Raw genomic sequence first — 56,454 nt, 5'->3', positions numbered from 1 at the left:
TTCGTAGTGAATGCCAAGGGGAAGAAGTAAAGAAAGAAGCGGAGCAGAAGAAAAATATCGTACATTAAAGGATGCAACTTTGCATCCTTTTTTGTTGTTGACATGAAAAGCTTTTCATCATTTACCGTATATTTGTAGCAGATTTTAATAAAGGGAGGAATAATCAATGAAAGATGAAACGAAAGTATTTCAGTGGTTAAAAGAACAGAATGCTCCTTTTGAAATTCAACTGCAAATTTTACAAGCATTTCAACTGTATAAAGTCATTGTTGAAATGGATAAAAAGTTAATGTTGTATGAGGAGAGAGTATATAGGGAGAGAATGTAATCTCATCCCTGTAATATCGTTTTTAGCTGTTCTGTGCCTGTAATGAATTCGAGTTTATTCTCTGACTCAAAGTTATAAATAATATTATGTAGTAAAGGACTGTATTGATAGAAGATAGTAATGCGATGAATGAGAAATGGATCATGATGAGAAATAAGTGTACTGTACTGTTCATATACAGATGTAGTAAACTCATGTCCGAAATCATAATATAGTCCTGCAAAATCAAAAGCAGGATCGCCAATTTGCGCATCACCAAAATCGATAACACCTGAAATGCTTTTGTTATGCTTGTTAAATAAAATGTGATGATGAGTAAAATCAGCGTGAATGATTGTGTTTTGAAAAGTGGATGTAGCTAAACATGCAAAGAAACTTTCAAATAAGCGATTTAAGGCTAGTTTCTGTAATGAAGTAAGGCTAGTAGTGAGATATTGGTTTAATTTTGTTTGTAGCTCTTTCCAGTAGGTACATGTTTTTTCAATAGGGAAACATAGCGTTGTAACTTGGTGTAAAGGAATGCTATGTAGTACCGCAAGGAAAGTAGCTAATTGTGTAATAATTGCTTTCAGCTCTGGATCCTCCAGCGTGGCAACTGTGTCTGTTTTTAATGGTTCACCATGAATGAGAGTATAGTAACTACAAAGAGGAGGAACCTCATCAGATTCATTTTTATAAATTAGGTGATATTGTGGAACTTCGATTTCTTGTAGTGATTGATTGAGAATTGCGCATAGTTCTTTTTCTAACGGAATTCGCATCGCATATTCCTGTTTTCGCGGGAAACGAAACAGTAGCTCATCATTTACTATAACTGCTACATTATCCCATCCTTCTTCATTTTGTTTATATGAATGTATAGAAAGATTAGGCAAAGCTTCTTTTATATAATGTTTGTAAGAGTCCATAATTGTTCCTCATTTCTAAGTTAAGTTATTCCACTTTATGATATCAGAATTTTCTTTCTATATGTTAAAATATAGCTATCATTATGAAGAAGGGCGGGAGTATTACGAAGAAAAGACTATTAATCACTTCTCTATGTATCGCTTTTGGATTGTTTTGGTCATATAAAGAGGCGGTTTTCGCTAGCTATAAACCGATTGATCAGTACGGATTAAACAAGGGATTACAGAACAAAAGTATAGGAACTTTAACTCATAATGAAATGAAAAAGGTAGGAGAGCATTTTGTGACCGAGCAACTATCAGTGTTTGGGTCTACTAATAAAGAAGATATGAAACGAAAAGGTGAAGAACTATTTTTAAATAGAGGGTATGAACAATTAATGGGAAATTATTATCCAAATCGTTTTCGAGATTTAGAGTATAAATTTACAAACGAGGAGATACGTGAAGAGACCGATGAGAGTTTTCTTTATCAAGCTGTAGCGTACGTTGCGGGTACTGAAAATGGTAAGAGAAGCGAAATGAAATTGAATTATGAAGTGAAAATTGTAAAGGTTAATAATATATTTATGGTGCTAGAACAAAAGCAGCGCGTACAATAAAGGAAATTCATTGCTCAATAGAACATTTTGGGGTGTGTACTACTTAATGCGGAATAAAAAGGCCCTCAAGGAATAAAGGGCCTTTAAAGATTTTCATTTTGTTGACCAAGTTCTTTTTGAGCAATATATAAATTTCCTTGCTCGACTTGTTTAAGGGTATGAACAGAATCTCCTGCATATCCTTTTTGTGTTTTAACAGTTCTTTTTGAACGATTGGAATCTTGTTTCTTCATATAATAGGCCACCTTTCATCAAAAATAAACGAAAATGATAAGTATGAGTAATACAGCAGCGAAAATGGTAATGCCCATTAAAAACGAAGTGTTTTTATATTTAGGTGGCTTATGTACATCTTGCCGATATCCAGGTGAAATTTCAGGGGCAAATTCTTCATCGAATGATTGCTTTTTTTCTTTGTCGTCCATATGTACCCACCTTTCTTGTTCATTATATTATACGTTACAAGAAAAAATATGCATAAAGAAAACAGCCGCTTTATTATTAGCGGCTGTTTTGTGTTGTATATTTTCGTTGTACTTGAAAGAGACGGATAAGTAGGAAGGCAGCGCCAAATGCTAGACCGATAATAAGACCGATCCAATAGCCTTTTGCGGCCCATTCTGTATACGTTGCTAATATATAACCTAGTGGTAGACCTATTATCCAATAAGCAATTAAAGTCATAATTAGAGCGACATTTACATCTTTATAACCACGCAGAGCTCCTTGTACAGGGGTTGCAATTGCATCTGAAATTTGAAATAAAATCGCAAAGATAAGAAATTCTTTTGCTAAATGATGAACTTTTGCATCTGTCGTATAAATAGAAGCAATTTGATCATCAAAGAAGTAGAGAAGAATTGAATATAATAAAGCAAAGGCAAGGGCTAATCCAATTCCAATCAGTCCGTATTGTTTTGCATTATCGAAACGTTTTGCACCAACTTCGAATCCGACCGCAATAGTCATTGCCATTGCTAAACTTAGCGGAGTCATATATAACAAGGAAGCAAAGTTCATAGCTGCTTGGTGAGCTGCAATAGTTGTCGTACTAAAATTACTCATCATAAGCGTTACCGCAGCGAAAATACTCGTTTCAAAAAAGATAGCAAATCCGATAGGGACGCCAAGCTTTAAGAATGTTGTCCAACTCGAAAGAGAAGGGCGGTATAATTGTTTGAAAATGTTGAAAGAGGCAAAAGGCTCCTTCGTCTGAATAATAATGACTGTAATAATTAAAATGCACCAATATGTTGCAGTGGAAGCAATTGCCGCTCCGACACCACCAAGCTTTGGGAAACCGAAGTTACCAAAGATTAATAAGTAATTTAATATTACGTTAATTGGTAATGATAGTAATGTAATAATCATCGTTGTTCGAGTTTTTCCTAATGCATCAATAAATCCACGTAAAACCGTGTAAGTGAATAAAGGTATAATTCCTATTGCGATAATACTTAAAAATTGAGCTGCAATACGTTCCACAGGTTCTTCTAAGCGCATGCCGTTTAAAATAGGTGAAACGACGAAGAAACCGATGAGGATAACAACGAAGCTAGCACAAATTGCTAAATAAACTGCTTGTATGACAACGTGAGGAACGTCCTCTTTTTTCTTGGATCCAACGAGCTGGGCAACAATGGGAGTCGTGGCCATTAAAATCCCTGTTAACCCAGTACTAACTGGAATCCATATACTTGTTCCAATTGCGACACCTGCTAAATCAGTCGGGCTTGCATGTCCTGACATTGTTGTATCAAAAAAACTCATCGCAAATAATGACATTTGCGTTACGAAAATCGGAAAAAATAGTAATACAAATTGCTTTAACTTTTGTGAGAATGAAGTAGTTTCTTTCATAAAATCCCCTTTCCGTATAAAAAAACAAACTCTTACTATCATACAATTTAATCAAAGATTAGAAAAGAAATACGCGCCTACAACATATGAAACCAATAAAAAAAGGATGCACTTTGAAAAGGGATAAGGTATTATGATAAGGTGTGAAAAAATTACATATTATTTGTTATTAAGGAGGCACTACTTGTGGCTGATTGGTTAATTGGTTTAATCATGGGTGCTGTTGAAGGGTTAACAGAGTTTCTACCAGTATCATCAACAGGACATATGATTTTAACAGGACATTTAATTGGATTTGACGATGAGAGAGCGAAAGTTTTTGAAGTTGTTATCCAATTGGGATCGATTTTAGCAGTTGTTGTTATATTTTGGAAGCGTCTATGGTCGTTAGTTGGAATAGGTAAAGTAACAGACGGACCATCGTTAAATTTATTACATATTATTATCGGGATGATTCCTGCCGGGGTACTTGGCGTATTATTCCATAGCACTATTAAAGAGGTTTTATTTGGTCCAGGGCCAGTTGTTATTAGCTTAGTAGCCGGTGGTATTTTAATGATTGTTGCTGAGAAGTTTTCGAAACCAAGTACAGCAAGAACGTTAGATGAAATCACATATAAACAGGCATTTACAATTGGAATGTTCCAATGTTTAGCTCTTTGGCCAGGATTTTCTCGTTCTGGTTCTACAATAAGTGGTGGTTTATTAGCTCGCGTGTCGCATACAGCGGCAGCTGAATATACGTTCATTTTAGCGGTACCGATGATGGTAGCTGCAAGTGGCTTAGATTTAATTAAAAGCTGGGATGTATTAAGCTCAGCAGATATAACGCTATTTGTAACAGGATTTGTAACTGCATTCGTTGTTGCGATGCTTGCAATTGTTTCATTCTTGAAATTATTATCTCGTGTAAAACTAACACCGTTCGCTTATTATCGTTTCATTTTAGCTGCGGTATTCTATTTCTTCATTATGTAAAATAAAAACCTGCCGAGCTCGGCAGGTTTTTATTTTACTAATTTTTCTATCATGTTTTCCATTACATGTTCCCAAAGAGAAGTATCATCAGCTAATGTAGCACGGAAATTAGCATACATTTCTTTTTGTTTTTCTTCGAATGTTGGATCTTCTTTTTCAGGTAATGTAGCGCGCATTGAAGTTACTAATTCTTGTACTTTTGGAGCGCGTGGTCCAAAGACGGCTTGTTCATTTCCATCTTTATCAATGAAAATAAAGATTGGAATCGCACGTGCTGTGCCATTTGTTAAATATTGATCCATTAATTCTAAGTTTTCATCGCGAATTAATAAACGCATATCAATATTTGCAACTTCAGAAATTCGTTTCATAACAGGTACGCATAAAAGAGCATCGCCACACCAATCAGCAGTTAATACGATAACACGCCAGCCATCATTTTGACGTTCTTCTAATACAGGAAGTAATTCATTTGGAATTAAAAAATTATTGTAAATGTGTAGTAGCTCGTATTGGTTTACTTGCATTTCATTCACATATGTATCAAAGGACATACCTTTATCAGCCCATTGTTGTAAGTTCATAATTAACACCTCTTTAGTACGATTTGCTTTCATTGTACCAATTTTTATATAGAAAAGCTTGTATTCTTACTCTTTCTTGTCACTTAATAATTTATTTAATAGAAAAAAGAATAGTACGACACATAATTCAGTTAAGTTGGACATTTGTACGCTTTCTATCCAATCATCAGCAGTATGAATGACGAACCAATCTAGTGTAATTTCAATGAATGAGAAAAGAGTGAGAGAAATCCAATTTGGCATGTTTTGAGTCAATGGATATAGCAGTGCTTTGAAGAAACTGAAAATAAATAATGTAATACCATCTAAGAAAGTGATTAATAAAAAAAAGAGAAGTAAAGCAGTACGTGAACTATACGCTATACCTGTAATTTGAAAGATTCCTACATATACAAAAAATATAAATGTAAAAACTATAATGAGAAAAAGAGCAATAATACTAATGATAATTGTTTTATCTTTTAGGCTGAGATTTGAGAACCTATCCTCCTCATGCATTAAAATACCCCTTTTTCTGGAAGTTGACTTCATTTTATCATGAAATACATATTAAAAAACTACGAATTATGGGAAAATAAGGTGACAAAAAGTAAGATTTCATGTAAAATTATTAATAAGGTTTTTATTTAACTAAATGAAATAAAAGGAGCTGTCAATGTTGTCTCAAAATCGAGAGCAATTAATGGAAGAACTATCGACAAATGTGTTTGCTATGTTTCGCACGTTGCGTAATGATATCGGAAAAATATTCGGTGGTTACATACCGTGGAATGAATTCATCGTCCTAAGAATATTAAATCGTACGAATAAAGAAATGGTATCGCGTGTAGCAAATGAATTAAATGTGTCGAATAGTCATATTACAGCTGTTACAGAAAAATTAATTAATAAAGGTTTTGTAACTCGTTCACGTTCTACATCAGATCGCCGAGTTGTGTATTTAGAGATTACAGAACAAGGGAAAGATTTAGTTGCGAAAATGGAAGATGCGAAAAAACAATATTTACAAGAAAGATTCTCTGCACTTTCAGAAGATGAAATGAATGTAATGATTTCAATTTCTAAAAAACTTATTTAAGTGATTATAAACAAGAAAACGCTTACGTGATAAAATAGAAGGTCTTCCTTATATATGGGAGATCTTCTTTCGTGTGTAATAGATGTTAATAAATAAAATGTGTATGAAAAAAGATAGAGCGCCATACTACTAATACAAGGAAGGAGGGAGAAATATGACGAATCGTAACGGTAGTAAAGGGAGCGGTAATCAAGGATCACCAAAGTCCGGCCAGTTTAATCAGGAATTTAGCACTGAATTTGAAACTGGTAATGATAATAAAGGGAAAGAATATCGTTCTAAAAAAGGGAGTAAATCAAAAAAGGAGTGAATTAATTCACTCCTTTTTTGATTTACGATGCTGCCGATTGATCCGTATTATATTTTTCTTCTGATTTTGCGACAATCATTGCGCAAATTGCATCCCCAGAAATGTTTACAGCTGTTCTAGACATATCTAGAATACGGTCAATACCGATAATTAAAGCGATACCTTCTACTGGTAGATTTACTTGATTTAAAACCATTGTAAGCATTACAAGTCCAACACCAGGTACACCAGCAGTACCGATACTAGCTAGTACAGCAGTTAATACGACCATAGCTAATTGCGGTAATGTAAGTTCAACTCCGTATACTTGAGCGATAAATACAGTGGCTACTCCTTGCATAATGGCAGTACCATCCATATTAATAGTTGCCCCTAGTGGTTGTACAAATGAGCTTATCGCTTTTGGAACGCCAAGCTTATCTTGTGCTGTTTTCATTGCAAATGGAAGCGATGCATTAGAGCTAGATGTACTAAATCCAATTGCCATTACTGGTCCGAAATGTTTAAAGAAACGAACAATATTTTCTTTTGCTAATACCTTTAATAAGCCACCATATACAAAGACCCCGTGAATAATGAGTACTAACATAACGACAATCATATACTTGAACATCGCAGCGACGCCTGCAAGCCCCATTTTACCAACGGATGAAGCGAGCAAACCGAATGTTCCAATTGGGGCTAATTTCATAACGAGATTAACAAGATACATCATTAATTCGTTGCCCTGTTCAAGTAATGAATGGATACCTTGAACTCGTTTTCCTAAAATAGCTATACCGAGTCCAATCAATACGGCAAAGGCAATGATTTGTAACATGTTTCCGTCAGCCATCGCTTTTGCTGGGTTATCTGGTACGATATTTAGCAATGTGTCAACGAAAGATGTTTCAGTTTTTGCACCTTCATACTTAAGACCTTCTGTTTTAAAATTACCGCCAGCTCCTGGTTTTATAATAAGTGCAAATGTAACCGCTATAGAGATGGCAACCGCAGTTGTTACGAGAAAGAATGAAATTGATTTTAAACCGATTCTTCCAAGTTGTTTCGGATCTCCAAGGCCGGCAGCACCAAGTACGATAGAAATGAACACAACAGGAACAACTAGCATTTTAATAAGTCGAATAAACAATTGACCAATTGGGTTGAACACATATTGATTTAGTGGCTCAAAGATAGATGGAGCAGCTAAATTTAGAGTGAGTCCAACAACTAGACCTAGAAATAATGCGATTAAGATTGCTTTTGTTTGTTTCAATAAAATCCCCCCTTTTGTTTTTGTGAAATTTCTTTCTAAAGTAATTATACCGAAAAAATCCCTAATTTAACAATATTTTCTGAATTTTTGGTTTTTAGGTGTAGATAGACTGATTTTGTGTTTGGAAAATAAAATAGACCATCACATAGGATGGTCTAGGGAAGGGGACAATTTATGTCAATTTAATTAGGGATGGAAGTTGCTTTAAGACACTGGGGAATGTCTTATAAATTAGGGAGGAACAACTTCAATACATATACTATAAAAGGTAGGTGTGACTCTCATGTGAACATAGGGTGAAAGAGAGAGGGAGTTTTAAATAAAAGGTAGAAAGACAAAAAAATAAGACCATCATTTATAAGATGGTCAAGGAAGGGGACAATTTATGTCAATTTAATTAGGGATGGAAGCTGTTCAAAGACACTGGGGAATGTCTTATAAATTAGGGAGGAACAACTTCAATACATATACTATAAAAGGTAGGTGTGACTCTCATGTGAACATAGGGTGAAAGAGAGAGGGAGTTTTAAATAAAAGGTAGAAAGACAAAAAAATAAGACCATCATTTATAAGATGGTCAAGGAAGGGGACAATTTATGTCAATTTAATTAGGGATGGAAGCTGTTCAAAGACACTGGGGAATGTCTTATAAATTAGGGAGGAACAACTTCGATACATATACTATAAAAGGTAGATGTGACCTCTGTGTGAACATAGAGTGAAAGAGAGAGGGAGTTTTAAATAAAAGATAGAAAGACAAAAAAATAAGACCATCATTTATAAGATGGTCAATGGAAGGGGACAATTTATGTCAATTTAATTAGGGATGGAAGCTATTCAAAGACACTGGGGAATGTCTTATAAATTAGGGAGGAACAGCTTCGATACATATACTATAAAAGGTGGATGTGACCTCTATGTGAACATAGAGTGAAAGATATGGGGATTTGAAAGATAGTACATATGAAATTGTTATTGCTAGCAATATAGAATTAGGATATAGAGTTTTCCAGCATAAAACGAAAAGGAATCTGAATATAAATAAAAGTTGTAATCTATGAAAAAAAAGATTATGCTCAACTATATTATGAGAATATAAGGTTTGTCCCAATTATTTAAGGGCTTTTAAAAAGCTTTTTATTGTATGAGGGGAAGCTTCACTTTAATAAGGGAGTTAGTGATATGAACGTAACAAAAAAACAAGGGCTGTATAATCGTCTTATACGATTAAACCCACCACAAATATTAGCATTAGGCTTTTTCTGCTTAATTGTGGTTGGCGGTTTGTTATTAAAATTACCATTCGCAACGAAAGTACATATTAGTTGGGTAGATGCTTTCTTTACAGCAACGTCGGCAGCGACCGTAACTGGTTTGGGAGTAGTGGATACAGCAAGTACATTTACGATGTTTGGCGAAATTGTTATTATGTTTTTAATTCAAACAGGTGGTCTAGGCCTTATGACAATTGCCATTTTAATTGTTTGGGTACTAGGTAAAAAAATCGGATTACGCCATCGTTTATTAATTGGAGAAGCATTTAATCAAACAAATATAGGTGGTCTTGTAAAATTAGTAAAGCGTGTCTTTATATTTTCGATTTGTATTGAACTTATTGGGGTCATCTTTTTATCGTTTCGCTTTATTCCAGAGTTTGGTTTTGGAAAAGGTTTATACTATAGTATTTTTCATGTAATTGCATCTTATAATAATGCAGGGTTTGCTTTATGGCCAGATAATTTAACAAGATATGTAGGGGATCCCATTATTAATATTGGGATTTGCTCTTTAATTGTAATTGGTGGACTCGGTTTTACCGTATTAATTGATATATGGTATAGTCGCAGTTTTCGAAAATTATCACTTCACTCAAAAATAATGATTATTGGAACAGTAGTACTAAATGTTATAGCAATGATTGTGATTTTTGTATTGGAATATAATAATGTGAAGACGTTAGGGAGTTTATCTTTAAATGAAAAACTATGGGCTTCCTTCTTTCAAGGTATTACTCCGCGGACAGCTGGATTTAATACGGTTGACTATGGAGGTATGGAAGAATCATCTATATTATTTACGATGATTTTAATGTTTATTGGTGCAGGAAGTGTATCGACAGGTGGAGGAATTAAATTAACGACGTTTGTTATCTTAATTACATCTGTCCTTTCTTTCTTTAGAAAAAAGGAGGAAATTGTTTTATTTCAGCGTACAATTAAAATGTCGACAGTAACGAGGGCCTTAGCGATTGCTGTTGCCAGTCAAATACTTATTTTAGCAGCGGTATTCATATTAATGCTTACAGAAAACTTCAGCTTTATTCAATTATTATTTGAGACAATATCAGCGTTTGGCACAGTCGGATTAACGATGGGAATTACTGCAAAGCTATCGGCATTCGGAAAATGTATTATTATGTTTGTTATGTTCTGCGGATTAATTGGACCATTAACACTTGTGTTCTCTTTAGCGCGACCAGCAAAACAAAAAATAAAATATCCATCGGAAGATGTGTTTACAGGATAAGGTATCCCGCGTTAAGCGAGATACCTTTTTCTTTTTTAGAACAGGGAGAACAATAGACCAATAAGTGCTACTCGGAATAAAATTGCGATAAGTGCAGCAATTCCACCGACAACTGCAGCGATACCGCCAGTTACAGTAGCGCCGCGATTATAAGCGTAAATACCGAGTAAAACAGAAACAAGACCAAATAGTGTTGGAAATGTAAATAGCGATAAGATAGATAGCGCAAGAGCGATAAAACCAGCAGTTGATCCAGCAGCGGACGATTTTACAACATCTTTATCGTCTTTATCATCGTAATCATAATCAATGCGTTGTGGTGCAACCTCAGCGGCGTACTCTTCTTTATAGTCACTATAATCACTATCTATTCTATCTCTTTTTTTATAATCATCAAATTTCTCAGTCAAAGTCATGACTCCTTTCATAACAAGGTTCAATAGTAGTATGTATCTCTTTTTCTTTTTTATCCCGCTATTTGTGGGAGTCGAGCTACGTACACATCCCACTGATTAAAGTTTCACTATACCGGAGCATGTACAGGGAGTAGTATCTTTTAAAAGAAGGAAAATGTTTTTTTGAAATAGGAAAAGTTAGTATGACTTTCTCTATTTTGGAAAATATAAAAAGGAATAATGAGGAAAGGGTGCAATACATAATGGAACATCCAATTGAAAATTTAATGAAAACGGCAATGACAAATTTAAAAGAGATGGTAGATGTAAATACAATTGTTGGGAGCCCGGTTTCAACAGCTGACGGAAATGTAGTATTAACAGTATCTCAAGTGGCTTTTGGTTTTGGAGCTGGTGGAAGTGATTTTAAAGGGGATTTCATCACTGAAAAACATAACGGTGGGCAAAATCAGCATAAAGAGAACAAACAAGGGCATCCATTTGGAGGAGGAAGCGGGGCTGGGGTTTCCATTAGTCCAGTAGCTTTTTTAGTAGTTGGTTCTAATGGGGTGCAAGTATTACATCTCAACAGCAGTACACATTTAATTGAAAAGGCTTTAAATACTGTACCAAGCACTGTAGATAAATTTGTGAATGGTCGTCAAAAGTGAACTTGCATTTTTTAGGAATTATGATATATTAGAAAAAGTGCGCTTTAGGATGATCGGAATAATTGAAATGTAAATATATATGATGTGTGGAATAAGGGAGAGGAATTTATGATTAATATCAAAAACTTAGTAGTTGGCTTATTTATGTTAGTAAGCGGCTTTGTTGTATATGTAATAAAAGAAAAAGCTCCATTCTAAAACAGACAAACCGTTAATGTCTGTTTTTAATTTGCGGAAAAAAGTTGACAAGTTATTGTATTGGTGTTAGAATTTTAATTCGTGTCTCGGTTACAGCTAGTGTAAAGTAAATATCTCTTATGAATGCAATACGAAAAGTTTGCGAAAGATCGGGTAATTTTATCAACAACTTTTGTGAACAAACCCTATAAATTGTATTTGTAAGCTATATATGTATACTAGTGAATCAAGGAGCGGTCAGTGGAACCGTAATGATGAGAGAGAGGTAGGGCTTTCATCCAGTATATGTTACTTTCCCGTTAGGTGAATATAAAAAAGAGGACTCCTTTTAAAAGGGGTCCTCTTTCATTTTTTAAGTGCGACTTTCAACTTGTTGACAAATTTCATCCGTTGTTAAACCGTGAGCTGTAATGACTGATCCTTTAATTGATGTATCTGCAATGCCCATCACATTAGAATCTTGCCCAGTTACAACGCAACAATCACACCCTTGTGCATCCTGTTCTGAGTTAAGTGTAACAACTTCATGACCTTGTTGTTGAAGAGCTTGTTGAACGTCTGTTAATGAGTTTTCAACGCCAATTCTAGCCATAATTATCACCTCCTACCATCTAATTGCTAGTATGCTCAAGTTCACTGCATATATTTATGAAAAGACGGTAGGAAGTATAAATCTTTTTTTAGTCGTTATATACGCCAGTAAGCATTTGACTAACGAATTGATCGTTTAATGTATCTTGTGCTGAAGAAGTATTTGAATGGATGTCGATTGAAGCAATAAAATGATTATGGTCTTTCGTATTTGGTTCTACCTCTACGTAATTATCGAATTTACAAAAACCTTTCGTATCCATTAGATCAAATAATTGCAGCATTTCTACTACCTCTTGTCTCGTTCCTTTAATTTGTACACACGCCATATTTATTTCCTCCTTTATTTTGACAAATTGTTTTTTAAAAATAGGATTATGATTACGAAATGAAAAATATGAATGTTATTTTTAGACAGCGCTATTTTTGTTATTTTCCCCCTTTTTCAGCAAAAGTCGTTATATATTCCCAGATTTATAAAATAGGACGTCCGTTTATTGAATACAATAGATTCGTATCAATTGATGAAAATCCTTCTTTTAAACAAATATTTTTTTTAGTGGAAATTGGCGAAAAAATTTTTGACTTTTTTGTAAACGTTAACAATGTTGTTAAATCAGTATAAGCAAAGAAGTACGTACGAATAAAAATTATAAATTTTCTAAAAATTCACTTGATTTATTTAGAAAGGAGAGTAAACTAGGAAACAATAAAAAATTCATAGAACATAGGAGGCGCTTCTAGTGAATGAGCAATGGATTTTCTTAAATGGAGAATTTGTTCCAAAAGATGAGGCAAAAGTTTCAGTATATGATCATGGCTATTTATATGGCGATGGAGTGTTTGAAGGAATTAGAGTTTATAGCGGTAATGTTTTCCGTTTGAGAGAGCATCTTGTCCGGCTGTATGAATCAGCAAAATCAATCCTTTTAGAAATTCCATATTCATTAGATGAAGTAACAAATATTGTTGTTGAGACGATTCGACAAAATAAATTATCTAATGGATACATTCGCCTTGTTGTATCAAGAGGAGCAGGAAATCTTGGATTGGATCCCGATTCATGTAAGAAGCCGAATGTAGTAGTAATTGCAGAACAATTATCTTTATTCCCACAAGAATATTATGAGAAAGGGATTCCAGTTGTAACAGTTGCAACGCGCCGAAATCGTCCCGATGTTTTATCCCCTCAAGTAAAATCTTTAAATTACTTAAACAATATTTTAGTTCGTATTGAAGCGAAATTAGCTGGAGTACAAGAAGCACTTATGTTAAATGATCAAGGATATGTAGCTGAAGGATCAGGAGATAACGTGTTTATTGTTAAAGGAAATAAATTAATTACACCACCAAGTTCTGCTGGAGCGTTAGAAGGTATTACACGAAACGCCATTTTAGAAATCGGCGAAAAACTTGGGTATGACGTAAGAGAAGAGTTATTTACAAGACATGATGTATATGTAGCTGATGAAGTGTTTTTAACAGGAACAGCTGCTGAAGTGATTGCTGTTACGACAGTAGATGGTAGAACGATTGGCTTAGGGCAAACAGGTCCACATACGAACCGTTTATTAAAAGAGTTTCGTAAGTTAGTTGTAGAAGATGGAGAGAAAATTTACGAAGAAAATAAAGTTGGATAACAACTTTTTTAACATAAGAAAGCGTTGATAGGGAGGAGTAGTTGATTGTGAAGCCTCACAGAGAGTCGGTGGTTGCTGAAAACCGATGGTTCACGTCGACGAACATCGCCCTTGAGTGCTAAGCTAAAGCATTTGTCTAGGCTTAGACGGTAGCTCCGTTATTAGCTAGATCCATTTATGGATCACTGAGGCAAGAGTATTCTTGCGAAGAAGGGTGGTACCGCGAAATCTTTCGTCCCTTCAGCACATAGCTGGAGTGTGGACGTAGGATTTTTTTATTGTATAAAAGTTTGAAAAAGGGGGCTTATAAGAACAATGTCTTCAAAAACGGAAGAGAAACTGGCAACTGGTGCACAGCTATTGTTAGAAGCGCTAGAAAAGGAAGGCGTAGAAGTGATTTTCGGTTATCCGGGTGGTGCCGTTTTACCTCTCTATGATGCATTGTATGATTGTGAAATTCCGCATATTTTAACAAGGCATGAGCAAGGGGCAATTCACGCTGCTGAAGGGTATGCCAGAATTACAGGGCATCCAGGGGTTGTAATTGCAACGAGTGGGCCAGGTGCTACAAATGTAATTACGGGTCTAGCTGATGCGATGATTGATTCATTGCCACTTGTAGTATTTACAGGCCAAGTAGCAACAACGTTAATTGGGAGCGATGCTTTTCAAGAGGCAGATATTATGGGACTTACGATGCCAGTGACAAAACATAACTATCAAGTACGAAAGGCCTCAGATTTACCTCGAATTATTAAAGAAGCATTTCATATTGCTAAAACTGGAAGACCAGGACCAGTCGTTATTGACCTTCCGAAAGATATGGTAGTCGAGAAAGGTGAGCAATGTAGCAATGTACAAATGGATTTACCGGGATATAACCCTAATTATGAACCGAATCTACTTCAAATAAACAAATTACTCAAAGTAATTGAAACTGCAAAAAAACCGTTAATTTTAGCTGGAGCGGGTATATTGCATGCGAAAGCTTCGAAAGAATTGACAAATTTTGCTCGTAAATATGAAATCCCTGTTGTGCATACATTACTTGGTCTTGGTGGTTTTCCACCAGATGATGAACTATTTCTAGGGATGGGAGGAATGCATGGTTCTTATACAGCTAATATGGCGTTATATGAATGTGACTTACTCATTAATATAGGCGCGAGATTTGATGATCGGCTTACAGGGAATTTAGCTTATTTTGCTAAAGGGGCTACTGTTGCGCATATCGATATCGATCCAGCAGAAATCGGGAAAAATGTGCCAACTGAAATTCCTATTGTTGCAAGTGCTAAGCGGGCATTGGAAGTATTACTTGAACCAGAAGGGGGAAAAGAAAATCATCATGAATGGATCACTTTATTAAAGGGGAGAAAAGAACAATATCCATTCTCTTATAAAAGAAATTCTGAAAGTATTAAGCCCCAATACGCAATTGATATGTTATATGAAATTACGAAGGGAGAAGCGATTGTAACAACAGACGTTGGGCAACACCAAATGTGGGCAGCCCAATATTATCCGCTGAAAAATCCAGATAAATGGGTAACTTCTGGTGGATTAGGAACGATGGGGTTTGGGTTTCCAGCAGCAATCGGTGCGCAAATTGCAAAGCCTGAAGAATTAGTTATTGCAATTGTTGGTGATGCTGGGTTTCAAATGACTCTACAAGAATTAAGTGTATTAAAAGAACACGCTTTACCCGTTAAAGTATTTATTTTAAATAATGAAGCTTTAGGAATGGTAAGACAATGGCAAGATGAATTTTACAATCAAAGATATTCACATTCTTTATTACCATGCCAACCAGATTTCGTCGCTCTTGCGAATGCATATGGCATAAAAGGTGTTCGTATTGACGATCCACTTCTTGCAAAGAAGCAAATCCAGCATGCTATTGAATTACAAGAGCCAGTCGTAATTGATTGTCGTGTACTTCAATCAGAGAAGGTTATGCCGATGGTTGCGCCGGGAAAAGGTGTTCACCAAATGGAGGGAGTGGAAAAAGGGTGAAGAGAATTGTTACAGCGACAGTTCGAAATCAAAGTGGTGTTTTAAACAGAATTACAGGGGTTATGACACGAAGACATTTTAATATTGAAAGTATTTCAGTAGGTCATACAGAATCATCAGATATATCGCGAATGACGATTGTTGTACACGTTGAAAGTGAACAGCAAGTGGAGCAGTTAATTAAACAACTGCATAAGCAAATTGATGTACTGAAAGTATCAGATATTACAGAAGAAGCGATGATTGCTAGAGAGCTTGCTCTTATTAAAGTAGCAACTTCTGTAGCGAGGGCAGAATTATATAGTTTAATTGAACCGTTTCGAGCCGCTGTAATAGATGTTGGGAAGGATTCCATAGTTGTGCAAGTAACAGGTACGCAAGATAAAGTAGAAGCGTTAATTGAATTACTTCGTCCATACGGTTTGAAAGAAATTGCTAGAACAGGTGTAACAGCATTTACACGTAGTATGAAAAAACAAGATAAGCAAGTTATGTTAATTCAATAATCATTTAAATATAGGGGGAAATGAAAATGGCAAAAGTTTATTATGAGAAAGATGTAACAGTAAATGTATTAAAGGAAAAGAAAGTAGCAATCATCGGATATGGCTCGCAAGGTCATGCACATGCGCAAAATTTACGTGATAACGGATTTGATGTAGTAGTAGGTTTAAGAAAAGGTAAGTCTTGGAATAAAGCGAATGAAGATGGATTTTCTGTATATACAGTAGCAGAAGCAGCGAAAAAAGCTGATGTAGTAATGATTCTACTGCCTGATGAATTACAACCAGAAGTATATGAAGCTGAAATTGCACCAAATTTACAGGCTGGAAACTCTCTCGTGTTCGCACATGGATTTAATGTTCACTTTGATCAAGTAAAACCACCAGCTAATGTAGATGTATTTCTAGTAGCGCCAAAAGGACCGGGGCATCTCGTACGCCGTACGTTCGCCGAGGGCGGGGCTGTTCCTGCATTATTTGCAGTATATCAAGATGCAACAGGAGTTGCGACTGAAAAAGCACTTTCTTATGCTGACGGAATTGGAGCAACGAGAGCTGGTGTACTAGAAACGACGTTTAAAGAAGAAACAGAAACAGATTTATTTGGAGAGCAAGCTGTACTCTGCGGCGGAGTGACTGCACTTGTAAAAGCAGGGTTTGAAACGTTAGTTGATGCAGGATATCAGCCTGAACTTGCATATTTTGAATGTTTACATGAACTGAAGCTAATCGTTGACCTTATGTACGAAGGTGGACTTGAAAATATGAGATATTCAGTTTCAGATACAGCGCAGTGGGGAGACTTCGTATCAGGACCACGCGTTGTTACTGAAGATACGAAGAAAGCGATGGGGGCAGTATTAGCAGAAATTCAAGATGGTACATTTGCAAGAGGCTGGATTGCAGAGCATAAAGCAGGAAGACCAAATTTCCATGCGACAAATGAGAAAGAGAATAAACATGAAATCGAAGTAGTTGGACGTAAATTACGTGAAATGATGCCTTTCGTACAGCCGCGAGTAAAGGTAGGGGTTAAATAATATGAAGCAGGTTTTGTTCATGGATACAACGCTTCGTGATGGCGAACAATCACCAGGAGTAAATTTAAATGAACAAGAGAAATTACAAATTGCTAGGCAATTAGAGAGACTAGGGGTTAATGTCATGGAAGCTGGCTTTGCAGCAGCTTCCGAAGGTGACTTTCAATCGGTAAAACGTATTGCGAATACAATTCAAAATGCTACGGTTATGAGTTTAGCTAGAGCGAAAGAAAGTGACATTCGAAGAGCATATGAAGCTGTGAAAGGTGCTGTATCTCCTCGTCTACACGTATTTTTAGCTACGAGTGATATTCATATGAAATATAAACTTTGTATGTCAAAAGAAGATGTGTTAAATAGTATTCATCGCTCGGTTACGCTTGGAAAATCATTATTTCCGACAGTACAATTTTCTGCAGAAGATGCGACAAGAACATCGAGAACATTTTTAGCTGAAGCAGTAGAAATTGCAATTCGAGCAGGAGCGAATGTAATTAATATTCCGGATACAGTTGGATATACGAATCCAGAAGAGTATTATTCTCTTTTTAAATACTTACAAGAATCCGTTCCATCATATGAAAAAGCGATTTTTTCTTGTCATTGTCACGATGATCTTGGTATGGCAGTAGCAAATTCGTTAGCTGCGGTTGAAGGAGGAGCATTGCAAGTAGAAGGAACGATTAATGGCATTGGAGAAAGAGCAGGGAATGCAGCGTTAGAAGAAGTTGCGGTAGCTCTTCATATTAGAAAAGATTTTTATAAAGCAGAGCCTTCAATGACTTTAAAAGAAATTAAGGCGACGAGTATATTAGTAAGCAGGTTAACGGGTATGGTTGTACCGAAAAATAAAGCAATCGTTGGAGCGAATGCATTTGCTCATGAATCGGGCATTCACCAAGACGGGGTTTTAAAAGAAGTAACAACTTATGAAATTATCGAACCAGCGCTTATAGGAGAATCTCAAAATCTCTTTGTACTTGGGAAACATTCTGGCCGTCATGCGTTTACGGAAAAAATGAAAGAGCTTGGTTATGAATTTACAAATGAAGAGCGAGATGCGGCATTCGAAGCATTTAAAAAATTGGCTGATCGTAAAAAGGAAATTACTGAAGAAGATTTACGCGCACTTATGCTTGGTGAAGCAGCATTTGCAGCTCAGCAATATAACATTACGCAATTACAAGTGCATTTCGTATCAAATAGTACACAATGCGCAACAGTTGTGCTGAAGGATGAGGAAGGAAATGTATATGAAGATGCAGCCACTGGTTCTGGTAGTATTGAAGCGATATACAATGCGATTCAAAGAATTTTAGGATTAGAATGTGAATTGGCAGATTATCGCATACAATCTATTACACAAGGTCAAGATGCACTTGCTCACGTTCATGTTGAATTAAAAGAAGGTAGTCACCAAATATCAGGTTTCGGAGTTGCGCAAGACGTATTGGAAGCGTCGGCGAGAGCTTATGTCCATGCAGCAGGGAAATTAAAATCTCTTATAGCGCTTGTGAAATAAATATTTGATAGGTGAGAGAAGCTTTCCTCACCTATTAAATTAAAGTTCTGAAAATTCAGTTAAAAGGAGTGTTAAAAATGGAAAAACGTATCGTTTGTTTAGCTGGTGATGGTGTTGGTCCAGAAGTAATGGAAAGTGCGAAGGAAGTATTGCATATGGTAGAAAGGCTATATGGACATCATTTTCATTTGCAAGATGAGTACTTTGGTGGTGTTGCTATCGATTTAACTGGGCAACCATTACCACAGCGAACACTTGCCGCCTGTTTAGCGAGTGATGCGGTTTTACTTGGAGCAGTAGGTGGACCAAGGTGGGATAGTGCGAAAGAAAGGCCTGAGAAAGGATTATTAGCATTAAGAAAAGGACTTGGTGTATTTGCGAATGTTCGCCCTGTAACGGTAGAAAGTGCAACTGCACATTTATCACCATTAAAAAACGCTGATGAAATTGATTTCGTTGTCGTTCGTGAATTAACAGGCGGAATTTATTTTTCTTATCCGAAAGAGCGAACGGAAGAAGTGGCGACAGATACACTTACGTATCATCGCCATGAAATTGAACGTATCGTTTCGTATGCTTTTCAATTAGCGAATAAGCGGAAGAAAAAAGTAACATCTATTGATAAAGCGAATGTTTTAGAGTCTAGTAAATTATGGAGAACTGTGACAGAAGAAGTAGCACTTCGCTACCCAAATGTGGAAGTAGAACACATTTTAGTAGATGCAGCAGCTATGGAATTAATTCGGAATCCAGGAAGATTTGACGTTATTGTAACGGAAAATTTATTTGGTGATATTTTAAGTGATGAGGCTTCAGTATTAGCTGGATCATTAGGAATGCTTCCATCAGCAAGTCACGCTGAAAAGGGGCCTTCATTATACGAGCCTATTCACGGATCAGCACCGGATATTGCGGGGAAAAATAAGGCGAATCCAATTGCGATGATGCGTTCTGTTGCAATGATGCTTGGGCAATCGTTCGGATTAACGAGAGAAGGATATTCAATTGAAGAAGCAGTTTCTGCAGTCCTTAAATCAGGAAAATGTACAGCAGATATCGGGGGGACTGAAACGACAACTTCATTTACAAAGGCAGTTATTCAAGAAATGGAAGAGCAAGCGTTAGTAGGGAGAGGAAGATAATGGGGAAAAGGTTACTAGATAAGCTTTGGGAAAGACATGTAGTTGCGACTAATGAAAATGGATTGGATTTATTATATATCGATCTACATCTTGTTCATGAAGTAACGTCACCGCAAGCCTTTGAAGGCTTGCGGCTTACAAATCGAACAGTCCGCAGACCAGATTTAACATTTGCAACGATGGATCATAATATTCCAACGAAAGATGTTTGGAATATTACCGACCGCATTGCGAAGCAGCAACTAGATACACTTCGGGAAAACTGTAAACAATTTCAGGTGCCATTAGCGGATATCGGAGATGAAGAGCAAGGGATCGTTCATGTAATAGGACCAGAACTTGGACTCACACAGCCAGGAAAAACGATTGTTTGTGGTGATAGTCATACAGCAACACACGGTGCTTTTGGCGCACTAGCGTTTGGTATTGGTACGAGTGAAGTGGAACATGTATTGGCGACGCAAACGTTATGGCAACGAAAGCCGAAAGCAATGGGCATTGAGTTAAAAGGAAAGTTACCGCAAGGTGTTTATGCGAAAGATATTATTTTACACCTTCTTTCAAAGTACGGAGTAGCAGTTGGAACAGGTTACGTAATGGAATTTTACGGAGAGGCCATTCATGCTATGGATATGGAAGAGAGGATGACGCTTTGCAATATGGCAATTGAAGGGGGAGCAAAGGCTGGCATTATTGCACCAGATGAAAAAACGGTTGCTTACGTAAAAGGGCGTAAATATGCACCGAAAGACTATGAATCTATTAAGAAAAAATGGTCAGAACTTTATACAGATTTAGATGCAGTTTATGATTTACATATTCTAGTAGATGTTACGGATTTAGCGCCGTACGTTACGTGGGGAACAAATCCTAGTATGGGCGTTCGGATCGATGAGAAATTGCCAGAAAAGCATGATGCAAATGACGAAAGAGCGTTTTCTTATATGGGATTGAGTCCCGGACAAAGTACGTATGACATTCCAGTTCAACATGTTTTCATTGGATCTTGTACAAATTCCAGGCTTTCTGACTTAGAAATTGCTGCATCTGTCGTGAAAGGTAAAAAAGTAAAAGAAGGTGTGCGAGCACTTGTTGTACCTGGATCTCAAAGGGTAAGAGAAGCAGCGATGCATAAAGGATTACATCGCATATTTGAAGAAGCTGGATTTGAATGGAGAGAGCCCGGATGCTCAATGTGTCTAGGTATGAATCCAGATCAAGTGCCTGAAGGGGAACATTGTGCCTCTACGTCAAATCGCAATTTTGAAGGAAGACAAGGAAAGGGAGCACGAACGCATTTAGTTAGCCCGGCAATGGCGGCAGCGGCTGCGTTATATGGTCATTTTGTTGATATTAGAAAGGAGAGTTATGATGGAGCCATTTCGTATTCATAAAGGTACTGCCGCAGTACTGATGAATGATAACATTGATACAGATCAAATTATTCCGAAGCAATATTTAAAGAGAATTGAAAGAACTGGGTTTGGGAAGTTTTTATTTGATGAGTGGCGATATGATAATAATCGCCAAGAAAACCCTAATTTCCCGCTTAATGCACAAGAAAGAAAAGGAGCCAGTATATTAATCACAGGTGATAATTTTGGATGTGGCTCGTCAAGAGAACATGCTCCATGGGCGCTTGCTGATTATGGTTTCCGCGTTATTATCGCTGGAGGATTTGCCGATATCTTTTATATGAATTGTATGAAGAATGGCATGTTACCGATTGTAATGGATAAAGATATGCGTGAACAACTTGCTAAAACAGATGCGAGGGAACAAATTACAGTTGATTTAGAAAATGAAATAATGACAACGAATACGCATAGATTCCATTTTACAATCGAGAAAATGTGGAAAGAGAAGTTATTAAATGGTTTAGATGAAATTAGTATTACAATGCAATATGAACAAGAAATAAAAGAGTATGAAAGAAAAGTGGCTTTACATTAAAAAAGTGACGGAATATTAAAAATGTATTTACATTCAAAATTAACTGTTATATACTATGTGAAAATCAGAGGAGAAAGGGAGTAAGTATTATGAATATCGTGCAATCTATTACAATGCTTACACAACTACATCATCATACATGAAACCCTTGAACCTAGCGTGAAAACGTGTAGGTACAAGGGTTATTCCCGTTGTACCTACACTCTACTGAAGAGCCTTGTAGGTATTTTGTCTACAAGGCTCTTTTTATTTTCGGCTTAGGGGAATGAAATAGGCATACATTAGAAGGGGAAAGGTGTGAAAATTTAGATGACAAAATGGAAACGAGCAAACCCGAATGGAACGAGAGATTATTTATTCGAAGAATGTACGTTAATTGAAGAAGTAGAACAGAAATTAAGGCTTACTTTTTTAGAGAGAGGTTATGAGGAAATAAGAACACCTACAATTGAATTTTATGATGTTTTTGCATTTCAAAATAGACCGATAGATGAAGAGAAGATGTATAAATTTTTTGATGAAAAGGGAAGGATTATCGTTTTACGTCCAGATATGACAATTCCTTTAGCGAGAGTTATTGGAACACAGAGATGGGATACGCCACTTAAAGTGACGTATAGCGGGAATGTATTTCGAGCGAATGAATCCCATTCTGGAAAATATAATGAAATCGTACAAAGTGGTATTGAAGTTATCGGGATTGATAATGTAAGAGCTGAAATTGAATGTGTAATAAGTGTCATTCAAGCACTTCAAAAGTTGAAGGTGCAATCTTTTACAATTGAGATTGGGCAAGTACAGTTATATAAATGTATTGTAAAAAAACTCTCCATCCATGATGAAGAAGAAAGGGTACTTAGAACGTATATAGAAAGTAAAAATTATGCAGCCCTCTCAAATTTTATCGGAGAAAAGAAATTAAATCGATGCGATGAGACAGTAAGGTTACTTGAGAAATTGCCAAGGCTATTTGGAAATTTAGAAGTTATTGAGGAAGCAGAAAAGCTTGCTTCAAGTAATGAAATGAAAATGGCAATTGCAAGAATAAAAGAAATGTATGAAACAATTGAAACGTTAGGATATGGTTCTTACATATCAATTGATTTGGGCATGATTCAACACTTAGATTACTATACGGGTGTTATTTTCAAAGGATATATATATGAAATTGGAGAAGAAATCGTTAGTGGCGGAAGATACGATGAGCTAATTGGCAATTTTGGAGAAATGCTGCCAGCTGTTGGACTCGCGGTACAAGTAAATCAAATTGTGAAGGCGCTGCAAGAGCAGCAAGAACCATATGAACGAAATCAAATTGATATTGTGATTCATTATGAGTTAAATAGATTAGCGGAAGCAGAAAGGTTACGAAATTTACTTCGAAAGGATGGGAAGAATGCTTGGTTATCTCTATTCTCTAATTTAAGCGATACCTTTCAATTTGCAAGAAAAAATAAAATAGGAACGGTTGTTGAGGCAAAGAATGAATATTTAGTGGAATATGTATGGAATGAGAAATGGGTAGTCCAGAAAGAAGGAGAGGCTTCATGCGTAACATTCAAATTGCGTTAACGAAAGGAAGATTAGAAAAACATGTCATTCCACTTTTTGAGCAGATTGGAATTGATTGTTCCGAGCTCAAAAATAAAGGTCGGAAGCTTGTATTTCAAAGTAAAAATACAAATATTTCATTTATTTTAGTAAAAGCGGTTGATGTTGCTACTTATGTAGAACATGGGGTAGCTGATATTGGCATCGTTGGAAAAGATATTTTAATGGAAAACGAGAAAGATATTTATGAAATGCTGGATTTAGGAGTGGGGATTTGTAAGTTTTGTGTTGCTTCTATTCCTACGTATAATCCGAAGAGTTACCGGAAGAAAAGAATCGCTACGAAATACCCACATATTACTTCTACTTATTTTCATGATAAGGGAGAGGATGTAGAAATTATTAAAATAGAAGGTTCTGTAGAAATCGCTCCTCTTCTTGGATTGGCAGATGCGATTGTAGATATTGTTGAAACAGGAAAAACATTACAAGAGAATGGACTCATTGTATTTGAGGAAATGTACTTTATATCGGCTCGGATGATTGTAAATAAGGCAGCCTTAAAAACTAAAAAAGACGAAATATTCAGCATTATAAATATGATGGAGCAAGAAATCTTATCAGGGAAATAGGAGGATTTAAAATGGAAATCATTTATGAAGACTTTAAGGAGGCATTATCTAAAATAAAAGTGCTAAGAGAAAACGCTAATATAATAGAAGAAACTGTTCAAAGAAGTGTAAGAGAAATCATTAGACATGTAAGGGAAGGAAATGATGAGGCTTTATCTTTCTATACAAAAAAGTTTGATGGTGTAGAGATGAAAGATTTTCGTGTAAGTGAAGAAGAAATACAGCAAGCGAGTATGTTTGTAGAGAATTCATTTTTAGAAGCTTTAAAAGAGGCGAAGAAAAACATTGTTTCGTATCACGAAAAACAAAAGAAGTATTCAATCTTCGATTGTGAAAGTAAAGGCATAATTAGAGGGCAGCTTATTCGGCCATTAGAAAATGTAGGTGTATATGTACCAGGTGGGACAGCTTCATATCCTTCTTCAGTATTAATGAATGTATTGCCGGCGAAACTTGCAGGTGTGAAAAAAATTGTAATGGTAACACCGCCGAGGAAAGGGGGAATTGATCCTCATATAGTAGCTGCTGCAAATCTTGCGGGAGTAGATGAAATTTATACGATAGGTGGCGCACAAGCAATTGCTGCTTTAGCATACGGGACGGAATCGATTCCGAAAGTGGATAAAATAGTTGGACCGGGAAATTTGTACGTCGCTCTAGCGAAACGAGAAGTATACGGGATAGTAAATATCGATATGATTGCTGGTCCATCAGAAATTGTAGTTGTCGCGGATGAAACAGGTAATGCAAAATATATCGCAGCGGATTTATTATCGCAAGCAGAGCATGATGAGAGAGCAACGGCGATTTGTATTACAACGAATATGGAACTAGCTAAAGAAGTAGAAAAAGAGGTAGAAAGACAGTTAGAAACGTTACCAAGAAGTGAAATTGCACGTGAATCAATAAATAGAAATGGAGCCATCTTTATCGTTGCTTCTTTAGAGGAGGCACTAAAGTTATCAAATGAAATTGCTCCAGAACATTTAGAGTTACATATAAAAGAACCGATGAATGCTCTAGATTATGTGAAACATGCAGGCTCTATTTTCCTTGGGCCATATGCACCTGAACCGCTCGGGGATTATTTGGCGGGACCGAATCATGTATTACCAACGAGCGGAACGGCAAGATTTTTTTCTCCGTTATCAGTCGATGATTTCGTGAAAAAATCAAGTTTTATTTCTTATACAGAGGAAGCATTAAAAAATGTACAGCATCATATTGTAGAGCTTGCAAATAAAGAAGGGTTACATGCACATGCGAGAGCAATCCAAATAAGGTTTGAGGAGGAAAAATAATGCGTCAGTCCAGTCAAGCACGTGAGACGACAGAAACAAAAATTAAATTAAGTTTGCAGCTTGATGAAAGTACGAGTGTATCTATTCAAACGGGGGTTGGTTTTTTCGATCATATGCTGACTTTATTTGCTAGACATGGAAGATTTGGATTGCAAGTTGAGGCAGAAGGTGATGTATTTGTCGATGCACATCACACCGTTGAAGATGTTGGAATTGTACTCGGAAATTGCTTGAAAGAAGCATTGCAAAATAAAGAAGGAATTAATCGTTACGGTTCCGCGTATGTACCGATGGATGAATCTTTAGGATTTGTTGCAATTGATATAAGTGGACGCTCATATTGTGTATTTCAAGGGGAATTAACAAATCCGAAGCTCGGGGATTTTGATACAGAATTGACGGAAGAATTTTTTAGAGCAGTTGCACATGCTGCCAATATTACATTACATGCGCGCGTTCTATACGGAAGTAATACACATCACAAAATTGAAGCATTATTTAAAGCTTTTGGTAGAGCGCTTAGAGAAGCGGTCGAAAAAAATGCCAACATTACTGGTGTAAATTCAACGAAAGGGATGTTGTAATTGATTGCCATTATAGATTATGGAATGGGGAATATTCGCAGTGTAGAGCAAGCATTAAAATATACTGGCGCAGAGTACATTGTAACGAGTGATAAAGAAGAGATATTGAGAAGCGATGGCGTGATTCTACCGGGAGTAGGTGCATTTCCGAAAGCGATGGAAGTATTAAAAGAAAGAGATTTAGTGTGTGTACTAAAAGAAGTTTGTGACATAGGAAAACCACTCCTCGGTATATGTTTGGGCATGCAACTTTTATTTGAACGAAGTGAGGAACTAAAAGATTGTAGCGGGTTAGGTTTACTACCAGGTGAAATTCGGAAGTTAAAAGTTTCGTATAAAATTCCTCATATGGGATGGAATGAATTAAGGAAGGAAAGAGAATTTCCGCTTTGGAATGGATTAGTGGATGGTTCTTTCGTGTATTATGTTCACTCATATTACGCGGATTGTCCAGATGAAATTGTATGCGGAGTAAGTGATTATGGAATGCAAATACCAGGGTTTGTCGCGAAAGGAAATGTATTTGGTGCACAGTTTCATCCAGAAAAAAGTGGCGAAATTGGCATGCAAATATTAAAAAATTTTCAAGGAGTGGTAGAAGCATGGAAATCTTCCCAGCTATCGATTTAAAAGAAGGGCGATGCGTTAGACTTTATCAAGGAGAGTTTAGTAAAGAAACGGTGATGAATGAAGATCCGGTAGCGCAGGCGATCATATTTGAAAAGCTTGGAGCGGAAATACTACACATTGTTGATTTAGACGGTGCAATTGCTGGCGAGTCGTTAAATTTGCCCGTCATTGAAAAAATCTGCAAGGCGGTACGTATTCCTGTGCAAGTGGGAGGAGGAATTCGTTCACTTGTAACGGTGGAGAAGTTATTGTCAGCAGGTGTAGAAAAAGTGATTTTAGGAACAGCAGCTCTTTATGATAAGTCATTTTTAGAGGAAGCAGTTCGTCTATATAAAGAGAAAATCATTGTTGGAATTGATGCGAAAAATGGTTTCGTAGCAACGAGAGGTTGGCTTGATCTGTCTGAAATTTCTTACGTTAGTTTAGCGAAACAAATGGAAAGTTTAGGTGTTCAAACGATTGTGTTTACAGACATTTCGAAAGACGGGACGCTTGCAGGTCCAAATTTTGAACAATTAGCGATACTTCAAAAAAGTGTGGGCATTCGTCTCATCGCCTCTGGAGGAGTGGCATCTATTCAAGATGTGAAAAAGTTAAATGATATGAATATATATGGTGTCATAATTGGAAAGGCGCTTTACGAGAAAACGATTGATTTAGAAGAAGTGTTACAGGTAACGAAGTTATGTTAGCGAAACGAATCATTCCATGTCTAGATGTGAAAGAAGGGCGAGTCGTAAAGGGTGTAAATTTTATAGGATTACAAGATGTCGGTGATCCGGTTGAAATAGCTGAAGCATATAACGAGGCAGGGGCAGATGAAATCGTATTTTTAGATATTACAGCGACTCATGAAGGAAGAAAAACGATTATAGATGTTGTAGAAAAAACAGCAGCTAAAGTATTTATTCCTCTTACGGTTGGCGGGGGGATTTCAAGTGTGAAAGATATGTACAATTTACTAAGAGCTGGAGCAGACAAAGTTTCAATAAACTCAGCGGCAGTGCGAAACCCGAAGCTTATAGAAGAAGGGACAGAACACTTTGGATCACAATGTATTGTCGTGGCAATTGATGCTAGAAAAGTAGCAGAAGGTAAATGGAACGTATACGTCAACGGCGGAAGAGTTGACACAGGAATGGATGCCATAGAATGGGCGAAGCGTGTTGTTAAACTTGGGGCAGGTGAAATTTTGTTAACGAGTATGGATGCAGATGGAACGAAAAGCGGATATGACCTTCGTTTAACAGAAGAAATTTCAAAAAGTGTTTCCATTCCAGTCATCGCATCAGGGGGCTGTGGTCATACGGATCACATTATAGAAGTTTTTCAAAAGACAACAGTTGATGCAGCGTTAGCGGCATCCATCTTTCATTATGGTGAGGCGACAGTGCAGAGTGTAAAGCGAAAATTAAGAGATGCAAATGTTGAGGTGCGGTTATGAAACCTAATTTTTCAAAAGGATTAATACCAGCAATTGTCATCGAAGAAGGTACGAAAGAAGTTTTAATGCTAGCTTATATGAATGAAGAAGCATATGAAAAAACGTTAGAGACGAAAAGAACATGGTTTTATTCTCGTTCTAGGCAGTCGTTATGGAATAAGGGGGAAACATCAGGGAATCTTCAATATGTGCAATCTTTATATTTAGATTGTGATCAAGATTCAATTGTTGTGAATGTGAAACAAGTAGGACCTGCTTGTCATACGGGAGAGAAGACATGTTTTCACTATCAAATTATATAGGGGGATACATATGGAAAATGCCTTTAAGTTGCTGTATAAAACAATTGAAGAACGAAAGGAAAGCCCACTTCCTGAATCGTATACAAATTATTTATTTTCAAAAGGAGAAGATAAAATTTTAAAGAAAATTGGTGAAGAGTGTGCTGAAGTAATTATCGCATGTAAAAATAATGATAAAGAAGAAGTAGTGAAAGAAATGGTTGATGTATTTTATCACTGTTTCGTTTTATTAGCTGAAAAAAATATTACATTGGAAGATGTCATGCGGGAGGTGAAAGAACGAAATGGAAAGCTTTCGAGAGTTGGGGATAGAAGGGAAATAGATACATTATAAGGGGGAATGTATATGAAAGTAGATTATCATCTTCACTTAGAAGAAGGACCGTATTCAATAGGATGGCTTGCTAAAATAAATGAAGCGCTGGAACGTTATGAACCGCTTCAAGAAAGGCATTCTATTGATTGGCTTATGAAAACACAAGAGCGTTTGCAAAAGCGTGTGAAGGAAGGGCCATTTACAACAGAATGGATGGACCTCTATTTAGAAGAAGCTGTGCGAAAAGGTATAACAGAAGTTGGGATTGTTGATCATTTATATCGTTTTCATGAAGCGAAAGGATATTATGAAAAATATGTAGATATTAGTGATTCTAAGCTCGGTCGTATACAGAAGGAATGGTTAGATCAAGTAAGGGTAGTTTCACTGTATGATTTTACAAAGGTCATTGAAGAGGCGAAAGAACGATGGAGTAAAAGAGGTGTCACACTTAAACTTGGAATTGAAGCGGATTATTTTATTGGTTGTGAAGGAGAGTTAAAAGAATTATTAGCGCTAGGAGACTTTGATTATATAATTGGTTCCGTTCATTTTCTAAATGGCTGGGGATTTGATAATCCAGATACGAAAGAATATTTTGAGAAGCATGACCTACGCGCATTATATGATATGTTTTTTAAAACAGTTGAGAGTGCGATTCGTACCGAGTTATTTGATATTATCGCTCATCTTGATAATATAAAGGTATTTAATTATCGATTGGATGAGAATGAACAGCTTTCTTATTATGAGGAAATTGCCTGTGCGTTAGTAGAAACGAATACGGCAACAGAAATAAATGCAGGATTATACTATCGTTATCCTGTTCGTGAAATGTGCCCAAGTCCACTATATTTACAAGTATTAGCTAAGTATGGTGTTCCAATTACGATTTCTTCGGATGCCCATTATCCAAATGATTTAGGGAATTATGTACAAGAAAATGTACAAACATTACTAGCTCACGGTGTTACTCAGGTTGCAACATTTACGAAGCGAGCAAGAGTAATGAGGTCGCTTGAAGAAGAAGTAACAAATTCAAAATGAAACGCAATTTTTTGATGAAAATCGTCCTTTTTGTTCAAAATAAGAAAGAATGAAAAGGAGGGTAAGAAATGGCGAAACAACAAAATAAACAAAATGTACAAGGTGCACAGCAACAAGCTTATACTTCTGAAACGAATGCTGAATCTCAATCGGTTATTGAGGAGCAAATTAGCGATACGGTTGCAGAAGGAACGATTGATGTGAAGCTTGGAAAAGAATCGCAGGAAAAAGCGTAAGAAAAGGGGAGAGTTGCATCTCCTCTTTTTTCATGGAAAAGTGTCGATTTTTAAAACTATAATCAAATTCCTTGGTTTTTATATGTGGATTTCTTACAATGAAATATAAGAGATATCTTATTTTCTATAGAAGAGGTGTTAGTAGTGGCAAAAATATTAGTAGCGGGAAAAATTCCGGAAATTGGATTAGAACTATTAAAAGATCATGATGTAGAAATGTACGATAAAGAGGAGTTAATTTCTATAGATGAATTAACAGAGCGTGTAAAAGATAAAGATGCATTGTTAAGTTTACTTTCGACAAAGGTGCCAAAAGAAGTTATTGATGCAGCGCCTCATTTAAAGATTGTTGCAAACTATGGTGCTGGTTACGACAATATTGATTACAAGTATGCGGGCGAAAAAGGAATTGCAGTTACGAATACACCGAAAGTATCAACGGAAGCGACTGCAGAATTAACATTTGCACTTCTTTTAGCAGCGGCGCGTAGAATTCCTGAAGGGGATACGTTATGTCGTACGACTGGATTTAACGGATGGGCACCGTTATTTTTCTTAGGACGAGAAGTTCATGGTAAGGCAATCGGAATTATAGGTCTTGGAGAAATCGGGAAGGCTGTTGCAAAACGTGCGAAAGCATTTGGAATGGATGTTTTATATACAGGGCCAAATCGTAAGCTTGAAGCTGAAAGTGAGCTGGGGGCAACGTATGTGATGTTGGAAGAATTATTACAAACAGCAGACTTTATTACAATTAACTGTGCTTATAATCCAAATTTACATCATATGATTGATGAAGAGCAGTTTAAAATGATGAAGAAAACAGCGTATATTGTAAATGCTTCACGTGGACCAATTATGAATGAAGCAGCACTTGCTCATGCATTAAAAACGAATGAAATTGAAGGAGCAGCTCTTGACGTGTTTGAATTTGAACCGAAAATTACAGAAGAGTTAAAAGAATTAAAGAATGTAGTACTTGCTCCACACGTAGGGAATGCAACATTTGAAACTCGTGATGCGATGGCTGAAATGGCTGTCAGAAATATTTTAGCTGTATTAAACGGCGAAGAGCCAGTAACACCTGTAAATCAAAAGGTATTAGTTACAAAATAAAAAGAAACCTTCCGGACTCGGAAGGTTTTCTTATTTTTCTTTATTTGCTTTTTTAGACGGTCTTTGTCTAATGAATTGAGATAACATGTACAAAATATATAGTGGAATGGCAATAAATAAGAAAACAGAAAAATTTCCAAATCCTGTTTGATACATTGTAATAATGATTCCAACTAAAAATAGTGTAATAATGATGCTATATCGTGGAATTGGTACATCTTTTAAACTTGGGATACGAATGCGGCTCACCATTAAAAATGCGAACGTTACAAATACGGTAATAAGAACGATTTTTGGAATGGTATGTGAAAATAATGTTAAGAAAGCAACAAGCCCTCCCGCTGCTGTAATCGGTACTCCAGTGAAATATTTCATTGAAGTAGAAGATGGTGTTACATTAAATCGTGCTAAACGATATGCTCCGAAAAGAGGGAATAATCCCGCTATGTATAATCCGATGATTCCGTAGTTTGAGAAAGATGTGTAATACATTAAAACAGCTGGTGCTGCACCAAATGTTACGACATCTGCAAGCGAGTCGAGCTCTTTTCCCATTTGTGAATCAACACGTAATAAACGAGCAACACGACCATCAAGACTATCTAACATCATCCCGATAAGTACTAAAATAGCAGCTGATTTATAATATCCTAAAGATGCATAGCCGATTGATAAAAATCCGCTATATAAATTTCCGAGCGTAAATAAGTTTGGAATAGCTGCTCTATACAAAATCTGATCCCTTGCTTTCTGTAATAAATTCTTAATTAGTGTATGAAAGTTTACTTATTTTATCATACCATAAATTTATTCCTCATACGAAAGAAATTACCAATTTGTGAAAGATTTCATAGAAGGATGGTTTGAAAATTAAGTGAAAATAAAAAGAGGAAGCAACTTGTATAAAGTTGCTTCCTTTACTATTCAAATTTCGTTGTCATCGTTCCAGTTTTATATCGATTATTAGGATCGAAGCGTAATAAATCTCCATAAATTAATTTATCGGAGAGTTTTAATTCTGTTTTTGCTTTTTCAATATACGGCTGACATAGCGTCATGTCAGCTTCTTCACCCGTACTTCTTTTGTAGCACATATTTTTTGTATAAACATACTCTTCAGAAACAAAGCTACCATCACGCATTACCATAAGCGGGTCTTTTTCTTTAATAAATAAGTCAGTTCCAAATTCAACGGATTTATTTGTTTTAATACCAAGTAAATGAAGGAGCGTTGGCTTAATATCAATTTGACCGGATACTTTAGAAACAACTTTTCCTTCTTGGCCAGGCACATGAATAATAAGAGGGACTCGTTGTAATTGCATAGAATCGAATGGTGTAATAGTATCTTTTCCTAGGAACTGTGCCATAGCTGCGTTATGGTTTTCGGAAATACCGTAATGATCACCATAGATGACAATAACGGAATTATCATACAATCCTTCTTCTTTTAATTGTTTAATAAATAATTTAAGAGCTTCATCTGTGTAACGAACAGTTGGGAAGTAGCGGTTTACAACACCACTTTCCGAGTTGAATTCATCAACATATTGATCTTCCGGATTTAGAAGAAATGGAAAATGATTTGTTAATGTAATAAATTTTGTATAGAACGGTTGCGGTAAAGATTTTAACTTTGGAATAGATTGTTCAAAGAACTCTTTATCTTTTAATCCCCAACCGACAGACATTTGCTCCGTTCCTGCGTAATCATTTAAATTAAAGTAACGATCATATCCAAGCGCAGGATACATTACATCCCGATTCCAAAACGCTTTATCATTTGAATGGAAGACGGCAGAAGAATATCCGTATTTCTTTAATTGTTCTGGTGTCGCTGTGTATTCATTTGTCGCATGAGTAAAGAATACAGAACCACGATCTAGCGGATAAAGTGAGTTTTCAACGATAAATTCAGCATCAGAAGTTTTACCTTGTCCAGTTTGATGATAGAAGTTATCGAAATAGAAACTATCCTTAATAAATTCATTTAAAAATGGTGTAATTTCTTTTCCATTTATTTTTTTATTAATAACAAAGCTTTGTGTAGATTCCATTGAAATTAAAATTACATTTTTACCTTTTGCAGCTCCAAATAAGTTTTTATCAACTTGTTTGTCTTTTGAGTCTGTATAGTTTTTAATTTCAGAAAACCCATCCCCACTTGCAAATACACGCTCAGCTGAAGACTTGGATTGAAGCGTAATATCAAATAGATGATATGTGTATAAACCTAAATTCTTCACGACAGTTTGACGGTCAAATGAGCGTGAGAACATTTGTGGTTTATAAATAACTGATACAACAATTTGTAGTGCTAATAAAGCTGTTACACCGCTAAAGAAAGTTCGCTTCTCTGAGCGGGAAAGTGGTGTTTTATCGCCAAATGATGGGAATTTACGCGAAATAAACATTAAAATAATTGCATCTGCAAATAAAAGTAATGTTTTGTACGTAAAGAGTTCTTTTATACTTGTCCCTAAATCAGCCATATTGTTTGTTTGGAATAAAACCGGGAAAGTAACGAAATCGTTATAGAACCCATAAAACATTGCGTTTCCAAATAAAATAAATGACAGTATAAAACTGATTCCAATTATAATTCGGTTTCGGTGCTTAGATGCAAGTAAAGCTAAGCCGAAAAATAAAAGTAACGCAGCTAGTGGATTGATAAAAAGCATGAATTCTTCAAAGAAATTATCAATTTTAATATCAAATGCTAGCTTGTACACAATATATGTTTTAATCCATAGTAAAACGACTGCAACGAGTGCAAATCGCAGTTTTGGAAACAGATGTTGTAGCATAATATACTCCTCTCCTAAAAAGCATGACAGTTCTTGAGAGTCAGTTTGCTTAACGACTCATTTTATATATACGAACAGTCCTTTGTTATTATGATTATTATACTATGAGTATCATTATACGAAAATAAAAGAAGGTTGTGGGCTTTTTTATAATAATCGAGTAGAAAAAGAGTGATGGGAGACAATAAAACAGAATTTCTATGTATGATAATTATCGTACGCAGAAAGAATCGCGTGATAATACGGAGGTTATAATGCGAAAATTATTATATTTTATAGCATGCAGTAGTGTTATACTTTTTACTTCACCGAGTGTGTCAGTAGCCCAATATGATGCACCTCTTATGGAAGATGCACTTTATTCTGTTTTATTTCCAAAAATAAATAAAGCAATTGAAAAACAATATGGAAGTTTGAAACCTTATCAATGTCCTAAAATTATTAGTTTAAAAAAAGTGTATAGCGGTACATATTTATTTCAAGCAAGTATTGAAGTGACAAAGTATGAACGTGTTGCTGGGAAAATTGCTCCACCATTTGAGAAGGTAACGATTACATTTAATAACGAAGAAGGCGAATGGGAAGTGACAAAGATTTCAGTAAAGCGCTTACCAAACGATACAAAACTAAACTGTAAAAAAACAATATAAAAAATTGTTTGACAAATAAAATGGTCCTTTGGTATTGTTAATAGCAACAATTAGATGTTTGAAAATTAAATAGACTTACCTCATCTACTCTCAAAGGTAGAGGCCGCGATAGGAAAGAGTAAGCTATGGGAGATTTAATGGAATCTGTGATCATAGGTTGAAAGGGACTATTGCCGAAATATAAGAATAACCATCTTATTCATATATTGGGACTGCATTGAATAAATGTAGTACTGTCATAAGATTTATTTTATGGAGAGCTATTTGGAGATGTTGATGCGGTTTCTTATTTTGAGGAGATAACAACTCGTTTATTTTTTCAATATATATTTTTCCTAATAAGAAACGCGTGTGAACATTGTTCCGCGCGTTTTTTGTCTATCTAAAAGCGTGCTGCAATGAATAGAAGATTGGGGTTATGAGTTTTAGAGGAAATAAGGGAGGAATTTAAATGTATTTACACGGCACAAGCCGAATTAATGGGCAAGGACACTTAGAAATTGGAGGGTGCGATACGACGCAGCTAGCAAAGCAATACGGAACACCACTTTATGTATACGATGAAGAGTCTATTCGAGGAAAATGCCGAGCATTTCATCGTGCTTTTAAAGAAAGTGGTTTCTCTTATCAAGTAGCATATGCAAGCAAGGCGTTCTTGTGCATGGAGATGTGCCGAGTAGCTCGTGAAGAGAATATGTCATTAGACGTTGTCTCTGGGGGAGAATTATATACTGCGCTCCAAGCAGGATTTCCGGCATCACGTATTCATTTTCATGGAAATAATAAAACAGAAGAAGAAATAGTGATGGCTCTTCAGGCGAATATCGGTTGTTTTGTCGTAGATAACTTCTTTGAATTAGAAGTTTTACACGATTTAGCGATGCAACATGGGAAATTTGTGAACATATTAATTCGTGTAACGCCTGGAGTAGAGGCGCACACACATGAATATATTACGACAGGTCAAGATGATTCGAAATTTGGATTTGGCGTTTCAAACGGTCAAGCAATGCAGGCAATTGGATTTGCTTTACAAAAATCAAATTATAATGTGCTAGGGATCCATTCACATATTGGATCGCAAATATTTGAAACAGCTGGTTTTGTTCGAGCGATTGAAGTTCTTCGCCAATTTTTAGTAGAAGTGAGAGAGCAAACAAACTATGTAGTAAAAGTGTTAAATGTAGGCGGAGGATTTGGAATACGTTACACAGAGTCAGATACACCATTAACTCTTGAGACATATGTGCGAGCTGTAACAAGTGCAGTGAGAGAACAATTTACTGTATGTGAATATCCATTTCCAGAAATATGGGTTGAACCAGGCCGTAGCATTGTAGGTGATGCTGGGACAACACTTTATACAGTTGGATCTGTGAAAGATATTCCTGGTATTCGGAAATATGTATCAGTCGATGGTGGAATGACAGATAATTTAAGACCAGCTTTATATAGCGCGCGTTATGAAGCGATGTTAGCGAATCGAGGGAATGATGAGAATGAGGAACTCGTTTCGATTGCCGGGAAATGCTGTGAGAGTGGAGACATGTTGATTTGGGATATTCATTTACCGAAAGTCGTTGCTTCTGATTTACTAGCAGTTTCCTGTACAGGAGCATACGGGTACTCGATGGCGAATAATTACAATCGGATTCGAAGACCAGCCGTTGTCTTTGCAAAAGGCGGAACATCGCAAGTAGTTGTGGAACGCGAAACATATGAAAATATTATTGGGAACGATCGCATACGTATTAAAGAACTTGTCTAAATAGGAAAAGGAGTTGTTCGTATGGGCAATTCCTTTTTTATAAAATAAAATAATTAAAATATATCGGAAAACTAGGATTGAAAAAAATCAGAATTGTGATAAAATACAAATACAAAGCTTATCAAGAGAAGCGGAGGGAACTGGCCCGAAGAAGCTCGGCAACCTGCTTATAGAAAGCAAGGTGCTAAATCCAGCAAAATGGGATCCATTTTGAAAGATAAGGTAAAATATATTACCGAACAGTCTTTTCGAAATGGGAAAGATTTTTTTTATGAATAAAAAGGGGGGGCTGTTCGCGTGAGTGTACGGGAACATTTTGATGAAGTATCCGAGAAGATTGAAGCGATGCTTGCTGATATGAAATATGGTTCAATTACAATTGTTGTGCAAGATGGAAAAGTAATTCAGTTAGAGAAAAGTGAAAAAGTACGTTTAAAGTGAAAAGCGCTGACTAGAAAAACTAGAGGCGGTTTTAACCTATTTTCATTAGGTTAAAACCGTCTTTTTGCTTTTACAGGGGGAAAAAACATGTTGACGTATGAAACGTGGGAAGAAAATGTTGTTTCATTCTCGGAAGAAGACGAAACAAAAGGCGCGCTATCAGTATTAAAGTGGGCTTATGGAGAGTATAAAGATGAAATTGTCTACGCATGTAGCTTTGGGGTGGAAGGTATGGTATTGCTGCACCTTATAAACCAAGTAAATCCATATGCTAAAGTCGTATTTTTGGATACAAATGTTCATTTTCAAGAAACGTATGAATTAATTCGGAAAGTGCGGGAAAGATTTCCTTCATTGAATATTATAGAAAAACAGCCAGAACTTACACTTGATGAACAGGCGAAGTTGCATGGTGAAAAACTGTGGGAGAGCAATCCGAATCTTTGTTGTAAGATTAGAAAAATTTTACCTTTAGAAAAATCATTAGTCGTGGAAAAAGCATGGATATCAGGCTTAAGAAGGGAACAATCAGAAACACGTAAGCATACAAAGTTTATAAATCAAGATCATCGTTTTCAATCTATTAAAGTTTGTCCACTCATTCATTGGACGTGGAAAGAAGTTTGGCGATATGTATACAAACATAGCTTGCCGTATAACCCGTTGCATGATATTGGTTATCCAAGTATTGGGTGTGAGAAATGTACGTTACCTGTTGGGAATGGTGGCGATTCAAGAGATGGTAGATGGGCTGGAAAAGTGAAAACTGAATGTGGTCTTCATTACCAATAAGATGAATCTTGAAATAAAGCTAAGAGAGGATATAGAAAAATGAGCATAGTAAACGAATTAGTAAACCGTATAGATGAGGCATATGACGTATCACAAATTGAAAAAGAAATTAAGTTAGACAATATTGCGTTAAGTGATTTAGAACTATTGGCGACAGGTGGATATAGCCCCCTTACTGGTTTTTTAGGGAAGGAAGATTATGATTCAGTTGTAGAAACGCTTCGTTTAGCAAATGGTAGTGTGTGGAGTATACCAATTACATTACCTGTAACAGAAAAAGTCGCAGAAAGCCTGAAAGTTGGAGAGGAAGTAAAGCTTGTCAACAATGGAAATATATATGGTGTCATTCAAATAGAAGATATTTTTGTACCAGATAAAGAAAAAGAAGCGTTACTTGTATATAAAACAACGGATGAGGCTCATCCAGGAGTGGAAAAATTATATGAACGACCAAACGTTTACGTTGGAGGAACTATTATTCTAACAAAACGCTTTGAAAATAATCAATTTCCTTCTTATCATTTAGACCCAATTGAAACGAGGGAAGAATTTAAAAAACGTGGGTGGAAAACAGTGGTCGGGTTTCAAACGAGAAACCCGGTACATCGTGCCCATGAGTATATCCAAAAGTCTGCTCTTGAAATTGTAGATGGTCTCTTTTTAAATCCGCTCGTTGGAGAAACGAAATCGGATGATATTCCTGCTGATGTAAGAATGGAAAGCTATGAAGTACTCCTTCAAAACTATTATCCGAAAAATCGTGTCTTTTTAAGTGTATTTCCTGCTGCCATGCGTTACGCAGGACCAAGGGAAGCGATATTTCATGCGTTAGTAAGAAAGAATTTTGGATGTACCCACTTTATAGTAGGGCGTGATCATGCTGGAGTAGGAGATTATTACGGAACATACGAAGCGCAAGAAATTTTTACGAACTTTACAGTGGAAGAGTTAGGAATTACACCACTATTCTTTGAACATAGTTTTTACTGCACGAAATGTGAAGCGATGGCTTCAACGAAAACATGTCCGCACGGAAAAGAAGATCATGTTATTTTATCGGGTACGAAAGTAAGAGAATTATTAAGAAACGGTGAGATTCCGCCAAGTACATTTAGTCGTAAAGAAGTAGTGGAAGTGCTAATTAAAGGCTTGAAAAAAGAAGTAGTAACAGAATAGGGAGAGAACGAGATGGATACGAATATTACTTGGCATACAGCTTCGGTTTCAAAAGATGAGAGAAGAGTGAAGAATGGACATCATAGTTTTGTAATTTGGTTTACTGGTTTATCAGCTTCGGGTAAATCTACAGTAGCGAATGCGGTCGCTCGTAAACTGTTTGAAAAGAATATTGGAAATTATGTGCTGGATGGGGATAACATTCGCCACGGTTTAAATAAAGACTTAGGATTTTCTGAAAGTGATCGCATGGAAAATATAAGACGTATTGGCGAAGTGGCAAAGTTATTTGTAGATCAAGGAGCAGTTGTCCTTACAGCATTTATTTCACCATTTCGAGTAGACCGCAAACAAGTACGAGATTTATTAGCGGCAGATGAATTTATTGAAATTTTTGTGAAGTGTCCGATTGAAGAGTGTGAGAAACGTGATCCGAAAGGACTTTATAAAAAGGCAAGGAAAGGTGACATTAAGGATTTCACAGGTATTGATTCGCCTTATGAAGAGCCAGAGCAAGCGGAATTAATTGTAGAAACGCACAAATATTCTATTGAAGAATGTGCAGAACAAATCGTGAAGTACTTACAAGAGCGTAGTTTTATATAGGGGGATAAACAATGAGTTATGAAAAAGTATGGGCTAACAATGAAAAATTAAATCAGACCGAGAAAAATAAATTAGAAAAAGATGGCTTAGAAATTTTTAATGATATTCCTTACTATGCGGAAAATGGTTTCGAATCTATTCCTAAAGAAGAGTGGGATGCCTTTAAATGGGCAGGATTGTATTTACAACGTCCAAAAGAAGCTGGTTATTTTATGATGCGGGTAAATATTCCGTCAGGGATTATTACAAATGCACAGGCAGAAGTACTTGCTTCTATCGCTGAAGATTATGGACGTGATGTAATAGATATTACGACGAGACAGGCGATTCAGTTTCACTGGTTAGAAATTCAGCAAATTCCAGATATTTTTAAAAGATTAGCAAGAGTTGGATTGTCTTCAGCTGGAGCGTGTGGTGATATAACGCGGAATATTACAGGTAATCCGCTTGCTGGCATTGATGCAAATGAATTATTTGATACAACGCATATTGTAAAAGAAGTATACGATTACTTCCAGCATAATGAAGAGTTTTCTAATTTACCACGTAAATTTAAAATGTCTATTAGTTCTAATATTTATAACTCAGCAAACGCAGAGATTAACTGTGTTGCATTTACACCTGCTACGAAAGAAATAGATGGTGAGAAAAAAGTTGGTTTTCATATAAAAGTAGGTGGAGGATTATCAGCCCGTCCGTATTTAGCTGATGAATTAGATGTATTCGTTTTACCAGAAGAAGTGAAGGCGGTGGCGATTGCGATTGCTACTATATTCCGTGATTTTGGATATCGTGAAAAACGTCATTTAGCTCGGTTGAAATTTCTTGTTGCGGACTGGGGAGCAGAGAAATTTAAAGAGAAACTAATAGAGTATACAGGGCCTTTACAAAGTAAAGGGGAAAGTGCACTCAAAGGATGGAATGCAGGCTATTTTTATGGTGTTCAAGACCAAAAACAAGAGGGATTAAAATATGTAGGTTTTAATGTACCGGTAGGTCGTTTACATGCAGAAGAAATGTTTGAGATTGCAAGAATCGCAAAGCAATATGGAAATGGACAAATTCGTACATGTAACTCGCAAAACTTCATTATTCCGAACGTTCCTCCGGAAAATGTAAAAGGATTACTTAGTGAACCGCTGTTTGAAGCGATATCTGCTAGCCCGAAATCATTTATTGGTCATGCGGTTTCATGTACCGGTATTGAATATTGTAATCTTGCACTAGTAGAAACGAAAGAAAGATTACGGAAAATTGCAGAATACTTAGATACACAAATTGCACTCGATGTTCCAGTTCGAATTCATATGGTAGGCTGCCCGAATTCATGTGGTCAACGTCAAATTGCTGACATTGGGTTACAAGGTGTGAAAATGAAAACGAAGGAAAAAGGCATTGTTGAAGCGTTTGAAATATACGTAGGTGGAACATTATTAGATGGCGGTGCCTACAATCAAAAGTTAAAAGGAAAAATAGATGGCGAGGATCTACCTGATGTACTTGCATCATTTATAAGTTATTTCAAAGAGAATAAATTACCAGCCGAGACATTTTATGATTTTGTAGGTCGTGTTGGTGTAGATACATTACAAATAGCGTTAAATAACGTGTTAGAAGAAGTCATAGCGTCTTAGGAGGGACGATATGGATTTATATCGATTTGAAGCTGTTTTAGTAAATAGTATTGTTCCGATTGTTGTTGTTGCTCAAAGTGAAGAACAGGCATTTAAGCTTGCGGAGATTGAGCTTGAAAAGCATTTTTTACCGTTGCCAGAGGTAAAAGAGATTTCTTTGTTTGAAAAAAAGAAGATTCGAAAAGGTGCGGCATTTGTTATCCATGAGTAGAGATCAGTAATACGAAAAAATAAAAACTTCCATTCTTATATACGAATGGAAGTTTCATTTTAATAGAAGAAATGAGGAGAGATGATGGGAAAGGTTTATATTGTTGGAGCGGGTCCTGGCGATCCAGATTTAATTACTGTTAAAGGGTTGAAATGTATTGAGAAGGCAGATGTTATTTTATACGACCGACTTGTGAATAAAGAGCTGCTTTCACACGCAAAGCCTGACGCGGATTTAATTTATTGCGGAAAACTCCCGAATTATCACACGATGAAGCAAGAGACAATTAACACGTTTCTTATTAAGTATGCGAAAAAAGGAAAAGTTGTAACGAGGCTTAAGGGCGGCGATCCATTTGTGTTTGGTAGAGGGGGAGAAGAAGCTGAAGCATTAGCAAAGCAAGGTGTACCATTTGAAATCATTCCTGGTATTTCAGCTGGAATAGCTGCTCCTGCTTATGCGGGCATTCCAGTGACGCACCGTGATGCAAGTGCAAGTTTTGCTATTGTGACTGGGCATAGGAAAGAAGGTGCTGAAGAAGAAGTGAAATGGGAGAGTTTAGCGAAAGGTGTAGAGACTTTAGCGGTATATATGGGGGTTAGTAATTTGCCCTACATATGTGAGCAACTTATGAAGCATGGAAAAGATAAAAGTACGCCAGCTGCTATTATTGAGCAGGGGACGACGTCTATGCAACGCACAGTTGTTGGAACGTTAGGGACAATTGTAGATGTTGCGAAAAAAGAGCAAATTCAAAATCCGAGTATGATTGTAATTGGAGAGGTTGTCCGTTTTAGAGAAAAAATTCATTGGTTTGAGAAGCAGACAGAAAATGCTTATCAAGTAAGTGGAGTGTTGTAAAATGAAAGCCGTCTTATATATATGTCATGGAAGTCGTTTGAAGACAGCGAAAGAAGAGGCGATTCAATTTATTACATCGTGTATGAGCCGTATAGAAGCGACTATTCAAGAAGTTTGTTTTTTAGAGTTAGCGAATCCTTCTATTGAAGATGGTTTTCGTACATGTGTGAAGCGTGGGGCCACTGAGATTATTGCTATCCCTGTTTTTTTATTAGCGGCAGGGCATGTAAAAAAAGATATCCCTTTTGAATTAGAAAAATTAACCAATCAATTTTCGGATGTTAAAGTGACCTATGGTAATCCGTTTGGTGTATCAGAAACACTTGTTAAATCGGTGTATAGCGGAAGTGGCATCGAACAGGAAGATAAAAATGAAGTGACGTTACTTCTTGTTGCAAGAGGGAGCAGTGATCCTGAAGTATTAAGAGATATAAACTGGATTGCTTCTTTATTTCAAACAAAAGAGAAGGTTAAAAAAGTAGAAGTTTGTTATTTAGCGGCTGCAGAGCCAAAATTTGAGGAGAAATTAAAGGAAGTTGTAGAACAAAAAGAAAAGAACATCGTTGTACTGCCTTACTTGTTATTTACAGGTTTACTTATGAAACATATTGAGAAAGAAGTGCGCCAATATGAATTGGGAGAGATAAAAATCAGTCCATATTTAGGGAAGAATGAAGCGTTTCAAGATATGTTAATTCAGAAAACGACGGAGTTATTGAAAGGAGATCAGTATGTATCCACTTACAGTGCGAGTTAATGAGAAACGCGTTGTTGTTATTGGTGGGGGAAAAGTTGCAGGATTTAAAATTATTCCTTTACTCAAACAGGGTGCGGATATAGTTGTGATAAGTCCAGAATTAGATGCGAATTTAGTAAAACTTGTGGAAGAAAAGAAAATTCGTTGGTATCAAAGAGAATATGAGAAAAGTGATATTAAAAGTGCTTTTTTAGTTGTTGCAGCGAGTAGTGATTCAATATTAAATGAACAAGTTGCTGAAGATGCCGCCGAGAATCAATTAGTAAATGTTATTACAAATCCGGAAAGTGGTAATGTTCATTTTCCGGCAGCGATTCATCGTGGTTTACTTAATATAGCAGTTTCTACTGGGGGAGCGAGCCCTAAGCTCGCAAAAAAAATTCGAGATGAGATTGCAAATAAATATGATGAGACATATGAATCGTATTTAGATTTTTTATATGAAGTAAGGGTGAAGTTAAAAGATTTACAGTTAGAAAAGAGAGAGCGAAATATATTGCTCCAAGAAGTGTTGAAATCAGTATATGTGCAAAACGAGGGGAAAAGAGAAAGTTTTTTACGAGAATTAGAGGAAAAGGTTTTAAAATAATAAAAGATAAAGTGAGCTTTACAAATATAAAAATATAATTTATAATCACAAGTAACTTCAATAGATAAAATCGATGAGCAAGAAGAGTACGTATATTTGATGCGTTCAGAGAGCTGGGGTTAGGTGGGAGCCCGGTACGATAAAATATACAGAATGGGCTTGCGAGAGGTATGTTGAACATTGTAGTAGGCAACCCGGGTTCCGCCGTTAAAAGGATAGAGTATCGGAATTATTCCTGTACTTGAACAAGTGGGATTTATCAATCCAATTGAGGTGGTACCACGGTATTTATATTACATATATCGTCCTCTACATGCATATTTGCGTGTAGGGGACTTTTTTATTTTCTAAAGGAGGTGTGCGAGTATGAAATGAAAGTGTATAATTAACAAAAGTTTAAATATTCAGAAAAGGAGAATTTATGATGAAAGAAACACAGCAATGGACGTCGAAAATAGGCTTTGTACTCGCAGCAGCCGGAGCCGCAGTAGGTCTTGGTGCGATATGGAAATTTCCATATGTTGCAGGTAATGGCGGGGGAGGCGCATTCTTCCTTGTATTTTTACTATTAACTTTATTTATAGGTATGCCTCTTCTAATAGCGGAGTTTGTTATTGGACGTAGCACGCAAAAAGAGGCGGTTACAGCTTATAAAGTACTAGTGCCAAATAGCAAATTATATCCTTGGATTGGTCGTATGGGAGTTGTTACTTGTTTTAGTGTACTATCTTTTTATAGTGTTGTAGGTGGATGGATTTTACTTTATTTATATTATAGTGTGACAGGAAGTTTCTGGAATGGAGCAGCTGATTATGGACAATTGTTCGGTGAAACGATTTCAAATCCATTAAGCGCGATTGGAGCACAATTTATCTTTATGCTTTGTACGATTTTTGTTGTAAGTAAAGGTGTAGAGAAAGGTATAGAAAAGGCAAGTAAGTACATGATGCCGCTATTATTTATTTTATTTATTGCGATTATTGTTCGTGCGCTAACACTCGATGGTGCTTTTGCTGGAGTAGAGTTCTTCTTAAAGCCAGATTTTTCAAAGCTTACAGCAGATACGATTTTATATGCGATGGGACAATCTTTCTTCTCGCTAACTGTAGGTGCCTCGGTAATGGTAACGTATAGTTCGTATTTAAAGAAAGAGGAACATTTAGCGAAATCAGCAACATCTATTGTAAGTTTAACGGTTTTTGTTACAGTACTTGCAGGATTAGCAATTTTCCCAGCGATTTTTGCGTTGGGAGTTAAACCGACTGAAGGACCAGGACTACTGTTTATCGTCCTTCCAGCAGTATTTGCAAAAATACCATTTGGTCAATTTTTCTTTATTATGTTTTTAATTTTATTCTTCTTTGCGACTTTAACATCAGCAATTTCAATGCTTGAAATTGTAGTAGCATCTGTTGCGAAAGGTAATGAGAAGAAGCGTCCATCAGCATCATTATTAATCGGTATTCTTATTTTTGCAGTCGGTATTCCATCGGCGTTATCATTTGGGATTATGAGTGACGTGAAAATATTTGGGAAAACATTCTTTGATTTAGTCGACTTTTCGGTCAGTAACGTATTGCTGCCGTTAGGAGTACTAGCTATTTCATTATTTGTACCAAATAAAATGAGTAAAGAGTTATTGATGAAAGAATTAGAAGTGACGGAAACGAAGGGGAAAACGTTATTTAACATTTGGTTCTTCTTACTTCGTTATGTTATTCCGGTAACTGTAATAATTGTATTTTTAAATGCGATAGGTGTATTTAAAATGTTTGCATAAAAAAAGGCGGGGATCTCCCGTCTTTTTTTATGTGGATGTTGATGAGTGTAATAAACGATTATATGCTTTATAGGCTGTAGTGACTGCAAGGAATGAACCGATTAAAAATAATACTGAGCCGCCAAATGTAAATATCCGGCCAATATACGTCTCTCTAGCTTCTTCTATTTTTTGTTGTAATTGCGTATTCATATTGATCACCCCGTAAACTATAGGCATTTAGTTATAGTCTATGTAGAATGCCTATATTGTGTGAAGTGTAAATAAAAAACCTCGGTAGGCACCGAGGTTTTTTATAATCCGATATAAGGAGATGGGTCAACTGCGTTTGTCTTGCCGACATTCCATTCTCCAAGATGAAGTTCGAAGTGTAAATGTTGTCCGTATGATTGGCCCGTGTTCCCCATAAATCCAAGCTGATCGCCTTGTTTTACAGTTTGTCCATTCGATACAGAACGGCTATTCATATGAGCATATACTGTCGTATATGTTTTTCCGTTTATACGGTGAGATAAATACACTACGTTTCCGTAACTAGATGATAATTCTGAACGAATAACAACGCCATCTGCAGCGGCGATAATTGGAACCGTTCCTGAAGCAGCGATGTCAATTCCTTTATGGTTATCTAAAGAACGTACACCAAATCCGGAAGTTTTTGATCCAGCTGCTGGTTTGATAAAGCCACCGATATTTGTATCATGTGGTGTTGGGGCCGCTTGAGTTGCTTGAGCAGATTTAGTAGCTTGTTGTTTGCGAGCCTCTTCTGCCTGGCGAGCTTCTTCCGCTTTACGAGCTTCTTCGGCACGTTTTTCTTCTTCAATTGCTTTTTGAACAGCTTGACGTTGATTTTCTAAAATGCCTTTGGATTCTTCTAATCCTTCAATCTCTGAATCTACTTTTGCTACTTTCGTATGTAGATCGTTAATAAGAGTTTGTTGCTGTTGTTGGTTATTTTGTAATTCTTGCTGTTTTTGTTCTAGTTTTTGCTCAGATTCTTTCAGTTGTTGTTCTTTTTTCTCAACAGCCTCTTTTTCTGACGTTACAGCATTTTGATCAGATGTTTGTTTTTTTACAATATCTGTATCGTTGTTTAATATTAAACTTACGGAGTACATATTATCAACAAGATCAGCAATGTTTGTAGAGTTTGTTAATACTTCTGTAATGATATTGGTACGCGGTTTTTCTTGCATAGATTGTAACCGTTGTTTAATAACTTCCTGACGTGTATCTATGTTTGTTTGTAATTGTTCTATATGTTTCTTTTTGTCAGTAATTACTTGTTGTGTTTTGCTAATTTCTTTTTTTGTATCATTTAATTCAGTCTCGTTTTTATTAATAGAAGTAGTTAATTCATCGATTTTCTTCTGTAATTCTTGAATTTCTTTTTCTATTTGTTCTTTCTCGACTGATTTATTTTGTAAGTCACTTTGTTTGCCTTCTAATTCAGATTGAATGTTAGATAATTTATCTTGATTCGTTTCAGCGTATGCAGGTGAAAGTAACGGGGAAGCAAAAATCGTTCCTGCTGCTAAAACACTAAACGCTGCAAATTTCTTTTTCATTGTTGTCTGACTCCTTTCCCTATGAATGTTATATATCATAAGAAGAGGGGTGTCTATCGTTGTAATCATAATGTAAAGAAAATTTTATAAAATTGCTAAGTTTTGTCGGAATTTATCATTTTTCAACTGTAATTGTCATAGTGCTTACATTTTATTCATATGTGTAACAAAGGTATATTTTGGGATTTTTCTGTAAAATAAAGAAGGAAAGTAATCGTTTTTATGAGGTGAAATATTACTTGGAAAGCTAATAAAACACTAGTGAGGAATCGTTCTCATGTGAGGTTTTCTGACATGTGTCTGCTTTTTGTCAAGAAAATTATTTGTGTTCAGGCAAAGTTATTTTGTTGTCAGATTTAAATTTTTGATTTATGATTTTTAACAGGGACAAAATGTAGTGAATTGTCGAATAATATGTAATACTCTTAATTTCTTAGTTTTATAGAGATAGAATGAGAGATAGAGTGACACATCGAAGAGGGGGTTACAACAAATATGAAAAGAATAGGACTTGCATGGCAAATATTAATAGGACTTGCGCTTGGTATTGCGGTTGGGGCGATTTTCTTTGATAATCCAGCTGTTGTGAAGTACTTACAACCAATTGGTGATATTTTCATCCGATTAATTAAAATGATCGTTGTACCGATTGTTGTAGCAAGTATTGTTGTTGGGGTTGCTGGTGTTGGCGATGTTAAAAAACTAGGTCGACTAGGCGGAAAAACAATTCTTTACTTTGAAATTATTACAACAATTGCAATTATTGTTGGTCTATTAATAGCGAATATTTTCCAACCAGGAAAAGGCGTAAATATGGAGCAGTTAACAAAGACAGATATTTCGAAATATACACATACGACAGAGCAAGTACAAAGTCATTCATTTGCAGATACATTTGTAAATATTGTTCCAACGAACATTATGAAGTCGTTAGCTGACGGAGATATGCTTGCTATTATCTTCTTCTCTGTACTATTTGGTTTAGGTGTAGCAGCAATTGGTGAAAGAGGAAGACCAGTTCTTCAATTTTTCCAAGGTGTAGCTGACGCAATGTTTTACGTAACAAACCAAGTTATGAAATTTGCACCATTTGGTGTGTTTGCACTAATTGGTGTTACAGTTTCTACATTTGGTCTTGCTTCATTAATTCCATTAGGGAAATTACTAATTGTCGTATATGGGGCAATGATCTTCTTCGTCGTAGTTGTCTTAGGACTTACAGCGAAAATATTTGGAATCAACATTTTCCAATTCTTTAAGATTTTAAAAGACGAGCTGATCTTAGCGTATTCTACAGCAAGCTCAGAAACAGTTTTACCAAAAATCATGGAGAAAATGGAGAAATTCGGTTGTCCGAAAGCAATTACATCTTTCGTTATTCCGACAGGTTATTCATTTAACTTAGATGGATCAACTTTATATCAAGCAATTGCGGCTATTTTCTTAGCGCAAATGTACGGTATTGATTTATCTATTACACAACAAATTACATTATTGCTTGTATTAATGGTTACATCAAAAGGTATCGCAGGTGTACCGGGCGTATCATTCGTTGTATTATTAGCGACACTTGGTACAGTAGGTATTCCACCTGAAGGCTTAGCGTTCATTGCTGGTATTGACCGTATTTTAGATATGGCTCGTACAGCAGTTAACGTTGTAGGAAACTCTTTAGCAGCTGTAGTTATGTCTAAGTGGGAAGGTCAATATGACGCTGAAAAAGGACAAGCTTATTTAAAAGAGATTTCTGAAAAGGGTCAAGCGGCTTAATTATAATATGAACAAGCTCTCACATAATATGTGGGAGCTTTTCTGTATATAGAAGAGGAGCAGACATAATGAAACGTAAATATGGTGACGGTTCTTCGTGGAAGAGACTAATAGAAAAGAGTTATACGGTTAAGCAAGTGGAAGAGGGAATGCTCGGAATACTGGATATAAAAAAGGTGAGAGAGCCTAGTTGTAAAGAATATGATGGTGAAGAACTTTGTATTGCAGCGGATCAGTATACGTGGATTCAATATTTCATAGACGGGAAAAACTTTGCGATTACCGCTATGTTAGATGATCAGAAAAAATTAGTGCAATATTATATCGATGTGGCGAAAGAATATAAAATAGACGATCGTGGTTTACCTTATTTTGATGATTTATATTTAGATGTAGTATTATTACCTAGCGGTAAGGTGTATGTATTAGATGAAGAGGAGCTAGAGGATGCTTATAAAAGTGGCGATGTCACGAAGGAAGAGTATGAGTTAGCTTGGTACACTACGAAATGGATATTAGCAACAATAAAAAATAGTGAATTTTATTGGATTTCAATATTAAAAGAAGAAATAGAAAAGTTAAAATGATTGTTGTATTCAAATTTTTGTATAATTACCAAAAAAATCTATACAAAAAATAATTGACTTTTGTTTTGTAAGCGAGTAAAGTTAGGGAAGAAATTATTATTAAAAAATAAATATGAAACCTTCTTATAAAGAGAGGCGGAGGGACTGGCCCTACGATGCCTCGGCAGCGGACTCGATTTCAGAGTGCTGTGCCAAATCCAGCAAGCGTGTGCTTGAAAGATGAGAAGAGCGTTTCTTATAGATGTATAAGACCTCTTCTCATCGGAAGAGGTCTTTTGTTATTCATTAGAAAAAGGTTGAAACTAGGGAGAGATGGTACTTTGAAAGAAACGAGAGGAAATGGTTTAGCTTTATTACCACTTGGGATATTTTTGGCGCTATTTATTGGTTCTGGGATTATTACAGGTGATTTCTATAAATTGCCGATACTTGTAGCGATTTCAATTGCTGTAGGAGTCGCTTTAGTGATGAATCGTAAAGAAAGTTTTAATGTGAAAGTAGAGCGGTTCGCTAAAGGTGCAGGAAATCCGGATATTATGATTATGGTATTAATTTTTGTGCTTGCAGGTGCATTTTCTGAAACTGCTAAAGGAATGGGTGGAGTAGACTCAACTGTTAATTTAGCGTTAACTATTTTACCGCCAGGATTTATCGTAGCTGGAATCTTTGTTATTGGTGCATTTATTTCATTAGCGATGGGAACTTCAATGGGAACAATTGCAGCATTAGCGCCGATTGCTGTAGGTATTAGTGGTCAAACTGATATCTCAATTGCGCTTGCAATAGCTACTGTTGTTGGCGGAGCGATGTTTGGTGATAATTTATCATTTATTTCAGATACAACAATCGCAGCTGTTCGTTCACAAGGAACAGAAATGAAAGATAAGTTTAAAACGAACTTTTTAATTGTGTTACCAGCAGCTATTATTACAATTGTACTATTAGTAATAGTTACTTCAGGGAGTGACACGCAGATTAAAGCACATAGCTTTGATTGGATAAAGATTTTACCGTACGCAGGAGTACTGATTACAGCGCTACTTGGCTGGAATGTACTTATTGTATTAACTGGTGGAACTGTACTATCTGGTGTTATCGGTCTTATAGATGGAAGTTACACGTTAGAAAGTTTCTTTAAAAGTGTAACGACTGGAATGGGCGGTATGATGGAGTTAGTATTACTTGCTATATTAATTGGCGGTATGGTTGAATTAATCCAATATAATGGTGGTATTCAATATTTAATGAATATATTAACACGTAATATTCGTTCGAAAAAAGGAGCGGAATTTGGTATTGCTGGTTTAGTGAGTATGACGAATATGTGTACAGCGAATAATACGATTTCAATTATCTTTACAGGCCCGCTTGCAAAAAATATTGCAGATCAATATGAAATAGACCCTCGTAAATCAGCGAGTGTATTAGATCTTTTCTCATGTTGTGTGCAAGGATTAATTCCGTACGGTGCCCAAATGTTAACGGCAGCAGGATTTGCAGCGTTATCTCCGGTTGAATTGTTGCCATATGCATTTTATCCAATCTTAGTTGGAGTATGTGGGATTGCTTCTATTTTAATTGGGTTTCCAAGGTTTTCGAAAGTAGCTGAGAAAAAAGAGTATCATAAAACAGCTTAATTTAATATGAATGTTAGTAATTAAAAAACGTGCAGAGGATAGACTCTGCACGTTTTTTTGCGTAAAGGGCTGAATATGACTCGGTCTTAAGTCTGAGTTAAAAACGGTTCTTAAGCTCGTTATGGAAAGATGAAAAAATAGTTAAGATAAGAGTATCAAATCGAAGGGAGGCAAGCACAAGATGAAACAATTTCTAGCGTTTATCGCAGCCGGTATTTTGGCTTTAATTGCTCTTGGTAGTCTTGCTGGTATTGTAGGATTTGCAATCGGAGCAGGAGTTGTATATTGGAGCTATAAATCATTTGTGCGAGCTAAATCATTTTTTGGAAAGTTAGCTTGGGGGATTGTTGGTTTAATCGGTTTATCCATTGCACTTTCTCATTCGCCAGCATTAATCGGTATCGCTGCTTTAGTGGTTTTATACTACGGATACCGTGAGTGGAAAAAAGAAAAAGATGTAGTTGTTGAATCTGCTCCAGAAAGTTCTAAACCATATAGCAACTTTGAAGATGAGTGGAACAAATTAATGAAAAACTAAAACAATAAATCAAATTATAAAAAAAGTAGAAGAGAGGAAGATTTATAATGAAACAATCTTTATTCGGACGTGTACGCGATGCAATTTTAGCTGATTTTCATAACGTGTTAGATGAGAAGGAAAGAAAAAATCCAATTGCGATGTTAAACCAATATTTACGTGATAGTGAGCGTGAAATAACAAAAATTGAGAAGTTAATTGAGCGTCATAAAACATTAAAATCTAACTTTGCTCGTGAGCTTGAGCAAGCACGTTATTTCGTTAATAAAAGATCAAAGCAAGCTATCATTGCTCAAGAAGCAGGCGAATTGCAATTGCACGAACGTGCGTTAGAAGAGGTAGCTTATTATGAAGGTCAAGTAACTCGATTAGAAGAAATGTATGCAGGTGTTGTAGAGCAAATTGATGAGTTAGAGCGTCGTCTTTCTGAAATGAAAAATAAATTAAAAGAAATGCACGCAAAGCGTATGGAACTAATGGCACGTGAAAATATGGCACATGCAAATCGTCGTATGAATACTGCGATGCATAAAATGGATGAAAATAATCCGTTCTTACGATTTGAAGAAATTGAAGATCACATTCGTGACTTAGAAACTCGTATGAATGAAGAGCATGAGCGTGATACATTTGATATGAAAATTGCAAAACTTGAGCGTGAAATGAAAGAAAAGAATGATGTATCGTTAACGAAAGAGTTAACAAGATAATAGTAGTATATTATAAAACAGGCTTATGATATAGTGATAGGAGAAAAGGTGTTGGAAAGCAATGCCTTTTCTTCTATGTATATGTGACAAGAAGGGGGGAGCTGAAATGAAGAAACATTTTTCAAAGACACAATTAATGGGGATGCTCCTCATCATATTTGGATTCGGTCTTTTTCTTGATATGATACTTGGACATTTTGAACCAGGTGGTCTCATTTTTGCATTTATTATGCTTATGTTTGGAAGGCATTATCGTAAAAAGAATCGTTATGTACGGGGAAATGTATTTTTATTTGTTGGTGGTATCGTATTTTTATTTTTCTTATTTTCATCAGCAGCATTTGTTCTTGTCGTATTTGCTTGTTTAGCTTTAATTGGTTATCAATTGATTCAACAAGGGCATCAGCAAAAAGCAATGAAGGTTGAAATTAAAGAAAAAGGGATTATAGACGAAGAGAAGCAAATATATCGTACAGAAACATATTTGAAAAATATGTTTGTAGGCAATGTGCGAATGATGGATCATATTTATGAACTTGAGGATATTAATGTTCAATATGGTGCTTGTGATGTGGAAATAGATTTAACAACTGCTATGATTCCAGAAGGGGAAACGGTAATTGTTATTCGGGGTGTCGTTGGTAATATTCGTTTATATGTGCCGTATGATATTGAACTTTCTTTAAATCATTCTGTTATTGTCGGACGTGTGCTCTTGCCAGGTCATGAAGAGACAGGGTTTAACCGCAATGTTACATTTAGAACAGAGCAGTATAAAGAGGCTCCTCGACGTATTAAAATTATTTCTTCGCTTGTCGTAGGCGATACGGAAGTGAGGAAAGTATAATGAAGAAACAAAAAAATATTTCGTGGATGTATATTCGTTATTCTATGTTGTCCTCTGTTAGTATCGCACTCATTTGTACAATTGTATATGTATGGAAAAGCGAGCAACAAGTGTATGATTTATTATGGAAGGAATCCATCGCTTCTGTTCCAATTGGCTTGTTTATTATGACTACAAGTTTACTTATCGGGGGAATTGTAGGATATGCAATCGGTTATTATATAGAGCAGCGTATACAAGGATTAAATACTTTTCTATTTGAAGTAGAGCGAGGGAATTTTCCGAGCGATGTTTCGTTTACTGCAGATGATGAATTTCATGAAGTGGAACGAAAAGTAATCGTTCTGGCTCGTCGATTAGAGGAGCAAGCTGGACTCTTTCAAAAAGTAACGAATGAACGAGCTCATTGGAATGAAGAGATGAGACAAGAAGCGATTTCTCAAGAAAGGCATCGTTTAGCAAGGGAGTTGCATGATTCAGTAAGTCAGCAGCTTTTCGCAATGTCGATGATGATGTCAGCGATTAATGAACAAATAACTGAATTTCCAGATGTGACAAAAAAACAATTGCAACTTGTTGAAAATATGGTTGTAAATGCTCAATCAGAAATGAGAGCATTGCTCCTTCATTTACGTCCTGTACAATTGGAAGGTAAGAAACTGACAGAAGGTATAGAGGAATTATTAACGGAATTATCGCGAAAACAACATATGAAAATTGAATGGCTTATTGAGCCAATAGAATTAAAAAAAGGTGTAGAAGATCATTTATTCCGTATTGTGCAAGAAGCGCTATCAAACACGTTGCGACACGCGAAGGCAAAGAAAACAGAAGTGCGCCTTCGAAAAATTGATCAATATGCGATTTTAAAAATCATTGATGACGGCGTTGGGTTTGAAGTAGGGGTTAATAAGGCTGGTTCATATGGCCTAAGATCGATGCAAGAGCGTGTTCATGAAATTGGTGGGACACTTAAGGTACTTAGTTTCCCGGCCAAAGGTACACAAATAGAAGTAAAAGTACCGATTATGATTGAGAGAGGGGGAGAAGTATGATAAAAGTATTGCTTGTCGATGATCATGAAATGGTTCGTATGGGTGTATCGGCATATTTATCGACACAGCCAGATATTGAAGTAGTAGGGGAAGCTGAGAATGGAAGAAAAGGATCAGAATTAGCATTGCAATTAAGGCCGGATATTATTTTAATGGACCTTGTTATGGATGAGATGGATGGTGTCGAAGCAACACGTGCTATTATTCAAGAATGGCCAGAAGCAAAAATTGTAGTTGTAACAAGCTTTTTAGATGACGAAAAATTGTATCCTGTTATTGAGGCTGGGGCGACCAGTTACTTATTAAAAACATCAAGAGCAAGTGATATTGCTGATGCTGTACGAGCTACTTATGATGGAGAAACAGTATTAGAGCCGAAAGTTACCGGGAAAATGATGTCCCGTATGCGTCAAAAGAAAGAGCAACCTTTGCATGATGATTTAACGGAAAGAGAGTTTGAGATTTTGTTATTAATCGCAGAAGGAAAAAGTAATCAAGAGATTGCGGACGAGTTATTTATTGCACTGAAAACGGTAAAGACACATGTGAGTAATATATTAAATAAATTGAATGTAAGTGACCGTACTCAGGCGGTTATTTATGCATTTAGGCATCAATTAACGAAGTGATAAAGTGAAACTTTAATTGGCGGGGAATTCCTCGCTGATTATTGGCTCGATACAATATAGATTTGGCGTTAAAACTATTGAATGTTTTTATTGACGATAAATAATGTAAGCGTTATCATTGAGGTGTTAACAGTACATATAAAGGGGAGAATGTATATGTTAGTTCAAACTATATTCGGAATGGATAAGTCTAAAAAATTAGGGGATTATGTGAACGCATTACAAGCGCTTTGTGAACAATATAATGTTGAAACAGATAAAATTGCGATTATTGAGGCTACAGAGGAATACTATTTATTTTTAGTAAAGCAAGAAGAGCACTATGATGTTGTCAAGGTAGAAACAGTTGATACGAATATTGAATATTATACGAAGGCTTATAAAATAAGCAGTTTTAATCATACTGCGTATCAAATGTAAAAAAACTCCCTTTTGGGAGTTTTTTTTAGGAGGCTTTTACTTCGTGAGATTCGGTTACTAATGGAACTTTTTTCGTACCGCTTAACTTAGCCATTGCAAGACCAATAAGAGCTCCTACTAATGCTGGTATTAGCCAGCCGATTCCTTCATTATATAAAGGGATAAATTCAAAATATGGTGTGATAAATGAAACTGAAATACCACCTTGTTTTAATCCATCAAATACGCTCACTACAGCTGCTCCAATTAAAGCACCTACATAAACAGAGCGATATCCACCGAAGTATTTATGAAGTAATGATAGTAGTACGAGTACAATCGCAATTGGATACACAACAAGTAGAATTGGAACAGAGATTGCGATAATTTTCGTTAAACCTAAGTTGGCAACTAGTAATCCTAATGCGCAAATGATACTCGCGAACGTTTTGTATGAAAATGTAGTCAATAATGTTGAAAAATATTGGCTGCACGCAGATACGAGTCCAACGCATGTCGTTAAACAAGCGAGTGTAACGATAAGAGATAATAGGAGCAAACCGTATGGACCGAATAATTGTTGTACGATAACAGTAAGTAGCTGTCCGCCATTTTTTGCATATCCGAGCGAGACGCTAGTTGCCCCAAGCCAGCCGAGTGCACCGTATACAAGTACGAGCCCTGTAGCGGCAATAAGCCCTGCTTTTGCTGTGGCGATGGCAATGGACTTACGATCATTCACACCTTTAGAGCGAATTGCATTTACAACGATAATTCCGAATGCAAGTGCTGAAATAGTGTCCATTGTTAAGTAGCCTTCCATAAAGCCTTTGAAGATTGGAGAAGTTTGATACTCTTGCATTGCTGGTCCTGATTGCCCAAGTGGTGTAAATACACTTTTAACAAACAATAAGAAAATAGAGAGTAATAAAATAGGTGTTAATACATTTCCAATACGATCAACAAGTTTAGATGGATTCAAACTCAGCCAAAATACGATAGTAAAGAAGATGATTGTATATACAAATAGCACTAGGCTGCTAGAGCGAATTGTTTCTGGTAAGAAAGAACTAACCCCCATTTCATAAGCGACATTTGCAACACGTGGGATGCCCATAGATGGACCGATAGCAATGTATACAATTACTGTAAAGAAAATTCCGAATAATGGATGAACATGACTTGCAAGTTGCTGCATTCCATTTCCAGATAGAGAAATTGCGATAACAGTTAGTAGTGGTAAGCCAACTCCTGTTAGTAAAAATCCAATCATTGCTGGCCAAAAGTTTTCACCTGCATTTTGGCCAAGCATGGGAGGGAAAATTAAATTACCTGCCCCAAAAAATAAAGAAAATAGCATAAGACCCGTGAAAAAAATAT

General features: G+C 36.2%; 66 protein-coding genes, 3 riboswitches and 2 other annotated features (2 of these 71 only partly in view). Of the genes, 51 read left to right on the top strand and 15 right to left on the bottom strand.

Annotated features, from left to right (window positions below):
- Positions 1 to 68, top strand: partial view of a hypothetical protein gene (locus AU379_RS16795; RefSeq protein WP_000544577.1) — the 3' portion only. Its footprint begins 706 nt before the window's first position; only the last 68 of its 774 coding nucleotides appear in the window; its start codon lies beyond the left edge, outside the window; it ends in the stop codon at positions 66 to 68.
- A gap of 98 nt (positions 69 to 166) precedes the next feature.
- The gene (locus AU379_RS30620; RefSeq protein WP_000651084.1) at positions 167 to 328 is read left to right on the top strand and encodes a hypothetical protein; all 162 of its coding nucleotides are present in this window, start codon (positions 167 to 169) and stop codon (positions 326 to 328) included.
- Positions 329 to 330: 2 nt separating this feature from the next.
- Here AU379_RS30620 and AU379_RS16785 read toward each other — a convergent pair whose 3' ends face one another.
- Positions 331 to 1,236: an aminoglycoside phosphotransferase family protein gene (locus AU379_RS16785; RefSeq protein ID WP_030024450.1), complete on the bottom strand. Its 906-nt coding sequence runs from the start codon at positions 1,234 to 1,236 to the stop codon at positions 331 to 333.
- A gap of 83 nt (positions 1,237 to 1,319) precedes the next feature.
- On the opposite strand from AU379_RS16785, the gene AU379_RS16780 reads away from it, so the two are divergent.
- Complete coding sequence (locus AU379_RS16780) at positions 1,320 to 1,838, top strand: hypothetical protein (protein WP_000715263.1); 519 nt, start codon at positions 1,320 to 1,322, stop codon at positions 1,836 to 1,838.
- A gap of 83 nt (positions 1,839 to 1,921) precedes the next feature.
- Here the strand turns inward: AU379_RS16780 and AU379_RS30615 are convergent, their stop codons facing one another.
- From AU379_RS30615 to AU379_RS16765, 3 genes are all read right to left on the bottom strand, one after another.
- The gene (locus AU379_RS30615; RefSeq protein ID WP_000743742.1) at positions 1,922 to 2,071 is read right to left on the bottom strand and encodes a hypothetical protein; all 150 of its coding nucleotides are present in this window, start codon (positions 2,069 to 2,071) and stop codon (positions 1,922 to 1,924) included.
- A gap of 18 nt (positions 2,072 to 2,089) precedes the next feature.
- A complete protein-coding gene (locus AU379_RS16770) occupies positions 2,090 to 2,263 on the bottom strand; it encodes a hypothetical protein (protein ID WP_000341062.1) in 174 nt (57 codons plus the stop codon).
- A 76-nt stretch (positions 2,264 to 2,339) separates the two neighbouring features.
- On the bottom strand, positions 2,340 to 3,698 hold the full coding sequence (locus AU379_RS16765; protein ID WP_000665553.1) for an MATE family efflux transporter: 1,359 nt from the start codon (positions 3,696 to 3,698) through the stop codon (positions 2,340 to 2,342).
- A gap of 186 nt (positions 3,699 to 3,884) precedes the next feature.
- Here AU379_RS16765 and uppP point away from each other — a divergent pair, with 186 nt between their 5' ends.
- Positions 3,885 to 4,676, top strand: a complete 792-nt coding sequence (gene uppP, locus AU379_RS16760; protein ID WP_000796256.1) for a bacitracin resistance undecaprenyl-diphosphatase — start codon at positions 3,885 to 3,887, stop codon at positions 4,674 to 4,676.
- Between the two features lie 29 nt (positions 4,677 to 4,705).
- On the opposite strand, the gene AU379_RS16755 is transcribed toward uppP, so the two are convergent.
- Positions 4,706 to 5,293, bottom strand: coding sequence for a thioredoxin family protein (locus AU379_RS16755; protein ID WP_114556288.1), 588 nt, complete (start codon positions 5,291 to 5,293; stop codon positions 4,706 to 4,708).
- A 33-nt stretch (positions 5,294 to 5,326) separates the two neighbouring features.
- On the bottom strand, positions 5,327 to 5,758 hold the full coding sequence (locus AU379_RS16750) for a regulatory YrvL family protein (RefSeq protein ID WP_000544068.1): 432 nt from the start codon (positions 5,756 to 5,758) through the stop codon (positions 5,327 to 5,329).
- Positions 5,759 to 5,918: 160 nt separating this feature from the next.
- On the opposite strand from AU379_RS16750, the gene AU379_RS16745 reads away from it, so the two are divergent.
- Complete coding sequence (locus tag AU379_RS16745; RefSeq protein WP_000081432.1) at positions 5,919 to 6,338, top strand: MarR family transcriptional regulator; 420 nt, start codon at positions 5,919 to 5,921, stop codon at positions 6,336 to 6,338.
- A gap of 154 nt (positions 6,339 to 6,492) precedes the next feature.
- Complete coding sequence (locus AU379_RS16740; protein WP_000184928.1) at positions 6,493 to 6,648, top strand: hypothetical protein; 156 nt, start codon at positions 6,493 to 6,495, stop codon at positions 6,646 to 6,648.
- Between the two features lie 22 nt (positions 6,649 to 6,670).
- On the opposite strand, the gene AU379_RS16735 is transcribed toward AU379_RS16740, so the two are convergent.
- A complete protein-coding gene (locus AU379_RS16735) occupies positions 6,671 to 7,906 on the bottom strand; it encodes a dicarboxylate/amino acid:cation symporter (protein WP_000814808.1) in 1,236 nt (411 codons plus the stop codon).
- Between the two features lie 1,182 nt (positions 7,907 to 9,088).
- On the opposite strand from AU379_RS16735, the gene AU379_RS16730 reads away from it, so the two are divergent.
- Positions 9,089 to 10,432, top strand: coding sequence for a TrkH family potassium uptake protein (locus tag AU379_RS16730; protein ID WP_061139500.1), 1,344 nt, complete (start codon positions 9,089 to 9,091; stop codon positions 10,430 to 10,432).
- Between the two features lie 35 nt (positions 10,433 to 10,467).
- On the opposite strand, the gene AU379_RS16725 is transcribed toward AU379_RS16730, so the two are convergent.
- Complete coding sequence (locus AU379_RS16725) at positions 10,468 to 10,842, bottom strand: hypothetical protein (RefSeq protein WP_000136535.1); 375 nt, start codon at positions 10,840 to 10,842, stop codon at positions 10,468 to 10,470.
- Between the two features lie 188 nt (positions 10,843 to 11,030).
- Between AU379_RS16725 and ytfJ the strand changes: the two genes are divergently transcribed.
- Both ytfJ and AU379_RS16715 read left to right on the top strand, forming a co-directional pair.
- A complete protein-coding gene (ytfJ, locus tag AU379_RS16720) occupies positions 11,031 to 11,498 on the top strand; it encodes a GerW family sporulation protein (RefSeq protein WP_002061011.1) in 468 nt (155 codons plus the stop codon).
- Between the two features lie 108 nt (positions 11,499 to 11,606).
- Positions 11,607 to 11,696, top strand: a complete 90-nt coding sequence (locus AU379_RS16715; RefSeq protein WP_000608227.1) for a hypothetical protein — start codon at positions 11,607 to 11,609, stop codon at positions 11,694 to 11,696.
- Between the two features lie 352 nt (positions 11,697 to 12,048).
- Here AU379_RS16715 and AU379_RS16710 read toward each other — a convergent pair whose 3' ends face one another.
- Positions 12,049 to 12,288, bottom strand: coding sequence for a YkuS family protein (locus tag AU379_RS16710; RefSeq protein WP_000101022.1), 240 nt, complete (start codon positions 12,286 to 12,288; stop codon positions 12,049 to 12,051).
- Between the two features lie 88 nt (positions 12,289 to 12,376).
- Positions 12,377 to 12,616, bottom strand: a complete 240-nt coding sequence (locus AU379_RS16705) for a DUF3911 family protein (RefSeq protein ID WP_000752511.1) — start codon at positions 12,614 to 12,616, stop codon at positions 12,377 to 12,379.
- 59 nt (positions 12,617 to 12,675) lie between these two features.
- On the opposite strand from AU379_RS16705, the gene AU379_RS16700 reads away from it, so the two are divergent.
- The 21 genes from AU379_RS16700 (at position 12,676) to AU379_RS16600 (ending at position 31,262) form a co-directional block, all read left to right on the top strand.
- A complete protein-coding gene (locus tag AU379_RS16700) occupies positions 12,676 to 12,912 on the top strand; it encodes a hypothetical protein (RefSeq protein WP_000794204.1) in 237 nt (78 codons plus the stop codon).
- Between the two features lie 118 nt (positions 12,913 to 13,030).
- The gene (gene ilvE, locus AU379_RS16695; protein WP_001005487.1) at positions 13,031 to 13,927 is read left to right on the top strand and encodes a branched-chain-amino-acid transaminase; all 897 of its coding nucleotides are present in this window, start codon (positions 13,031 to 13,033) and stop codon (positions 13,925 to 13,927) included.
- 15 nt (positions 13,928 to 13,942) lie between these two features.
- Positions 13,943 to 14,170 (top strand) — a binding site (T-box leader).
- A 72-nt stretch (positions 14,171 to 14,242) separates the two neighbouring features.
- Positions 14,243 to 15,943 (top strand): acetolactate synthase large subunit, encoded by a 1,701-nt coding sequence (ilvB, locus tag AU379_RS16690; RefSeq protein ID WP_000095832.1) that lies wholly within the window; start codon positions 14,243 to 14,245, stop codon positions 15,941 to 15,943.
- Positions 15,940 to 16,449, top strand: coding sequence for an acetolactate synthase small subunit (ilvN, locus tag AU379_RS16685; protein ID WP_000822952.1), 510 nt, complete (start codon positions 15,940 to 15,942; stop codon positions 16,447 to 16,449). Before ilvB ends, ilvN begins: the two co-directional genes overlap by 4 nt.
- 26 nt (positions 16,450 to 16,475) lie before the next feature.
- On the top strand, positions 16,476 to 17,486 hold the full coding sequence (gene ilvC / locus AU379_RS16680) for a ketol-acid reductoisomerase (RefSeq protein ID WP_001151749.1): 1,011 nt from the start codon (positions 16,476 to 16,478) through the stop codon (positions 17,484 to 17,486).
- A gap of 1 nt (position 17,487) precedes the next feature.
- A complete protein-coding gene (gene leuA, locus AU379_RS16675; RefSeq protein WP_061139499.1) occupies positions 17,488 to 19,008 on the top strand; it encodes a 2-isopropylmalate synthase in 1,521 nt (506 codons plus the stop codon).
- A 77-nt stretch (positions 19,009 to 19,085) separates the two neighbouring features.
- The gene (gene leuB / locus AU379_RS16670) at positions 19,086 to 20,150 is read left to right on the top strand and encodes a 3-isopropylmalate dehydrogenase (RefSeq protein WP_000415386.1); all 1,065 of its coding nucleotides are present in this window, start codon (positions 19,086 to 19,088) and stop codon (positions 20,148 to 20,150) included.
- On the top strand, positions 20,150 to 21,544 hold the full coding sequence (gene leuC, locus AU379_RS16665) for a 3-isopropylmalate dehydratase large subunit (RefSeq protein WP_000518102.1): 1,395 nt from the start codon (positions 20,150 to 20,152) through the stop codon (positions 21,542 to 21,544). Before leuB ends, leuC begins: the two co-directional genes overlap by 1 nt.
- Positions 21,522 to 22,103 (top strand): 3-isopropylmalate dehydratase small subunit, encoded by a 582-nt coding sequence (gene leuD, locus AU379_RS16660; protein ID WP_000433189.1) that lies wholly within the window; start codon positions 21,522 to 21,524, stop codon positions 22,101 to 22,103. The genes leuC and leuD overlap by 23 nt, the downstream gene beginning before the upstream one ends.
- 309 nt (positions 22,104 to 22,412) lie before the next feature.
- Entirely contained in the window at positions 22,413 to 23,675 is a 1,263-nt protein-coding gene (locus tag AU379_RS16655) for an ATP phosphoribosyltransferase regulatory subunit (protein ID WP_000170293.1), read from the top strand.
- Positions 23,651 to 24,286 (top strand): ATP phosphoribosyltransferase, encoded by a 636-nt coding sequence (gene hisG, locus AU379_RS16650; protein ID WP_001244487.1) that lies wholly within the window; start codon positions 23,651 to 23,653, stop codon positions 24,284 to 24,286. The genes AU379_RS16655 and hisG overlap by 25 nt, the downstream gene beginning before the upstream one ends.
- Positions 24,287 to 24,297: 11 nt before the next feature.
- Positions 24,298 to 25,587 (top strand): histidinol dehydrogenase, encoded by a 1,290-nt coding sequence (hisD, locus tag AU379_RS16645; protein WP_000402914.1) that lies wholly within the window; start codon positions 24,298 to 24,300, stop codon positions 25,585 to 25,587.
- On the top strand, positions 25,587 to 26,171 hold the full coding sequence (hisB, locus tag AU379_RS16640; protein ID WP_001249951.1) for an imidazoleglycerol-phosphate dehydratase HisB: 585 nt from the start codon (positions 25,587 to 25,589) through the stop codon (positions 26,169 to 26,171). Before hisD ends, hisB begins: the two co-directional genes overlap by 1 nt.
- Positions 26,172 to 26,801, top strand: coding sequence for an imidazole glycerol phosphate synthase subunit HisH (gene hisH / locus AU379_RS16635; RefSeq protein ID WP_000560362.1), 630 nt, complete (start codon positions 26,172 to 26,174; stop codon positions 26,799 to 26,801).
- Complete coding sequence (gene hisA / locus AU379_RS16630; RefSeq protein ID WP_000402298.1) at positions 26,774 to 27,493, top strand: 1-(5-phosphoribosyl)-5-[(5-phosphoribosylamino)methylideneamino]imidazole-4-carboxamide isomerase; 720 nt, start codon at positions 26,774 to 26,776, stop codon at positions 27,491 to 27,493. Before hisH ends, hisA begins: the two co-directional genes overlap by 28 nt.
- Complete coding sequence (hisF, locus tag AU379_RS16625; RefSeq protein ID WP_000880110.1) at positions 27,487 to 28,245, top strand: imidazoleglycerol phosphate synthase cyclase subunit; 759 nt, start codon at positions 27,487 to 27,489, stop codon at positions 28,243 to 28,245. Before hisA ends, hisF begins: the two co-directional genes overlap by 7 nt.
- Complete coding sequence (gene hisI / locus AU379_RS16620) at positions 28,242 to 28,547, top strand: phosphoribosyl-AMP cyclohydrolase (RefSeq protein WP_000803961.1); 306 nt, start codon at positions 28,242 to 28,244, stop codon at positions 28,545 to 28,547. Before hisF ends, hisI begins: the two co-directional genes overlap by 4 nt.
- Before the next feature lie 10 nt (positions 28,548 to 28,557).
- Positions 28,558 to 28,881, top strand: a complete 324-nt coding sequence (gene hisE / locus AU379_RS16615; RefSeq protein WP_000426357.1) for a phosphoribosyl-ATP diphosphatase — start codon at positions 28,558 to 28,560, stop codon at positions 28,879 to 28,881.
- 12 nt (positions 28,882 to 28,893) lie between these two features.
- Positions 28,894 to 29,910 (top strand): histidinol phosphate phosphatase domain-containing protein, encoded by a 1,017-nt coding sequence (locus AU379_RS16610; protein ID WP_000861846.1) that lies wholly within the window; start codon positions 28,894 to 28,896, stop codon positions 29,908 to 29,910.
- Positions 29,911 to 29,978: 68 nt separating this feature from the next.
- Positions 29,979 to 30,146 carry a DUF4025 domain-containing protein gene (locus tag AU379_RS16605; RefSeq protein WP_001118880.1) on the top strand — a complete coding sequence of 56 codons (168 nt, stop codon included), beginning with the start codon at positions 29,979 to 29,981 and terminating at the stop codon, positions 30,144 to 30,146.
- 144 nt (positions 30,147 to 30,290) lie between these two features.
- Positions 30,291 to 31,262, top strand: a complete 972-nt coding sequence (locus AU379_RS16600; protein ID WP_061139498.1) for an NAD(P)-dependent oxidoreductase — start codon at positions 30,291 to 30,293, stop codon at positions 31,260 to 31,262.
- 30 nt (positions 31,263 to 31,292) lie between these two features.
- Here AU379_RS16600 and pssA read toward each other — a convergent pair whose 3' ends face one another.
- Positions 31,293 to 31,994: a CDP-diacylglycerol--serine O-phosphatidyltransferase gene (gene pssA, locus AU379_RS16595; protein WP_000285417.1), complete on the bottom strand. Its 702-nt coding sequence runs from the start codon at positions 31,992 to 31,994 to the stop codon at positions 31,293 to 31,295.
- 188 nt (positions 31,995 to 32,182) lie between these two features.
- The gene (locus tag AU379_RS16590) at positions 32,183 to 34,069 is read right to left on the bottom strand and encodes an LTA synthase family protein (RefSeq protein WP_061139497.1); all 1,887 of its coding nucleotides are present in this window, start codon (positions 34,067 to 34,069) and stop codon (positions 32,183 to 32,185) included.
- Positions 34,070 to 34,323: 254 nt separating this feature from the next.
- Between AU379_RS16590 and AU379_RS16585 the strand changes: the two genes are divergently transcribed.
- The 12 genes from AU379_RS16585 (at position 34,324) to AU379_RS16530 (ending at position 45,334) form a co-directional block, all read left to right on the top strand.
- A complete protein-coding gene (locus AU379_RS16585; RefSeq protein WP_001228823.1) occupies positions 34,324 to 34,719 on the top strand; it encodes a DUF3888 domain-containing protein in 396 nt (131 codons plus the stop codon).
- Between the two features lie 89 nt (positions 34,720 to 34,808).
- Positions 34,809 to 34,990, top strand: a riboswitch (Lysine riboswitch).
- Between the two features lie 180 nt (positions 34,991 to 35,170).
- The gene (gene lysA / locus AU379_RS16580; RefSeq protein ID WP_061139496.1) at positions 35,171 to 36,487 is read left to right on the top strand and encodes a diaminopimelate decarboxylase; all 1,317 of its coding nucleotides are present in this window, start codon (positions 35,171 to 35,173) and stop codon (positions 36,485 to 36,487) included.
- A 115-nt stretch (positions 36,488 to 36,602) separates the two neighbouring features.
- Positions 36,603 to 36,711: riboswitch (SAM riboswitch) on the top strand.
- A gap of 73 nt (positions 36,712 to 36,784) precedes the next feature.
- Entirely contained in the window at positions 36,785 to 36,928 is a 144-nt protein-coding gene (locus AU379_RS16575) for a YezD family protein (RefSeq protein WP_000116158.1), read from the top strand.
- Between the two features lie 87 nt (positions 36,929 to 37,015).
- A complete protein-coding gene (locus AU379_RS16570; protein WP_061139495.1) occupies positions 37,016 to 37,720 on the top strand; it encodes a phosphoadenylyl-sulfate reductase in 705 nt (234 codons plus the stop codon).
- A 39-nt stretch (positions 37,721 to 37,759) separates the two neighbouring features.
- Complete coding sequence (gene sat, locus AU379_RS16565; protein ID WP_044584250.1) at positions 37,760 to 38,896, top strand: sulfate adenylyltransferase; 1,137 nt, start codon at positions 37,760 to 37,762, stop codon at positions 38,894 to 38,896.
- 12 nt (positions 38,897 to 38,908) lie between these two features.
- Complete coding sequence (gene cysC, locus AU379_RS16560) at positions 38,909 to 39,502, top strand: adenylyl-sulfate kinase (protein WP_000380499.1); 594 nt, start codon at positions 38,909 to 38,911, stop codon at positions 39,500 to 39,502.
- Between the two features lie 11 nt (positions 39,503 to 39,513).
- On the top strand, positions 39,514 to 41,136 hold the full coding sequence (locus AU379_RS16555) for a ferredoxin--nitrite reductase (RefSeq protein ID WP_000119611.1): 1,623 nt from the start codon (positions 39,514 to 39,516) through the stop codon (positions 41,134 to 41,136).
- 10 nt (positions 41,137 to 41,146) lie between these two features.
- Positions 41,147 to 41,347: a DUF3906 family protein gene (locus tag AU379_RS16550; RefSeq protein WP_000366913.1), complete on the top strand. Its 201-nt coding sequence runs from the start codon at positions 41,147 to 41,149 to the stop codon at positions 41,345 to 41,347.
- An 84-nt stretch (positions 41,348 to 41,431) separates the two neighbouring features.
- Positions 41,432 to 42,208: a uroporphyrinogen-III C-methyltransferase gene (cobA, locus tag AU379_RS16545; RefSeq protein WP_000521255.1), complete on the top strand. Its 777-nt coding sequence runs from the start codon at positions 41,432 to 41,434 to the stop codon at positions 42,206 to 42,208.
- Between the two features lies 1 nt (position 42,209).
- Positions 42,210 to 42,965 carry a sirohydrochlorin chelatase gene (locus AU379_RS16540; RefSeq protein ID WP_000648885.1) on the top strand — a complete coding sequence of 252 codons (756 nt, stop codon included), beginning with the start codon at positions 42,210 to 42,212 and terminating at the stop codon, positions 42,963 to 42,965.
- Positions 42,940 to 43,554, top strand: coding sequence for an NAD(P)-binding protein (locus AU379_RS16535; RefSeq protein ID WP_000283363.1), 615 nt, complete (start codon positions 42,940 to 42,942; stop codon positions 43,552 to 43,554). Before AU379_RS16540 ends, AU379_RS16535 begins: the two co-directional genes overlap by 26 nt.
- 64 nt (positions 43,555 to 43,618) lie before the next feature.
- Positions 43,619 to 43,867 (top strand) — a binding site (T-box leader).
- Positions 43,868 to 43,978: 111 nt separating this feature from the next.
- Positions 43,979 to 45,334, top strand: coding sequence for a sodium-dependent transporter (locus AU379_RS16530; protein WP_000665430.1), 1,356 nt, complete (start codon positions 43,979 to 43,981; stop codon positions 45,332 to 45,334).
- A gap of 27 nt (positions 45,335 to 45,361) precedes the next feature.
- Here AU379_RS16530 and AU379_RS30610 read toward each other — a convergent pair whose 3' ends face one another.
- Positions 45,362 to 45,526: a hypothetical protein gene (locus AU379_RS30610; RefSeq protein WP_001096002.1), complete on the bottom strand. Its 165-nt coding sequence runs from the start codon at positions 45,524 to 45,526 to the stop codon at positions 45,362 to 45,364.
- A gap of 101 nt (positions 45,527 to 45,627) precedes the next feature.
- Positions 45,628 to 46,902: a M23 family metallopeptidase gene (locus AU379_RS16525; protein ID WP_000726071.1), complete on the bottom strand. Its 1,275-nt coding sequence runs from the start codon at positions 46,900 to 46,902 to the stop codon at positions 45,628 to 45,630.
- A gap of 495 nt (positions 46,903 to 47,397) precedes the next feature.
- Between AU379_RS16525 and gltP the strand changes: the two genes are divergently transcribed.
- The 9 genes from gltP (at position 47,398) to AU379_RS16480 (ending at position 55,095) form a co-directional block, all read left to right on the top strand.
- Positions 47,398 to 48,672, top strand: coding sequence for a glutamate/aspartate:proton symporter GltP (gene gltP / locus AU379_RS16520; protein WP_000821130.1), 1,275 nt, complete (start codon positions 47,398 to 47,400; stop codon positions 48,670 to 48,672).
- Positions 48,673 to 48,740: 68 nt separating this feature from the next.
- Positions 48,741 to 49,259, top strand: coding sequence for a DUF402 domain-containing protein (locus tag AU379_RS16515; RefSeq protein ID WP_000824662.1), 519 nt, complete (start codon positions 48,741 to 48,743; stop codon positions 49,257 to 49,259).
- A gap of 120 nt (positions 49,260 to 49,379) precedes the next feature.
- Positions 49,380 to 49,485: riboswitch (SAM riboswitch) on the top strand.
- A gap of 94 nt (positions 49,486 to 49,579) precedes the next feature.
- Positions 49,580 to 50,896 carry a Na+/H+ antiporter NhaC family protein gene (locus AU379_RS16510; RefSeq protein ID WP_061139494.1) on the top strand — a complete coding sequence of 439 codons (1,317 nt, stop codon included), beginning with the start codon at positions 49,580 to 49,582 and terminating at the stop codon, positions 50,894 to 50,896.
- A 181-nt stretch (positions 50,897 to 51,077) separates the two neighbouring features.
- The gene (locus AU379_RS16505) at positions 51,078 to 51,434 is read left to right on the top strand and encodes a hypothetical protein (RefSeq protein ID WP_000808640.1); all 357 of its coding nucleotides are present in this window, start codon (positions 51,078 to 51,080) and stop codon (positions 51,432 to 51,434) included.
- Between the two features lie 47 nt (positions 51,435 to 51,481).
- Positions 51,482 to 52,144, top strand: a complete 663-nt coding sequence (locus AU379_RS16500) for a PspA/IM30 family protein (RefSeq protein ID WP_061139493.1) — start codon at positions 51,482 to 51,484, stop codon at positions 52,142 to 52,144.
- 106 nt (positions 52,145 to 52,250) lie between these two features.
- Positions 52,251 to 52,991 (top strand): cell wall-active antibiotics response protein LiaF, encoded by a 741-nt coding sequence (gene liaF, locus AU379_RS16495; protein WP_000716095.1) that lies wholly within the window; start codon positions 52,251 to 52,253, stop codon positions 52,989 to 52,991.
- Positions 52,991 to 54,046 carry a sensor histidine kinase gene (locus tag AU379_RS16490; protein WP_000744326.1) on the top strand — a complete coding sequence of 352 codons (1,056 nt, stop codon included), beginning with the start codon at positions 52,991 to 52,993 and terminating at the stop codon, positions 54,044 to 54,046. The genes liaF and AU379_RS16490 overlap by 1 nt, the downstream gene beginning before the upstream one ends.
- A complete protein-coding gene (locus AU379_RS16485) occupies positions 54,043 to 54,675 on the top strand; it encodes a response regulator transcription factor (protein WP_000598707.1) in 633 nt (210 codons plus the stop codon). The genes AU379_RS16490 and AU379_RS16485 overlap by 4 nt, the downstream gene beginning before the upstream one ends.
- Positions 54,676 to 54,756: 81 nt before the next feature.
- A complete protein-coding gene (locus AU379_RS16480) occupies positions 54,757 to 55,095 on the top strand; it encodes a DUF3922 domain-containing protein (protein ID WP_002061028.1) in 339 nt (112 codons plus the stop codon).
- A 25-nt stretch (positions 55,096 to 55,120) separates the two neighbouring features.
- On the opposite strand, the gene brnQ is transcribed toward AU379_RS16480, so the two are convergent.
- A protein-coding gene (gene brnQ, locus AU379_RS16475; protein WP_001099143.1) for a branched-chain amino acid transport system II carrier protein crosses the window boundary here: on the bottom strand, positions 55,121 to 56,454 show its 3' portion. The gene runs 22 nt beyond the window's last position; 1,334 of the gene's 1,356 nt are visible here — the last part of the coding sequence; its start codon lies off the right edge, out of view — the gene reads right to left on this strand; it ends in the stop codon at positions 55,121 to 55,123.

The organism is Bacillus sp. JH7, assembly GCF_001563515.1.
In the GTDB taxonomy this organism is placed as follows: Bacteria; Bacillota; Bacilli; order Bacillales; family Bacillaceae_G; genus Bacillus_A; species Bacillus_A cereus.
This window is presented reverse-complemented; position numbering and strand designations above follow the sequence as displayed.

What these genes read in the sequence shown, in the direction of transcription:
- AU379_RS30620 (WP_000651084.1), top strand. Translation starts at nt 167, where the DNA reads ATGAAAGATGAAACGAAAGTATTTCAGTGGTTAAAAGAACAGAATGCT.
- AU379_RS16785 (WP_030024450.1), bottom strand. Translation starts at nt 1,236, where the DNA reads ATGGACTCTTACAAACATTATATAAAAGAAGCTTTGCCTAATCTTTCT.
- AU379_RS16780 (WP_000715263.1), top strand. Translation starts at nt 1,320, where the DNA reads ATGAAGAAGGGCGGGAGTATTACGAAGAAAAGACTATTAATCACTTCT.
- AU379_RS30615 (WP_000743742.1), bottom strand. Translation starts at nt 2,071, where the DNA reads ATGAAGAAACAAGATTCCAATCGTTCAAAAAGAACTGTTAAAACACAA.
- AU379_RS16770 (WP_000341062.1), bottom strand. Translation starts at nt 2,263, where the DNA reads ATGGACGACAAAGAAAAAAAGCAATCATTCGATGAAGAATTTGCCCCT.
- AU379_RS16765 (WP_000665553.1), bottom strand. Translation starts at nt 3,698, where the DNA reads ATGAAAGAAACTACTTCATTCTCACAAAAGTTAAAGCAATTTGTATTA.
- AU379_RS16755 (WP_114556288.1), bottom strand. Translation starts at nt 5,293, where the DNA reads ATGAAAGCAAATCGTACTAAAGAGGTGTTAATTATGAACTTACAACAA.
- AU379_RS16750 (WP_000544068.1), bottom strand. Translation starts at nt 5,758, where the DNA reads ATGCATGAGGAGGATAGGTTCTCAAATCTCAGCCTAAAAGATAAAACA.
- AU379_RS16740 (WP_000184928.1), top strand. Translation starts at nt 6,493, where the DNA reads ATGACGAATCGTAACGGTAGTAAAGGGAGCGGTAATCAAGGATCACCA.
- AU379_RS16730 (WP_061139500.1), top strand. Translation starts at nt 9,089, where the DNA reads ATGAACGTAACAAAAAAACAAGGGCTGTATAATCGTCTTATACGATTA.
- ytfJ (WP_002061011.1), top strand. Translation starts at nt 11,031, where the DNA reads ATGACTTTCTCTATTTTGGAAAATATAAAAAGGAATAATGAGGAAAGG.
- AU379_RS16715 (WP_000608227.1), top strand. Translation starts at nt 11,607, where the DNA reads ATGATTAATATCAAAAACTTAGTAGTTGGCTTATTTATGTTAGTAAGC.
- AU379_RS16710 (WP_000101022.1), bottom strand. Translation starts at nt 12,288, where the DNA reads ATGGCTAGAATTGGCGTTGAAAACTCATTAACAGACGTTCAACAAGCT.
- AU379_RS16705 (WP_000752511.1), bottom strand. Translation starts at nt 12,616, where the DNA reads ATGGCGTGTGTACAAATTAAAGGAACGAGACAAGAGGTAGTAGAAATG.
- AU379_RS16700 (WP_000794204.1), top strand. Translation starts at nt 12,676, where the DNA reads ATGAAAAATATGAATGTTATTTTTAGACAGCGCTATTTTTGTTATTTT.
- ilvB (WP_000095832.1), top strand. Translation starts at nt 14,243, where the DNA reads ATGTCTTCAAAAACGGAAGAGAAACTGGCAACTGGTGCACAGCTATTG.
- ilvC (WP_001151749.1), top strand. Translation starts at nt 16,476, where the DNA reads ATGGCAAAAGTTTATTATGAGAAAGATGTAACAGTAAATGTATTAAAG.
- leuA (WP_061139499.1), top strand. Translation starts at nt 17,488, where the DNA reads ATGAAGCAGGTTTTGTTCATGGATACAACGCTTCGTGATGGCGAACAA.
- leuB (WP_000415386.1), top strand. Translation starts at nt 19,086, where the DNA reads ATGGAAAAACGTATCGTTTGTTTAGCTGGTGATGGTGTTGGTCCAGAA.
- leuC (WP_000518102.1), top strand. Translation starts at nt 20,150, where the DNA reads ATGGGGAAAAGGTTACTAGATAAGCTTTGGGAAAGACATGTAGTTGCG.
- leuD (WP_000433189.1), top strand. Translation starts at nt 21,522, where the DNA reads ATGGAGCCATTTCGTATTCATAAAGGTACTGCCGCAGTACTGATGAAT.
- AU379_RS16655 (WP_000170293.1), top strand. Translation starts at nt 22,413, where the DNA reads ATGACAAAATGGAAACGAGCAAACCCGAATGGAACGAGAGATTATTTA.
- hisG (WP_001244487.1), top strand. Translation starts at nt 23,651, where the DNA reads ATGCGTAACATTCAAATTGCGTTAACGAAAGGAAGATTAGAAAAACAT.
- hisD (WP_000402914.1), top strand. Translation starts at nt 24,298, where the DNA reads ATGGAAATCATTTATGAAGACTTTAAGGAGGCATTATCTAAAATAAAA.
- hisB (WP_001249951.1), top strand. Translation starts at nt 25,587, where the DNA reads ATGCGTCAGTCCAGTCAAGCACGTGAGACGACAGAAACAAAAATTAAA.
- hisA (WP_000402298.1), top strand. Translation starts at nt 26,774, where the DNA reads ATGGAAATCTTCCCAGCTATCGATTTAAAAGAAGGGCGATGCGTTAGA.
- hisF (WP_000880110.1), top strand. Translation starts at nt 27,487, where the DNA reads ATGTTAGCGAAACGAATCATTCCATGTCTAGATGTGAAAGAAGGGCGA.
- hisI (WP_000803961.1), top strand. Translation starts at nt 28,242, where the DNA reads ATGAAACCTAATTTTTCAAAAGGATTAATACCAGCAATTGTCATCGAA.
- hisE (WP_000426357.1), top strand. Translation starts at nt 28,558, where the DNA reads ATGGAAAATGCCTTTAAGTTGCTGTATAAAACAATTGAAGAACGAAAG.
- AU379_RS16610 (WP_000861846.1), top strand. Translation starts at nt 28,894, where the DNA reads ATGAAAGTAGATTATCATCTTCACTTAGAAGAAGGACCGTATTCAATA.
- AU379_RS16605 (WP_001118880.1), top strand. Translation starts at nt 29,979, where the DNA reads ATGGCGAAACAACAAAATAAACAAAATGTACAAGGTGCACAGCAACAA.
- AU379_RS16590 (WP_061139497.1), bottom strand. Translation starts at nt 34,069, where the DNA reads ATGCTACAACATCTGTTTCCAAAACTGCGATTTGCACTCGTTGCAGTC.
- AU379_RS16585 (WP_001228823.1), top strand. Translation starts at nt 34,324, where the DNA reads ATGCGAAAATTATTATATTTTATAGCATGCAGTAGTGTTATACTTTTT.
- lysA (WP_061139496.1), top strand. Translation starts at nt 35,171, where the DNA reads ATGTATTTACACGGCACAAGCCGAATTAATGGGCAAGGACACTTAGAA.
- AU379_RS16570 (WP_061139495.1), top strand. Translation starts at nt 37,016, where the DNA reads ATGTTGACGTATGAAACGTGGGAAGAAAATGTTGTTTCATTCTCGGAA.
- sat (WP_044584250.1), top strand. Translation starts at nt 37,760, where the DNA reads ATGAGCATAGTAAACGAATTAGTAAACCGTATAGATGAGGCATATGAC.
- cysC (WP_000380499.1), top strand. Translation starts at nt 38,909, where the DNA reads ATGGATACGAATATTACTTGGCATACAGCTTCGGTTTCAAAAGATGAG.
- AU379_RS16555 (WP_000119611.1), top strand. Translation starts at nt 39,514, where the DNA reads ATGAGTTATGAAAAAGTATGGGCTAACAATGAAAAATTAAATCAGACC.
- AU379_RS16550 (WP_000366913.1), top strand. Translation starts at nt 41,147, where the DNA reads ATGGATTTATATCGATTTGAAGCTGTTTTAGTAAATAGTATTGTTCCG.
- cobA (WP_000521255.1), top strand. Translation starts at nt 41,432, where the DNA reads ATGGGAAAGGTTTATATTGTTGGAGCGGGTCCTGGCGATCCAGATTTA.
- AU379_RS16540 (WP_000648885.1), top strand. Translation starts at nt 42,210, where the DNA reads ATGAAAGCCGTCTTATATATATGTCATGGAAGTCGTTTGAAGACAGCG.
- AU379_RS16535 (WP_000283363.1), top strand. Translation starts at nt 42,940, where the DNA reads ATGTATCCACTTACAGTGCGAGTTAATGAGAAACGCGTTGTTGTTATT.
- AU379_RS16530 (WP_000665430.1), top strand. Translation starts at nt 43,979, where the DNA reads ATGAAAGAAACACAGCAATGGACGTCGAAAATAGGCTTTGTACTCGCA.
- AU379_RS30610 (WP_001096002.1), bottom strand. Translation starts at nt 45,526, where the DNA reads ATGAATACGCAATTACAACAAAAAATAGAAGAAGCTAGAGAGACGTAT.
- AU379_RS16525 (WP_000726071.1), bottom strand. Translation starts at nt 46,902, where the DNA reads ATGAAAAAGAAATTTGCAGCGTTTAGTGTTTTAGCAGCAGGAACGATT.
- gltP (WP_000821130.1), top strand. Translation starts at nt 47,398, where the DNA reads ATGAAAAGAATAGGACTTGCATGGCAAATATTAATAGGACTTGCGCTT.
- AU379_RS16515 (WP_000824662.1), top strand. Translation starts at nt 48,741, where the DNA reads ATGAAACGTAAATATGGTGACGGTTCTTCGTGGAAGAGACTAATAGAA.
- AU379_RS16505 (WP_000808640.1), top strand. Translation starts at nt 51,078, where the DNA reads ATGAAACAATTTCTAGCGTTTATCGCAGCCGGTATTTTGGCTTTAATT.
- AU379_RS16500 (WP_061139493.1), top strand. Translation starts at nt 51,482, where the DNA reads ATGAAACAATCTTTATTCGGACGTGTACGCGATGCAATTTTAGCTGAT.
- liaF (WP_000716095.1), top strand. Translation starts at nt 52,251, where the DNA reads ATGAAGAAACATTTTTCAAAGACACAATTAATGGGGATGCTCCTCATC.
- AU379_RS16490 (WP_000744326.1), top strand. Translation starts at nt 52,991, where the DNA reads ATGAAGAAACAAAAAAATATTTCGTGGATGTATATTCGTTATTCTATG.
- AU379_RS16485 (WP_000598707.1), top strand. Translation starts at nt 54,043, where the DNA reads ATGATAAAAGTATTGCTTGTCGATGATCATGAAATGGTTCGTATGGGT.
- AU379_RS16480 (WP_002061028.1), top strand. Translation starts at nt 54,757, where the DNA reads ATGTTTTTATTGACGATAAATAATGTAAGCGTTATCATTGAGGTGTTA.